This window comes from Candidatus Poribacteria bacterium (assembly GCA_021162805.1).
Lineage (GTDB): Bacteria > Poribacteria > WGA-4E > B28-G17 > B28-G17 > JAGGXZ01.
The window spans coordinates 1-40,530 of sequence record JAGGXZ010000055.1 but is presented as its reverse complement, the minus strand read 5'-3'; the positions used below and the strand labels follow the sequence as shown (position 1 = coordinate 40,530).

Genomic DNA, 40,530 nt, shown 5'->3' with positions numbered 1-40,530 from the left:
TCAACATCATCGGGGATCACCTCTTTGGGAATATGAACCCTCTTTTTCAGATCCGCTATCTTATAGCTTCCACCATTCCTGATAACGACTTCAACCTCCCCTCTACCACTGGGTGATGCAGCCGGAGGGGAGGATTTCAACTCCGCAAGGGGATCAACATCATCGGGGATCATCTGAAACTCCGTCTTCACATCGACGTTTACCCCCTTGGAGAAGCCAACCTTCAAAGGCTGATTACGAACTCCCTTCTTTGTATCAGACCCAGCATAGAGATCGATATCCTTGGAAATAATCTCTCTCGTGTGAAGAAGCATGGGAGTGTGGGACTTTTCTTTATTTTCCCCTACACCCACACTCCCATATGTGGGGTGGTGGGCAGATGATCCTAAGGTGGTAGGCCCAAGTGAATTTTCTGAGGTGACGTTAAATTCATACTTGCCGGATGAAGGATTATACGCCTTTCGAATGTAAAGGATCGAATCCGGTATTGATTCACCAAAGGTTTTCCCCCCATTTGATAGTTCACTGAGCCTGGATTCGCGTATGGTTGCGTCTTTCAGGATATGGTTTTCCAAGCTTTTAGTAGTTACAGAGTAAGATCTTTTCTCCGCCTGATACCTGGGGAGGGAAGCCGGTCTCTGAGGCTGGGATGAGGTGGAGATATGAACCGTCGTCTCCATATGCCCTTGGGAAGTTAAATTAGGAGGCCGGCGAGCGTAAATTATCCCGTCCGGCCTCCCTCTTCGGGGTCGGGCAAGGTGATGGGCAGATAACCCCGAAGAATCGATCTTCACCCCAGAGGGAGCTATGGAGGTGAAGCTTGTCGATGATGAAGACGGTGGAATGTTGAATCCCGTCAGTATGATCTCCCGAAGCTCAGCTCCTTCCGATTCAACCCTATCTTTGATCTTCTCCACCAGATCATATAGATCTCTAAATGTGAGGCGTGGAGTGATGACGATATCTCTCAGCTTGAAGGCTAGCCGCCTGATGTTCCCGAAGGGCTTTGTCATGATCTGGATTCTACGCAACGAGATGGAGGGTGCAGATGCTCCCTCATCTGGCCGCCCTCCGATCAGACGGCTCCCTCCCTGGAGCCCATGGGAGATATCGTTTCGCCGTTCACAGACCCTCGTCTGATGAGGAGGGATATGGATTGATCCTCCGCCGTCCGCCGTCCACAGACCGTTGATCGGTATCACGTCCGACGCTTCAACATTGATACGATCTATCCCTCGCAACTCCAGTATCCGATCGAGCAGATCCTGGAACCCCACAGGGACTGATACATCGGCACCTTTGATCTGATCATCCGGTGTTTTGACCGATATGAACATGAGATCGTTGAGCACGGATAAATTCATGGCGTTCATATATTCTGTGACCTCTCCTTACTGTCGTTTTCGGCCAATATCTTGGATATTTTGGCTGCAAGCTGGGGATCGTTCTTCACCAGCGAGCTCATGACCTTCCCGAGGTCTCTACTTCTCATATATGGGAAGGCATATTTAACTATCAGATCTATCGTCTCGTCGTTGGCCTGCATGATCAGTGATGCCACATCCTCGGCCTGCATAGAGCTGTAAAGCCGTGCCAGGGATCTACCTCGCTCGACGGATTCCCTTTCCATCTCCAGAGCCGCTATCTGCTCCTTGAGCTGACTCAACGTCTTTGTGGCCTCGCCGATCTGTTCTTGAAGCTTCGAGAGCCTGTTCTGTTTCGCCTCTATCTCAGCATTCAACTGGTTGATCTTCTCCTGAAGCGATTTCATCTGGGCGGACGTTTCCTCGGACTTCCTCTCCCCCTGAGCGGTTTGAGCCGGAACGGTGTAAGTATATCTTCCGGTGAACAAAATCAGACCGAAGAGCAGAGCAAAGAAGTAGAAAGCCAAAGATGTGATCGTCATCAGCTTTGTCATGGCAATCGCCTCTCATCAGCTATCGATCTAGCGATCTTATTAGCCGCCACCTCATCTATCAATTTCCGCTCGGCCCTCTTAAGCTCTTCGAGATAAAGCTCATATGCTTTCTCCTTAAGCGTCTCTACGGTCTTCCTTTCCCGTCTGGACTCTATAAATTTCCTTCTGGCCTCCTCCAACCTTTCATTCGCCTCTTCGAGCTCCTTTTGCCTTTCCCTCTCAATTTCCCTCAGGAAAGAGAGGTATCTCAGGTGAATTCTAGCCTCAGCACCCGTTAATCCTTTAGCGCTTTTACGAGCAAGCTTCTCCTCAACATCCGCTATCTTTTCCTGAACCTCAACCAGAGACTTGAGTGCTCTTTCATAGAGGCTCGTCTCGCGCGCCAGATCCATTTTACGTTGCTCCTCTATCATGTTTCTATATCTCAATATCCCTTCGAGTCTGAAGTTGAAACGTCTCATGACTCAAACAGCCCCTTTAACCGATTCAGCGTGGTGTGAAAATCGGAGCTTTCGTCCACATCCTGTCTGAGGAACTCATTCATCGCGTCGATGTGTGCTATAGCATAATCTATCTTCGGATTGCTGCCATGCTGATATGCGCCGATGTTTATGAGGTCTCTGAACTCCCAGTATGTCGCCAGCACTTGTCTGAAGATCGCCGCTGCTTCCTTATGATCGGGGGATGCGATATCGCTCATAACCCTGCTGACGCTTTTAAGCACATCTATTGCGGGGTAATGGTTCTGATCGGCGAGTGATCTGGAAAGGACGATATGTCCGTCAAGGATTGATCTGGCAGCATCCGCCACCGGATCGCTCAGGTCATCCCCCTCGACCAGCACAGTGTATATCCCTGTTATGCTCCCCTTCCCGGGGGAAGTGCCGGCCCGTTCGAGCAATGCCGGCATCTTGGTAAAGACCGACGGCGTATATCCTTTACTCGTCGGAGGTTCCCCTGCCGCCAGCCCTATCTCTCTCTGTGCCATGGCAAACCTCGTCAACGAATCCATCATCAGCATCACGCTCAGCCCCCTATCGCGGAAGAACTCGGCTATACTTGTAGCTGTCAATGCCCCTAAAACCCTCAGAAGCGGAGGCTGATCGGAGGTGGCCACTACGACGACCGATCTCGCTAATCCCTTTTCTCCAAGCTCCTTCTCGATGAACTCTCTCACCTCACGGCCTCTTTCACCTATGAGGGCGATGACGTTGACATCGGCCTCGGTGTATCGGGCGATCATCCCGAGCAGGGTGCTTTTGCCTACACCGCTCCCGGCGAATATCCCGATCCGTTGTCCCCTACCGATCGTTAAGAGCCCATCGATGGCTCTGATTCCCGTGGAGACCGGCTCTGTAATTCTTCTCCTTAAAACCGGATTCGGAGGGGTATTGTGAATCAGGCGTTCCTCCTCCCAGACGAGATCCCCTTTGTCGTCTATGGGTAAGCCGAGCGCATCCAGAACTCTACCCAGCAAGGATCGGCCGACCTTAACGGTCAAGGTCGATTTGGAAAGCTCAACTTTATCCCCAGCCCTTACACCTCTCAGCTCCCCGTATGGCATAAGCAAGATCCCATCATCCCTGAATCCCACCACCTCGGCGTTCACCGGGGGCCCGCCGGAAGGGATAAGGAGACAGAGTTCGCCGACGGAAGCGCTCAACCCGGAGGCTTGAACCACCAGTCCTACAACCTGTTTTACCCTCCCGTAAATCTTGAGCGGTTCGATCCCATTGATCCTCGTCATATATTTGGATAGGTTGAGTTTAAGGTTTATGGGCTTCATAAGCCTCCTCGATAACCTTTTGGATTCGCTCTACCCTCCGTGAAAGAGCGGCGTCAACGATCATATCATCGGTTTCAACCATCAGGTCGAACCGGCTGAGGGTCTCATCCGGTTCGATTCTGATCGACTCCACCTCATCCAGGTCTTCCATCAATTTCGACCTATGCTCTCTGAACAACGAGAGAAGATCGGGTGGAAGTCTTAAAATCGCCTGAGGCGATCGGCAAACCCTGATCGCCTCCTTAGCCACCTTAAGCAGCGATTCAGGAGATATGGAAAGTTCCTTTAAAGCGATCTTCTCGGCCGTTATTCTGATAAGTTGAACGATTTCCCTTTCGTTCTCTCTGATCAGATCATCTGTGATTTTGCGGAACTCATCCACTGCCCGTCTAAGGGCTTCCTCCATCATTTTCAGCCTTTGTTCTGCCTGTTGCATGCCATCGTTGAATCCCTTATCGAAACCAGCTTTGAATCCCTCTTTCTCAGCCAGTTTTATCAGATCCTGCGCCTGTTGCCGGGCTTGACGGATGATCTCCTCCGATTCAGCCTTGGCCTTCATCAGAATCTCCCGCGCCTCCTGCTCCGCCTGGGCTATCTTTTCCCTTTTGATCTCCTCTGCTTGAGAGAGGATCTCATTCAAGATCTTATCCTTCTCGGCATTGCGGCTACTTTTCCCTTTAGGAGGTTCGAGACCGAGCGATTCCAGATCGAACCTTCTGATGGTGCTGATGTTGTGATCTTCGGCTCTTATAACGGTTGCCATCAGATGAACACCTCCTCCTCGGCACCGTGTCTCTGCAGAACTATCTCGCCAGCCTCATCTAACTCCTTAGCAACCTGTATGATTCTCTGCTGGGCGGCCTCCACCTCACGCAACGGCACCCTCCCCATAACCTCCATATCCTCTTTGATCATCAACGCCATACGCTGGGACATGTTCTTGAAGAACTTCTCCTTGAGCTCCTCCGTGGCCCCTTTCAGAGCGAGGACTAGGTCGCGGTTATCCTTGACAGCCCTTATAACCTTCTGCAGATCCCTGTCGTCGAGAAGCATGAAATCATCGAAGACGAACATCAGGTTCTTCACCTGTTCGGCCAGTTCCGGATCCTCCTCCTCCAGTTTTTCAAGCACGCTCTTCTCCACGTTTGAATCGACCCTATTGAGTATTTCGGCCACCAATTCAGGTCCGCCGACCTTCGCCGTTCCACCCATCATAGTGGATATCCTCGTCTGGAGAGAGGTTCTAAGGAGTTCCAATACATCAGGGGTTATGCTCTCCATGTTGGCGATCCTCTTGATCACTTCGTATCTCACCTGATCGGGCAATCCTCCTAAGACGGCGCTTGCCTGGTCGGGTGAGAGGTTAGCCAATATGAGCGAAACCACCTGTGGATGTTCGTTTTCCAACAGCATGATCAACTGCTCCGGATCGGCCTTATCTAGGAACTCGAACGGGTTACCCTCAAGTGATCTGCGGATTCTTTCCAGGATTCTCTTAGCTCTTTCCTCGCCTAGAGCGGCTTCTAGAACAACCTTGGCAAATTCGATCCCCCCTTGCTCGACGTATTCTTTCGCCAGGATATGGTCGTATACTTCTTGAAGCACATCGAGCTTCACTCCAGGCGGAACGGCCTTAAGCTGACTCACCTGCAACGAGACTTTCTCAATTTCGTCCTCATTGAGATGCCTATAGATCTGAGCGGCTCTCTCGGCTCCCAATATCACCATCAATATTGCGGCTCTCTCAACACCTTTTAATCTTTTCTCATCCATTTCATTCCCCTTTTTCATCCTCCAGCAGCCATGTTCTTATCAATTTAGCCATAGCTTCGGGATCATGTTCGGCAAAGCTGAAGACCTTACGCTGAATCTCCTCCGCTTTAGTCCTGCTCTCGCCGGTAAGCTCTGGAAAGATCTCCTCAAGAGAGAGTTCCTCTTCTTTCTGAGCCTCCACCGCTTTGACCTCTCGCTTGGTTTCCAACTCTCTTCTCCCTTCTCCCGTCTCTATCGCCTCAGGGCCGACCTCGGGGCCCAGAGCTGCTGGTATCACCTTCCCTTGTGGCGATGCAAGAGTCTTTATGATGAACCTCACCAGTATGAAGAGCATGAATCCAAGTGCTACGATAGATAGGTATCTGGCGAAGGTCATATAGAGCTCATGTCGTTTGGCCGATTTCAGCTCGGCCTGATACTGCAAGGCGTAGAGGGTGTCGAACTGAATGGCGTTTACCTTTACCATGTCCCCGCGTCTCTGATCATACCCGATGGCGCTTTTGATGTTATCCTCTATCATTTGAAGCTCCTGCGTTGTCCATGGCACTTTGGTTACTTTGCCGTTAGGGCCGACCGAGCGCTTGTAATCCAGCAGAACCGAAACCGAAACCTTCTTGATATCCCCCGGCAGGCTCTTGACCTTCTGAATCGTCTCGCTCGGCACATACTCCTTTGTGGTGGTGTTCCTGCTTAAGGAAATCGGCTGATTGGAGGAAGGGAGCTGAACCTGAGCCGAGGAGACCACATTTGAAGCCGTCCCTGGCGGAAGTCCGGTCGAAACCACGCCCTGGGAGTTCTCCGTGGTGGTGGTCTCCTTGGAGATCACCTCATCGTCGTTGTTATATTTCTTGGTGGTCGTCTCCGTTAGGTCGAAGTTAGTCTCGACCGTCACCTCCGCCGAGAATCCGTTGGGGCCCACGAGCGGCACGAGCAGATCTCTGATCTTCCTGGCGAAGAGCTTTTCGAGCTCACTTTGATGTTTCAGCCGCATCTGCGCCGATTCCACCTCGTCTAGGTCGGCGTTCAACTGATTCCCTCTTTCATCGAGGATGACCACGTTTTCCGGATCAAGGCCTTTTACCGCTCCAGCCACCAAGTGCACGATCCCTTCAACCTGTTTGCGCGAGAGATGAGTGCCTGGCTCAAGCTGAAGCATGACGGAAGCTTTGGCCGGTCGTTCCCCTTCGAGGAAAACCGATTCCTCCATGGGGGTGATGTTAACCGTGGCGAATTTAACCGGACGCAGACTTTCTATCGCCTGTTTCAGCTTCCTCTCCGTGGCCTCCTGGTACTTCCGCTCGTAGTCGAAGAAAGTCTCGCCGAGATTCCTCTCTTTGAAAATGCTGTATCCGTTGTCCCCTCTGGGCAAGCCCGACTCTGAAAGCATCAATCTCAGCCGTGCCTCCTCTTTTGATGGGACATAGATCGAGTTGTCCTGACCGAGTTTGTATTTGACGTTCATCCTGCTGAGTTCTATCTGTATATCGCGCAGATCCTCGACGTTCAGATTGCTATATAGCAGCGTGTAGGAGGAATTCGTGCGTAAACTCAGGGCGATTAGGCCGATCAGCAATCCAATCGATACCAGAGGTATGACGATCTTTGCCTGCCTCGGCAGATTTCCCCATACCGTTTTGAGCTGTTCCAGTAACCCTTTTATACCCTCCGGCATCTCCTTACACCTGCATCCTCATTATCTCCTGATATGCCTCGACGATCTTATTTCTTATCTGCGTCATCATTTGAAAGGCGATGTTCGCCTTCTCGACGGCGATCATCGTCCTGGCAATATCCCTATTCTTGCCTGTAGCCAGTTCCGCTATAGCTTTATCCGCCTCGACCTGAAGCTCATTCACCTTCTGAATGGAGTCCTTGAGGATATCCATGAACGAGGAGGTGGTTTTACCCTTTCCCCCGGAGGTGATCTCCTTCATCTGTCCTTCAAATTTGAGTCGATCGTAACTCGATTCTACCTTCATCCTTTCACGCTCCTATCTCCAAGGTTTTCATCGCCATCTCTTTGGCGGCTGAAAGGGCAGTGATGTTCAACTCATAGGCCCTCGTAGCTGAAATCATATTCACCATCTCCACGACCACATTGACGTTTGGCATCAGAACAATCCCTTTGCTGTTAGCGTCCGGATGGCCTGGATCATATACCTCCCTAAATGGGGATTTATCTTCCACTATCCCGGTTACAGCAACCCCACTTCCCAGATCGAACGGGAGATTCATAAATCCCGCCCTCAATATCGTTCCTCCAGGCCTTGTCGCAAATAAAACCTCCTTACGCCGATATGGCGTTCCCTGAGGAGTTCTGGTGGTGTTGGCATTGGCGAGGTTCTCGGATATGACGTTCATCCTGATTCTCTGAGCGGTAAGCCCGCTGGCACTTATCTCCATCGACGTGAACAGATCCATTTCTCATACCTCCTCACGCCCTTCCATTTATGGCGGTTTTAAGGATTCTATACTTGGCGTTTAGAAGTCTCACGAAGGCGTTATGCATGATGAGATTCTCGGCAAGTTTCGTCATCTCACGATCTATATCCACGGTGTTGGCATCCAATTTGACCTCCTCTCCCGGCTCAAGGATCAACTCGACCCCGTTATCCTTCTCATCGTCCAACCCAGCAAGTCTCGGAGGGGAGTAATCAAGCTTAGGCGTCATATCAACCCTCTCCGGATCGACTTCCCCTGAAAGAACTCTTCTCAGCAGCCCCTCAAAGGAGATATCCATCGCCTGATATCCCGGCGTATCCGCATTGGAGATGTTATTGGCGATGATATTGTGCCTGAGGACGGTTCCGCGAATGGCAACCTCAAGCATTTTGGAAACCGAATCGAAAAGCCCCGGCATCTTCACAAACCCTCCCGTTTTTCGATTAGGGAGAAACGCCCTCTATATTTGAGCAATTAGCATGCCATCACTCAGAGGACGTGTTTATAGGGGATTCAGCGGGTAAGGGAGGAGAGGAAAGAGGAAAAATTTTCTTACTCGAGGGGGATAAAGTTTCAGCTATTCTTCCTCCTCATCTTCAAACCGCCTTCCTTCTTCCTTGGCGTACGCCTTCAGCTTGTTTCTGATGGTTCTCGGAGTGATTTTAAGGAGTTCCGCCGCTTTGGTTTTGACGTTTCCACACGCCTCCAGGGTCTTCAGAATTATCATCTTCTCGGCTTCATGGAGCGGCGTTCCGATAGGTATGACTATCTGGTTGGATGATCGTCTTCTTCTTTCAGGATTGATATACATCTCGGTGATGATCTCATCGGGACACAGGATGACCGCCTGCTCGATGATGTTTCGAAGCTGTCTGACGTTTCCCGGCCAGTGGTAATCCATCAACTTCTGTATCGCCCCTTCGGACAGATCCACTATCTCCTTACAGTGCTGCCGGGAATAGATCTTAAGGAAATGTCTGGCCAGGAGCGGTATATCGTCTTTCCGCTCCCTTAGAGGGGGCAGCTCTATCGTCACGACCGTCACGCGGTAGTATAGATCGTCGCGAAATCTCCCCTCGGCAACGCATGCCTCGATATCCTCGTTCGTCGTAGCGATAACCCTGACATCTACGGGGATCGGCTCTCTCCCTCCTAGCCGGTCCACCTCTTTCTGTTCCAGCACCCTGAGCAGCTTAGCCTGCAGTTTAGGAGTGAGTTCCGTGATCTCGTCCAGGAAGAGGGTTCCTCCGTGAGCCAGCTCGAATTTCCCCAACTTCCTCGATACAGCCCCTGTGAACGCCCCTCTTTCATATCCGAAGAGTTCGCTCTCCAGCAGCATGTCCGGGAGTGCGGCGCAGTTGACGGCGACAAAGGGGCCGTCGGCTCTCGGGCTATAGTTATGCAACGCCCTTGCCACCAGTTCCTTCCCCGTGCCCGTTTCTCCCCTGATGAGGACGGTTGATTGGGTGGCGGCGACATTTCTCACGGTCTCCAGTATCTTCAGCATCTGCTTGTTCCGGGTGACGATTCCGCCGAAATATCGTTCTTCTTCACCCGGAGGGCCGGCGAGGTTTCGAAGCTTCTGCATGAGCTGATCGTATGAGAAAGGCTTCGAGATATAGTCGGCGGCGCCGAGCTTCATCGCCTCCACTGCCGTCTCGACGCTCGGATATGCCGTCATGATCAACACGGCTGCCTCAGGCGCTATCTCCTTGATTCTGCCTAGTATCTCTATCCCGTCTCTGTGTGACTCGTCCATCCTGATATCCACAAGAGCGACGCTGAACCTGACATGCGGGATCATCTCCAGCGCCTCCTCTTTTCTGCTAGCGGCTACCACCTCATATCCTTCCCTCCTTATGACTTCTTTCAAGGCCTTCCTCAGATGCTCGTCATCATCTATTATCAATATTTTATCGCTGCTCACCCTTTATCACCTCCGGGATCTCTATGAGGAAACAGGTTCCCACGCCCACTTGGCTTTTAACCCTTATCGATGCGCCGTGCGCTCTGAGGATCTTATCCACCGTGTATAATCCCAGACCTGTTCCGGTGCTTTTCGTCGAGAAGAAGGGATTGAAGATCTTATCCAGATGTTCCTGAGGTATCCCAACTCCTGTGTCCTCGAACTCAAGTTTTATCCTGCCGTTGCCCTTCGAAGCGGATATCCTCAACACGCCTCCTTCAGGCATAGCCTGGATGGCGTTGAGTATAAGGTTAAGAGCGACCTGTTTGATCTGTTCCGGATCGACGTGGCAGATCAGGCCACACTCAGGATAATCTCTTATCAGCTTGATCCCATTCTCCTCTATGGCGTATATGGCGAAGGTTATCACCTCTTCCAGCAGGGCGAGTATATCCACCTCTCGGAAGGACGGTTTGATCGGTCGGGCGAGGGCAAGCAGGTTGGAGGTTATGATCTCTATCGACCTGAGGCCGGAGGCTATATCGTCGGCAAGCTTTTTCTGATCCCCGCTCAGCTCCCTCTGTAGTATACCCACATAAAGCTGAATCGCTCCCAGTGGATTTCGTATTTCGTGGACGACCTGGGCGGCCATCTCACCAAGCGCGGATAGCGTTTCGGACCTCCTGATCTGTTCCTCCAACATCTTCCGCTCGGATATATCCTTTATCACCTCCACGGCCCCTATCACCTTACCGTGTTCATCCCACATCGGCGAGGTGGTTATCTCGACCTTTATCGGTTCGCCGTTCTCCTCAGGGTTTATCAATTCGTCGTCGAAGGTCCTGCGTCGTGTATTCCTCAGCGTTTCCTCAAGCGGTGAATCGAGCCCAAGCACGGAAGAACAACTACGACCGACCGCCTTCTGGGGGTCCAGCCCTAGTATCTCCCCCGCCGCCCTGTTAAAAAAGATCACTCTGCCCTCGACGTTAACAGCTATCACCCCCAGGTCGATGCTGTTGAGTATGCTCTCAAGATATCCGCGCAGCTTCTCCTTCTCAGCGTTCTCCCTGGCGAGTTCCTCCTTGAGCTGAGCGACTTTTTTCTCCAGTTCCGAGTAGGAGGAGCTTAATCTGTCAACTGCTCTGTTGAAAGAATCGAAGGCTTCCCTGAGCAGGGATATATCCTCTTTTACCATGCTTCACCTCATAACCGGATTTATTTTATCATAATCGGAAGCGAAATTCCACGGAATCAGCGAGAGCCCGAGCCCAAATTCAGCTCATCCATTATCCTTTTCAGCTCCTCCTTCTCCTCATGCGCTAGCGGTTTAACAGGCGGACGTGGAGGACCGGCCGGAAGGCCTAGCATATTCATAGCCTCCTTAACCATGGCGGGGAAAGTGCCGAGGCGGTTGAAGGCCACCCTGAACTTCAAAAGCTCATACTGTAACCGCCGTCCTTCCTCAAGGTCACCCCTCCTAACCGACTCATATATCCCAACCACCAGATCAGGATAGACGTTAGCGGTGGCGGATACGCCTCCTTTGGCCCCACACAGCATCCCCGCATAGATCAGGGCATCATTCCCCGACAACACGTCGAATTCCATCCTCTCCGTCGCCTGAATGTATCTCATCATCCTCATCATATCACCGCTGCTCTCCTTCATCCCAACGACGTTCTTCAGCTCTGCCAATCTCACGACCGTTTCGACTTCAATCTGTAGCCCTGTGCGAAGTGGATTGTTATAGAGAAGCACCGACATTTCCCCCGCTTCTTCGGCAATCGCCCGATAATGCTCATATAGCTCCTCCTGAGAAGGACGAATGAAGTATGGAGTCATGACGGAGACGCCGTCGGCGCCGAGTTCCCTCGCCAACCGCGTCATGCGAATCGAGTCACGGGTGGTTATCATGCCGGTTCCAACCAACACGGGAACCCTTCCTGAAACGATTTCAAGGGTCTTAAGTATGATCTCCCGTTTCTCATCGAAGGAGAGGGCGAACGACTCACTCTGACTGCCCAGGATGAATATCCCGTGTACCCCACCCCTGATGACGTATTCAATTATAGGGGGTAATCCGTCCAGATTCAGCTCTCCTCCATCCTTCATCGGAGTGACAAGCGGCGGTATTATACCTTCGAATCTCATCCTTCCCACCTCCAGACTTCATAGCGCGGCATGGAGGATCTCGATTAGATCCTCTCTCGTTGCCGGTCTTGGATTGTTGTTCAAACTTGACCCTCTGGCATCCCTTGCCACCTTTTCCAACTCCCCTTTCTCAATCCCGAAATGGGAGAGCCTCTGGGGAAGCTCCAGCTTTAACGACAGTTCCTTCACCCTTTCGATCGCCATCTCGGGGACGGGTTCAGCTCCCATAGCGACAGCTATTTCGGCATACTTCTCCTTTCTGACATCGAGATTAAACCTCATAACGTGAGGCAACAGTATGGCGCACGCGATGCCATGGGGGATCCCGAAGTGTGCTCCGATCGGATGGGCGAGGCCGTGAACTGCTCCGAGGGAGGCATTGGCGAAAGAGAGTCCTGTCATGAAGCTCCCCAGCATCACCTTTTCTCTCGCCTCGATATCATCGCCCGATTCAAATGCCCTGGGGAGAAAATTATAGATATACTTGATCGCCCTTATGGCCAGCGCATCAGAGACGGGATTCGATGCGAGGGAGACATAGGATTCTATCGCCTGTGTTAGGGCATCCATGCCGGAACCTGCTGTGACCCTCGGCGGCGCGCTCACGGTCAACAGAGGATCGATAAGGGCGATTTTTGCCAACATCAGCGGACTTCTTATGCTGGCTTTCACGCCGCGGGATCTATCTATCAAAACGGCGTTTTTAGTTACCTCCGCGCCCGTGCCGGCAGTAGTTGGAACGGCTATGAAGGGTAACCCTTCCCTTTCGATCTTTCTCATCCCCTGTTGATATTCGGATGCGGAACCCTCATTTCGGACGAGGCATGCTATTGCTTTGGCTACGTCCATCGCGCTACCACCGCCGATTCCTACGACCAGATCACATCTCTCCGCCCTGACAACCCTTACCCCTTCATCCACGGTGTCGGTCGAGGGTTCGGGTTCAACTCTATCGAAGACCACCACCTCTATATTGAACTCCCGCAGCAGTTTCAAGGCTTTATCCAGCGTTCCCGATTCCCTCATGGCTCTCCTTCCGGTTACGAGGAGGGCTCTCCGTCCGAATTCGGCGGCCATCTCGCCAAGTCGATTGAAGCATCCGTTGCCGAAGATCAATCTGCTTGGATACCTAAGCTCAAACATGTCTGAAACACCCTCCTTAAATTTTCTGATTCTATGATGCAATGTTACACCGTCGTTGTCAAGGGAGGTTGATTGACATTCACGCCGAGATTATGGTAAATTTATCTTGCCTTCAAGCTCGATCGAAGGAGAGCGATATGAAATTTGGCGTCAGAAACGGCGTTTTGAGGAAACCGTGGAATGAGGTCTTCTACGAGGCAGCCAGATTGGGGTTTGACGGCGTGGAGCTCGACATAGGGGCCGATTACGCCAATACCCTCTTCTGGTCCGCCGAGGGAAGAGAGGAGATAAGGAGGATGTCACAGGAGTCGGGGGCCGAGCTCGCCTCCGTCTGCCTGGGCGTCATGTGGAGTTTAAGCCTCTCAAGCGAGAGGGATGACGTTAGAAAAACGGCAGTCGAGATCATTAAGCGGTCCACAGCCTACTGTAGCGAGCTCGGCGCCGGATTCATACTGGTGCCGATAACCCCTGCCAGAGGCGAGGGGGTTGATCCCGATAGATCCCTTGAGAACTGGATAAAAGGGCTTGAGCTCTGTGCTCCAGATGCTGAGAGGAACAACGTGATCCTCGCCATCGAAAACGTCGGAGGAGGCGTCTGCCCTTCAGCCAGAAGACAGATGAGGATTATCGAGGCGATAGATTCGCCATACGTGAGGGCATACTATGACTTCGGCAACGGACTCAGCCTCGGCAACGATCCTGTGGAGGAGATACACCTCCTAGGCGATAAGATCGCCGCCATACATGCTAAGGCTCCCGGTGGAACCTACCTGGGAGAGGGAGACCTGAATTTCGAGGCGGTGGCCGAGGCGATCAGGGATATCGGCTATGACGGTTATATCATCCTCGAAACCAAAGCTACTGATGATCCGTCATATGCGGCCTCCAAAAACCTCATCTTCCTCAAAAAACTCTTCAAGGAGGAATGAGATGCGAAACCACGGTTGCCCAAACAGGGATAGAAACTTAAAAGACTGTCCCTGCACGTATGAAAAATGCTCCAGACGGGGTATATGCTGTGAGTGTATGAGACATCATCTCTCAAGAGGACAGAAGCCAGCCTGCATGAGGTAAAGCTATGAGCGGAGAGGAGAAAACGGCAATTATCGTCGTGGATATGCTTCGGGGGTTTTGTGAGGAGGGAAATACCCTCTACTGCGGCGATGATTGCCGTAAGATCATACCGAATATCAAAAAGCTCCTCGACGTCAAGACCGCTCAGGGGGCCAAGGTGTTCTTCCTGATAGACACCCATCAGCCGGACGATAAGGAGTTCCAGATGTTTCCGCCGCACTGCGTGATAGGTTCGCCAGAGAGGGAGATCATACCGGAGCTTGCCGGTTATGAAGGGGAGAGGATATCCAAGAACAGATACAGCGGCTTTTACAACACGGAACTGGACAAAAGGCTCAGAGAACTCGACATCGAGAGGCTTGTGGTGGTCGGCGTCTGCACCGATATATGCGTTATGCATACCGTAGCGGACGCCCGAAACAGGGATTACCCGGTGGAGGTCTACACCGACTGCGTCGCCTCCTTTGACCCCGAGGCCCACGAGTGGGCGTTGAAACATATGGAGAGGATACTCGGCGCCAAACTCAAAAGCACAGGTGAGCTCTGAACGATGAGGATAAAGGTTAAACCGTTTGCGATGGCACGGTCGATTGTGGGACAGTCGGAGCTGGAGATCGATCTGCACGAAGGTGCAACCATAAAAGACGCCTTTAATCTCCTCTTAACCAGATTTCCTGAACTGAAAGAGATCAAGAGCATGCAGTTCTCCGTCAACCTGGAGTATTCGGACCCGGCCACGATGCTGCATGATGGCGATGAGCTGGCCCTTATACCTCCGGTAAGCGGTGGATAGAACATGGTGAGGGTTACGGACAAGCCAATAACGCCGCAGATCATGTGGGATATGGTATCCGCCATACAGACCGATCGGGATGGCGCTGTGATGACCTTTTTAGGTGTGGTGCGGGGTATCTCGAACGGAAGAAAGGTAATACGGTTGGAATATGAGGCGTACGCCGAGATGGCGGAGAGGGAATTGGAGAAAATCGTCGAGGAGATAAGGGAGAGATGGGGGGCGAAAACGGCGATCCTCCATCGAGTGGGAAACTTAAAGGTAGGCGAGGCGAGCCTCTTCATCGCCGTCTCCTCCCCCCATCGATCCGAGGCGTTTCAGGGTTGCAGATACGCCATCGAGAGGATAAAGGAGAGCGTCCCCATATGGAAGAAGGAGATATATGAGGACGGCGAGAAATGGGTGTAATTCAGCTCTCGGCCTTTTCGATCGCCTCCTTCAGATCGAGGGCGCCGGTGTAAAGGGCTTTCCCGATGATGACCCCGACGATGCCCAGGTGTTCGATCCCCTTGAGTTTCTCTATGTCATCGATCGAGGAAACCCCGCCGGAGGCTATAAGTGGGATGTCGATCGATCGAGCCATCTCCTCCACAGCTCTGAGGTTCACACCGCTCAACGTCCCATCACGGGCGATGTCGGTGTAGATTATGAGCGACACACCGAGCTTCTCCATCTCGATAGCGAACTGGATGGCCGGTTTCTCGGACACGTTAAGCCATCCGTCCGTGGTGACCATTCCATCGCGTGCATCTATTCCGACGGCGGTTTTGTCGCCGAATCTCTCACATGCAAGCTTGGCAAATTCAGGTTTTTTCAGCGCTGCCGTTCCGATGATCGCCCTCTTGACGCCGAGATCGAGCACCATCTGGAGCCTTTTCATATCCCTTATGCCCCCACCGAGCTGGACGGGGATCTTTATCGAGCGAACGATCCGTCTGACGACCTCGAAATTCCGCATCGTCCCTTCACGCGCGCCATCAAGATCGACGATGTGTATCCATCTAGCTCCCATCTCTTGCCATCTCAGAGCGACCTCAACCGGATCGTCCGAGAAAACTGTCTTGCAGTCAAACCTACCCTGTCTCAGCCGGACGCATTTGCCGTCCATGAGATCTATCGCCGGTATGACGATCATATCGTTAAGACCTCCTAGCGGTCGGCGGACGGCCGACGTCAGACATTCTGAGGTAGTTTACCATGGAATTCGACATGACGACAAGGTCGAAAGGACCGGTCATAGGTATAACTTCCGGGACATCGGTTAAGATAGCCGATGACGAAGGCAGCGGGGTGTTCAGATATTCCTATTGTGGCTATGAGTACATCAACGCCGTAGAACATGCCGGCGGCCTGCCGCTCGTTATACCGGTCTTCGAGGATATGTCCCTGGCCGAAACCTACATCGACGTGATAGACGGTCTTCTGCTCTCCGGCGGCGGTGACATCTCACCCCATTTCTTCGGCGAGGAGCCACATCGGAAACTAGGGGCCGTTGATCTGGAGAGGGACATGGTCGAAATGGAGCTCACAAAATTGGCGCTTGAGAGGGATCTACCCCTTTTCGCCATATGCAGGGGGATACAGGTTCTGAACGTGGCCGCCGGAGGAACGCTCTATCAGGATCTCAGCCAGCACTCCGGCGAAGTGCTTAAACATCGGCAGAGAGCCGCCGGATGGTACGGCTCTCACACCATAAAGGTGGTCGAAGGAAGCCTATTGCACAAGATAATCGGCAAATCTGTGATCCATGTCAATTCCTATCACCACCAGGCCGTCAGGATGCCCGCGGAGGGATTTGTGGTTTCGGCCACATCGCTCGACGGTATCATCGAAGCGATAGAGAGCCCCCGACATAAATTCGTGCTCGGCGTCCAGTTTCACCCGGAGATGATGTGGCGTAGACATCCTGAGGCGGCAGCTCTCTTTAGATCGTTCGTGGAGGCCTGTCGAGATGGATGATTTCAACCGAAAGGAACCCAACCTTATCTCGGATATGACCCATGAGATGCGAACCCCGCTAACCTCTATCATCGCCCTCTCAGACGCCATCCTGCAGGGGCTGATGGGCGAGGTGAACGGCGAGGTTCAGGCGGCCGTCGAAATGATCCATAAAAATGCCCAGCATCTCCTCAAACTGGTCAACGATGTGCTGGATATCTCCAGGATAGATTCCGGAAAGGTGAAGGTGGAGATCGGGAGGTGTTATCTGCCCGAATTCATAGCGAATACCGTCAGAACCGTTGAGCCGATGGCCAGGAAAAAAGGGATAGATCTTAGATTCCACCTCGATCCCTCCCTCAAAAGCATACTGACCGATACGGTCAAGCTCAGGCAGATTCTGCTTAACCTGCTCTCAAACGCCGTTAAATTCACCGAGCGAGGTTACGTGGAACTCACATGCGAACCCTCGGATGATGACGGATGGATCGAGTTCTCCGTGATCGACACCGGTCCCGGAATTGAACGAGAAGATATCGAAAAGCTTTTCAAGGAGTTCGTCCAGTTGATCCCAGGGACGGACGGATATGGGCTGGGGTTAAGCATATCGAGAAGGCTAGCGAGATTGATGGGAGGAGATATCGAGGTGGAGAGCAAGCCCGGGAAAGGGTCCAAGTTCACGTTAAAACTGCCGCTGGAGGTGCCCGATGAACAGGTGGGTTAAAGCGCTGCGAGCTCCCTTCTTCACCGCCTCCACCGTTCCCGTCCTTCTGGGTACCGCCGTGGCCTATAACCATACGGGCAGGATATCGGTTCCGGATCTGATCCTCACGTTGATAGGCGTGATCGCCCTACATGCCGGAACGAACCTCGCGAACGATTACTTCGATCATCTCTCCGGAAACGACGATCTGAATCCCCATCCCACCCCTTTCAGCGGCGGGAGCAGGGTGATTCAGGATGGGCTGATTTCGCCAAGAGGGATTTTAATCTACTCGCTATCGTGGTTCACCCTAGGGTGTCTCATAGGGCTCTATCTCAACTGGAGACGCCCGGGAAATGTTATCCTCTATTTGGGTCTCATCGGTGTGTTCTCAGGATTCTTCTATACCGCCGTGCCCATAAGGTTTGGTTATCACGGTCTCGGCGAGATGATGGTCGGGCTGAATTTCGGAATCCTCGTCGTCCTCGGCTCATATTACGTTCAAACGGGATTTCTCTCCCTGCGGCCGGTCATCGCCTCTGTGCCGATATCGCTCCTGATAGCCGCCGTGCTATGGATAAACGAGTTCCCTGACTACGACGCGGACGCCGCCGTCGGCAAAAGAACGCTTGTGGTCAAGCTGGGATTGAGAAGATCGGCCTACATCTATGTCGGGATGCTGGCCTTTTCCTATATCTGGCTTATCCTCCTCGGCATCCCCTGGGTGGCGATAGCTCTGATCACCCTTCCCATAGCTTTCAAAAGCGCCAAGATAGCCTTATCGAGATACGACGATCCGATGAATTTAATCCCGGCGAACGCAGCGACGGTCATGCTTCATCTTTCCTTCGGCCTGGCGCTTTGTCTCGCCTATCTGCTGGATAGGCTGGTGTGAACGAGATGATCCTGAATCAGGTATTGCTTGGGAAATACAGAATAGAGCGGTTTTTGGGCAACGGAACCTTCGGTTCGGTCTTCAAGGCTCAGGACGTGTTTTGCGATAGACCCGTCGCCATAAAGGCGCTTCAGAGGGATCGATATGATGAGCGATCGATCAGGTATGTCTTGGACGAGATGAGGTTTATGGGGAAGCTATGGGGGCATCCCAACATCGTCGCCGTCCACACGGTCGAACCGGGGGATGAGGAGTGCGTAGCCTACATAGTCATGGAATACGTCGATGGGGGAAACCTCAAGAGGTTGATCTCATCCCGTTCCCTCTCCTTGGAGGAGACGATCAGGATAGGGATGGACATCTGCAATGCCCTACAGCATGCCCATAGCCTTGGGATTATCCACAGGGATATCAAACCTCAGAACATCCTCATAGACTCCTCCTTCAGGGCAAAGCTGACCGATTTCAGCGTGGCCAGAGCCGCCGAGCAGTCCGAATATCTGCATACGATCGTCGGAACCAGAAGGTATATGGCGCCCGAGCAGTTGAGGGGCAACTACGACCACAGGGCCGATATCTACTCCGTCGGCATCATCCTCCATGAGATGGCTACCGGCAGCCTCCCCTTCCCCTCGGATGAGACCGATCTCATCGAGAAGGCTAAAAAGCTCGATGAGGTGCGGATCTCCGACGATCTGCCGGATGAGCTGGCCGATATCATACGTAAAGCTCTTGATCCGAACCCTAAGGATAGATACCAATCGGTCGCCGATCTGATCGAAGATCTGGAGAGAGTGAGGGAAAAGCTGTTTAGAGATAGGGTTTACGCTCTTCGGAGTTCCGGAGAGGACCCCCGTAAGCTTTCACCTGAGATCGCATCACGGTTGGGCTTTGATCCCAAACACGCTGCCTTTATGCTTGATAGGCTCATCGATGAGATCGAGAGGGCCGATCTTGAGAGTCGGATCATCGATGAGTATCGCCGGGCGAAGGAGGAGTTGACGGGTGGGGATCGATCCTCAGCCGGCCGGAGGTTGAGAGGGATCCTCAGATCCATTGCACCCGACGACTCGACCGCCGATCTGATCGAGGATCTCATGGTGAACATATCGAGGGCGGGAGATATGAAGCGAGGGGCAGATCTGAGGACTGCGATCCAGATCATCAGATCCCTTTCCCAAACGGAGTTCAATCTCCTGAAGGAGAAGATGTCACAGGTCACCTGTCTCAGCGAGCTTGAATCCGCTGAGGAGATGAGGGAGCTCAGGCCCGGGGATTACCGACGTATGATCAGGGAATACAGGAAAAGGGGGGATCGCAGGAGGGTTGCCGAGCTATACATGGACGAGGGCAGATCCCTTTGGGATGAATCCCGATTCTTCAGAGCCAGGAGATGCTATAGGAAAGCGGCTAAGCTGTTCAGGAGATGCGCTGAGGATCTGCTGAAGGATGGACCTTCCGCCGATGCGGCTAAGCTGTTGATGAGCTCGGCCATGGCCTACAAATCGGGAGGTCGAAGGAGAAAGGGACGCAAGATGCTGGAGAGATCGGCGTCGGTCTATCGATCTCTGGCCGAGAGGGCAGCGATCGAAGGTGAATGGGCCTCAGCAGCGCAGTTCTATCTCAAAGCCGCCGATGCCTATCAGACGGCTCTAAGGGAAATCGAGAGGAGGGGAATGACCAAAAAGGCGATCACGGCCTATTATACGGCCGCCCAGCTCGCCCTTGAGGAGGATCAGCTCGAGGAGGCCTATACTGCCTGTCGTCAGGCGGTCAATCTCTCATCGGGGATGGGCAGATGGTCGCCTGCTGATCAGGCGCGAAGGTTGTTGGCCACAATAGAATCGAAGAAAAGGAGGACGGTTGAAAGTTGAAGATAGATGATGTCATTAAAAGCGAAAAGATCAGAAACTGGATCCTCGCCCAAACCGGAATGGGTGAGGAGGGGGAGGAATTCGGGCCTAGGGAACAGATGCCCGTCATCACCATCTCCCGTCTCCTGGCAAGCGGCGGGAGGGATATAGCGGTCAGGCTGAACAAGATTCTAGGGTGGGAGCTATGGGATAGGGAGATCGTAGATGAGATCGCCACCAACGCAAACGTCCATAGAAAAATGGTCGAGCTTCTGGACGAGAGACATCAGACGGAGATAGAGGCGATCTTGAGGGCTTTCTCCAAGGAGAAAACGATCGACCGTTACGTCTATCGGAGACATCTCGTTGAGACGATCTTCACCATCGCCCAGCGGGGAAAGGCGATCATACTGGGTCGCGGGGCGAATTTCATCCTTAATTGCACCCGCTGCACGTTAGCCGTTAGGATCGTCGCTTCCATGGAGTCGAGGATTAATAGGCTGATGCAGAGGGAGAATATATCCGAGGATGAGGCCAAAAGGAAGATCCTTCGCTCGGATAGGCAGAGACGGGACTTCGTCAAGAAGATGTTCAGGTTGGACATAAACGATCCGATCCACTACGACCTGACCATAAACACGGATTATATCGGCATTGAGGAGGCCACCGATGTGATCATAACCGCCCTGCGCGCCAAGTTCCCACAGGTGCTTTAAACCTTATCGCTCATATTATCGCTGAGTGTAGCGGAGATTTTTAAAGCTACCGTCCGCCGCTTATAGGTCATTTATCGTCATTTGTCGTCATTGATAGTCATTTGTAGTCATTAATGACGGCGAAGCCAAATGACTTAATGACTACAAATGACGGTTGAGCTGTGGACGGCGGACAATTGGCCATAGATACTACACTCAAGGGAAATAAGAGCGATTAATTTAGGACTTAGGACGTTGGACCTTGGACTTCAAAAGGATACTCCTCATCAGGAGGGACGGCATAGGCGATATGCTCAACACCACGCCGGCCATCGCATCGCTTAGGTTGAGCTATCCGGATGCAAGGATCGTAGTTGCCTGTTCTCCTCCCCAGGCCGATCTGCTCAAACACAATCCCGATGTGGACGAGACGATAACGCTGAGGGGCTTGAAACTCGTGAGTGAGGTAAGGCGGCTGAAACCCGATCTCGCCGTGGCCGTCCAAAACGCATACCTTTGCAACCTGACCGCTGCCTTCTCCGGAGCGAGGATCAAGCTCGGATGGAAGGGGAAGCGGTTCTCATCCCTCCTCTCCATTCGCGTTCCATATCGATATGTCAAGGGCGAGGTCCATGAGGCTCGAAGGAACCTCGATCTCATCGCAAAAGTATGTGACAGGTTGGCGCCTCTGAGGCTCAAGCTCGCCCTGAGGGAGGAGGAGAGGGAAACCGGGATGCGGGAGATCATTCGGGCGGGTATAGACCCGCGACGGCCATGGTGCGCGATACATCCCGGCGGTAGCTCCTGGGATAAGCTGTGGCCACCCGATGGGTTCGCCCGAATTGGGGAGAGGCTCTCGGAGAGATACGACATGCAGGTGGCGATCATCTTCGGCCCAGGCGAGGAGGGGATCGCGGGTGAGATCGCCTCCCAGATGCGGATCAAACCGGCTCTGATACAGCCCGAAAACGTGAGAAGCTTAGTGGCCGTGATAGCTCACGTTTCACTCTTCATCTGTAACGACTCCGGACCGATGCACATCGCCGCCGCTTTGGAGGTGCCAACGCTGGCGATATTCGGCCCCACCGATCACGTCAGATGGCGTCCCTTAAGCGAAAAGGCCAAGGTGATCAGGCGCGATCTCGGCTGTTTCCCCTGTAGCGCCCATAAATGCCGTCGCGGCTATGAGTGTATCAAGAGGTTGCCCGTCGATCTGGTCTGGAAGGGGCTCGAGGAGATGTTGGAGGATGAGGATATTGGTGTTGAGCTTCTCACACATAGGTGATGCCGTCCTTTCGACCTGCGTCATCCCGCCTTTGAAGGACGAATTCCCCGGCTGTCATCTCTCATACCTGCTTAATCCTAAACCGGCGCCGGTTCTTAAGGGCGATCCGAGGATCGATGAGGTGTTGATCTACGATAAGCGCCATCTTCACAGGGGATTGAGGGGAAAGGTGAGGCTGATAAAGGACCTGAAGGATAGGAGGTTCGATCTCGTCGTGGATCTGCGCGATGCGCCGTGGTCAAGCCTTATCGGACGGGAGAGATGGAGGATAAGGAGGGAGATCAGGCGGAGCAGAAGACATGCCGTTCAGAGATATCTAGACGTGCTCAGAACACACGGAATAGATGTCAGGGGGGCGAAACCTGAGATCGAACTCAGAAGTGAGGAGATCGAATCGGCCGATCGGTTTCTCGCCGAAAGGGGGGCGGATGAGGGGGAAAGGTTCATCGGAATACATCCCGGCGGCGGGTGGCCCTACAAGCTCTGGGGGACGGACAGATTCTCGGAGCTGGCCGAACGGCTCTCGGAAAGGTTGGGGCTTAATCTCCTGCTTTTCGCGGGCCCCGAAGAGGAGGATTTGGCCGAATCGGTTGAGCGAAGGATCAAGGGGAAGGCGATAAAATGCGTCGGACTGCCCCTGAGAACGGCGGCCGCGCTGATGAGACGATGTTCGATCTACGTGGGAAATGACACCGGCACCACACACCTCGCCGCGGCGGTGGGGGTGCCGACCGTCGCTCTCTTCGGGCCGACGGACCATCTGCGCAGTTCTCCCTACGGGGAACGCGTCATCACGATCGTCGGCAAGCTCAGGATGGATTGTGCTCCCTGTCACCCGGGAAGGCGTCCCGGAGGCTGTGGGATCAAACCATGTCCCGTTATCCGATCGATAGGCGTCGACGACGCCCTCAAAGCCTGTCTTGAAGCCATAGCACGTTGGGATGAGGTGCGTAAGTATGAGGGATGAAATCGGCAGCTATGTCTCAAGAGAGGTGAAAGGGAACGGTATACACATCAAAGCCTCTAACGGGAAGATGAGGATCACCATCTGCAGTCGTGAGATCGCCAGAGTTCAGGTGTGGCGGGGGGAAGGGCCGAAACCCAATCCCGCCCTGCCCGAAAGGTCGTGGGGGCTTCCCTCGTTCGAATTGAAGGACGAGGAGGATCATCTGGAGATAACCACCTCATCGATAAAGCTGAAACTCCACAAATCCCCTCTCAGATTTGACCTCTTCTCCCGCGACGGCCATCCCATAAACCTCGACGCCGATGGGATTCGCTTTGAAGGAGGGGTAACGAAGATCTCACGAAGGGCCGAGGAGGATGAGGATTTCTTCGGATTCGGGCTTCAGTTTCATAGCTTTAACCATCGGGGCAAGCTTCGATTTCTGAAGGTGACCGCCGATCCGAAGGAGGATAACGGCCAGTCCCACGTCGTCGTGCCCTTCTTCCTCAGCTCCCGAGGATATGGGATCCTTGTGAACACGCATCTCTACTCGACCTTCCAGATGGCTGAGGGGGAGAATCCCGATACGGTTGTGATCTCCACCCCGGGCGATTCGATGGATCTCTTTATGATCTATGGCCCTTTGCCCAGGCAGATCGTCGCCCGATACGTCGAGATAACCGGCCCTCCGGCCATACCTCCCAAATGGGGGCTTGGGTTCTGGTACAGGATGAAATCCGGATGGAAGGAGGATAAGATCAGGCATGTGGCCGAGGAGTTCAGGCGTAGGGGGATACCATGTGATGTTATCGGTCTTGAGCCGAGCTGGCAAACGCATGCCTATTCCTGCTCATATGTGTGGAATAAGTCCGATTTCCCCGATCCGGATGGGCTCATCGAATGGCTGCATGAAAGGGGGTTCAGGTTGAATCTGTGGGAGCACGCATACGTCCACCCCTCATCGCCGATCTATGAGGAGATCAAGCCGCACTCAGCGGATAGGGAGGTATGGGGTGGTTTGGTGCCCGACTTCACCGTTGATGAGGCCCGTAGGGTCTTTACGGAATATCACGAGAGGGAGTTCGTGAGAAAAGGCGTGGACGGGTTTAAACTGGATGAATGCGATGGATCGGATTTCACCGGAGGTTGGTTCTTTCCCGATGAGACGAAGTTTCCGGGTGGGCTTAAGGGGTCGGAGATGCACAATATCTTCGGATTTCTCTATCAGGATGCCATACATTCCGTCTACCGCAGGGCGAACAGACGAACCTATCTGCTGTGCAGGGGCAATTTCACCGGCTCACACCGGTATGCCACATGCGCCTACAGCGATCTCTATGGCTTTCGGGAATATCTCCGGGCCTTAGTTAACAGCGGATTCACGATGACGCTTTGGTGTCCGGAGGTCAGGAAAACGAGCTCCGCCGAGGAGTTCATAAGGAGGGCCCAACTTATGTTCCTCTCACCCCTCGCCATGATAAACGCCTGGGCGGACGGCATCACACCCTGGAGGATGGGCAAAAGATGTGAGGGCATCTTCAGAAGATACGCCGAGATGAGAATGCGACTTCTGCCCTATATCTATTCCGCCTTCTGGAGGGCAAGGGAGGAGGGCGTACCGGTCATAAGGCCGCTCTACTTGGATTTTCCCGATGACCCCGCCACAAGGTCGCTGGATGATCAATACATGTTCGGCGATTCCATGATGATCGCCCCTGTGATCCAGAAAGGGCCTAGGAATATTCACCTGCCGCCCGGAAAGTGGATCGACTTCTGGTCGGGCGATATCTATGAGGGGCCGGATGACATCGAGTATGAGGTTCCGATCGATCTGATACCGATCTTCGTCAGAGCCGGCGCCGTTGTGCCCATGGGGCCGACGATGAACCACATCGGAGAGAGACATGAGGATGAGCTGACGCTTCTCCTTTATCCTGGAGGAGAGAGCAGATTCACGCTGTATGAGGATGACGGAGTCAGTTTCGCCTATGAGAGGGGCGAGGTGGCTCGCACATATATCCACCACGAGGAGAGAGAGTGGGGATGGAGGCTGAGTATCTCAGCCGCCGACGGCATATATGCCGGCCAGCCGGCCTCCAGAGTCATACGGGTCGAGAGGCAGGGGAGGAAGCCCGTACGGGTGGAGCTCGACGGTGCCGCTGTTCCAAAACGCGGGGAGCTGAAGGATGAACTGGGATGGAGCTACGATCTCACAACGGGAACCCTGAAGATCTGCTGCGGACGGGTTCCGGTCACCAGGAGCTGTGAGATAAGGGCGTCGTTTGATGAAGAGGGGAACATGAGCTGATTTTCGCGTTTGTAGGTGTGCCATATGCTCGTGGCAGACACTTTTCGATCATGTAGGGAGGTGAATCGAGGATGATACCGACGGTAGCCTGGATGATGCTGTTAATCGCCTTAAGTCCAAACGGGCATTACGTCCGATATGAGGGCCAAACGCTTCTTCTAGTCGGCGACAGCGGAACCCAATGCATCCTTCAAAACCCGAACATAGATTACCGGCTGCCTGGCAAACCCGGGGAAGGAGTATGCCGTGTATTCGATCTCCGGGAGTTCCTTCACACTTGATCTATCTCACATCAACGGCAGAACGTTTGTGGGGCGTTTTTACGATCCCAGGACGGGACGGTATCTCAAGGAGTTCACCTGCTCCGGCGGCAAAAGTGTGAGTTTCGAGAAACCCGACGCCAGAGACTGGGCGTTACTCCTCCGGCCGCGGAGGTGAGCTGTCGCTTGACATCCGATCAGGGGGACTCTATAATCCTGGCAGGAAAGGCAAGAAGGTAAAATCATGAAGGTGAGAGAGCTTCAGGAGATAGTTGAAAAAGGTGAAGATGCCTTCACCGAGTTCAAGGACGAAAGGGCACGTCCCGAGGATATAGCCGCCTCGCTCGTCGCCTTCGCCAACGCTCAAGGGGGAAAGCTCATAATCGGCGTCTCCGACGAGGGGGAGATAATAGGAGTCGGAGATCCGGATAGGCTGATGCAGAGGGTTGACCAGATAAGCTTCAACAACTGTGAACCCCCCATCACCTGTTTTCAGGAGAAGGTGAAGGTTGATGCTAGGATCGTCATCGTCGTCCATATCCCTCAGGGCGGACAGAGACCTTACCGGACAAACCGAGGGATATTTTACATAAGGACGTCCTCAGGCAGAAGACAGGCGACAAGAGAGGAGCTGCTCAGGATATTCCAGGAGGCGAGGGCTCTAAATCCCGACGAGATACCTATCCCCGAAACCTCCATCGGGGACCTGGACATCCGCTCGTTCGAGGGCTTCTTCAGGGAAACGTTCGGGCGAACTCTCGACGAGGAGGGGGTCGAGGTGGAGCGCGTCCTCGTGAACATGAAGCTGATGAACGATGAGGGATTACTCACCACCGCAGGTGTGATCCTCTTCGCCAGGGAACCTCAGAGGTATCTCCCATGGGCGAAGATCCATATCGTGAGATTTGAGGGAAAGGAGATCGGCGAGAGATTGCTGGATCAGAAGGAGATAACCGGAACGCTCTTCGAGCAGCTCGAGGAGGCGGAGAGGGTGCTCAAGAGCCACATCAAAGTGGCGGGGAGGATAGAGGGGTTCAAGAGAAAAGATATACACGAGATCCCGCTTGAAGCTCTGAGGGAAGCGGTGGTGAACGCCGTGGCACATAGGGATTACTCCATCCGGTCACATATAAGGATCTTCATCTTCGACGATAGAATCGAGGTGAGAAGCCCTGGAAGGCTTCCGAACACCGTGACGGTGGAGAACATAAGATACGGCATACATGTTGAGAGGAATCCCACCGTAGTCTCGTTTCTCACGAAGAGAGGATTTATGGGGCAGATCGGAACTGGGATAGTGAGAATGATAAGGTTGATGAGGGAATATGTCGGGAAGGAGCCTGAGTTTTACGAACGTGATTTTGAGTTTCACGTGATCTTAACCAAAAAGCAGATCGATGTAGAAGGTTGAAGATGGGGACCGGTATGTTGAAGAACTTCAGGGTTAGGAATTTCAAATCCATACGGGATTTAAGCCTATATCCTAAGAGGATAAACGTTTTCATCGGCGAACCGAATGTCGGGAAATCAAATATATTGGAGGCGTTGGGGTTCCTGTCATTCGGCGCATATGGAAGCTTTGCAAATTTAAGGGAGTTTATACGATGTGAGAACCTCTCCGAATGAGGGAAGCTTCAGGGTCATATTGGAAAAGGACGAGCTGATTCTGCTACATTATTCACTGCTGTCGAGCACGATCCAGAGAACTATCTTTTACCTGACAGCGATCGAATCGAACGAAGACTCGGTCTTGGTGTTTGAGGAACCCGAATCTCATGCCTTCCCCTCCTATACAAAGTTGCTATCTGAGAGGATAGCGCTCGACAAGGGCAATAATCAGTTCTTCATTTCGACCCATAACTCTTACTTCCTCATACCCCTCATCGAGAAGGCCCCTGAGGGCGATTTGGTAGTCTTCTTAACATACTACCGAGATTATCAAACGAGAGTGAGGGCTCTGGAAAATAAGGAGCTTATGATGCTGCTGGAAACCGATCCGTTTGAGCTCTTAAAGGAGAAGGATGATCTGTGTTGAGTGCAATCCGGATAAAGCGCTGATTGAGATGCTTCTTCCAGGATCAAGTCCTAGACATTCAAGCCGTGCCTACGGTAACTCAAGAGTTGTTCTGGAGATTGAGCGGAGGGGTTACGGGATCGGCCTGATAGACGAAGATCCCCAATCGAGCTTCATCAGGAATTTCGTACTGCCAAAAGGGTATCGATTGACGAGGAACTTCATAGCAGAGGGGATTAAAGTCCTGAAGAAGGGGAAAGGGAACATAGACCGAGCTTACAGGGAATCACCTGAATTTCACCGCTGAGGCGACCAGTGCTGCTGCTATGGGCAGTCCGGCGCTCCAAGCAAGCGCGATCACCTCTCCATAAAGATCCGCCGTCTTCCCCACCACGGGGGCGATCAATCCGGCTATACCCCATGCACCGCCCATGCCCAAAGCTGCCACCAGGCTGGCTCCTTCCGGAACGATCGCCTGAGTTCGGGCGATGTTGACGTAATCGGCACAGCGTAACATGAATCCCGCCATGAAAAGGCATGCGAAAAGCGCTATCCCCCTCGTGAGAACAGATGCCAACAGTAGAGGGCTGGACAACAATAACGTGATTACGGTCAGAAACCTCTCGCTCATCCTCATCGCCAGTTTCCCTCCGACGATGGAGCCGACCGCCGTGCCCGCCACGAACAGAAAGACGGCGCCACCACCGGCGCTCAAGGAGGCCCCTCTGGCTCTCAAAAGTATCGGCATGAAATTCACGAAGGCGGTTATAGCGGCCGAACGGAGCGATATCACGGCGAATATCGGGCCTATCTGGGATATCCGAGGCAGTAGATGTCGGCGCAGAGCAAAGTTAATCTCGACCTTCTCCTCAGCGCCTTCGGGATTGACGATGAGCACAGCGACGGCCACTCCCAATCCGAATATCAGCGATGGAAGTAGCCCTTTAAGTGTGCCGAAATGCTGATAGAGCGATACCCCTATCAGCGAACCTACGGCATAACCCAACGTGCCGCCTCCTCCGAATACGGAGAGCCCAAAAGCCGCTTGTCCTCGGGCCAGCCCGGTGGCTAAAGCCGCGGCGCGGGGATGGAATAAAGCTATCCCCACCCCTGCCATCAGCAGGAAAAAGGCAAGGCCAACTGAGGTCGGGGCAAAACCTAAGGTGCTGATGAAGACCGATGTCATCAACACGCCGGCCAGGATCAGACCGTACGGACGTAACCTATCGGTGAGATATCCGAATATGAGCTGACCGAAATTGGCCGTGATGGAGAGAAGGGCAGTGAGAAAACCAACTCCGGTGTTGCTCAGCCCATATACCGTCTTTATGACCGGCCAGAGGGGCGGGATGAAGTTAAGATATCCGTCACAGTTGAAATGAGCGAGGCTCAACGTCACTATGCTGGCGATCCTGTTCCTCTTCATCTCGTCTTATCCCCGCTACCGTCCTACCCTCTCCAGTAGTTCGTCTATTATCCGATCCGCGTCTATCCCCTCGACCTCCGCCTCATAGCTTTTGATTATCCTGTGTCTCAGGGCGGGCATCGCCACGGCATGGACGTCATCGAGCGACACGTTATATCTGCCCCTGCATAACGCCCTCGCCTTGGCCGTGAGCACTATCGCCTGTGCGCCTCGGACGCTGGATCCGTATTCCACGTAACGTCTAACGATATCCGGGGCATCCTGCGAAGGGTGTGTCATCCTGACCAGATTTATGATGTAATCCTCCACATGGGTGGCCACGGGCACATCCCTGACCAGCTTTCGCATCTCCATTATCTCCTCCGCCCCGATCACCCTTTCGGGCATCGGCTCCTCGCCGTAGGTGGTTCTCCGCAGGATCTCGCGCATCTCCTCATGAGAGGAGTAACTGACCTTCAGCTTGAAGGTGAACCTATCCAATTGAGCTTCAGGAAGCGTATAAGTGCCCTCCATCTCGATAGGGTTTTGGGTTGCCAGCACGATGAACGGTTCATCCAGTTTATAGCTTTTCCCGGAGACCGTCACCTGTCTCTCCTGCATAGCCTCGAGCAGGGCGGACTGTGTCCTGGGGGTGGCTCGGTTTATCTCATCGGCCAATATGACGTTGGCGAAGATCGGGCCGGGCTGAAATCTGAAACTTCTTCCGCCATCGGGATTTTCGATCAATATCTCCGTCCCTGTTATATCGGCAGGCATCAGATCGGGCGTGAACTGTATCCTGGAGAATTTAAGGTCTAAGACGGCGCTCAGCGTCCTGACGATCTTGGTTTTGCCGACCCCTGGGACACCCTCCAGAAGCACATGGCCGCCTGCAAGCAGGCACAGCAGTATGCCCTCCACCACATCCTCCTGCCCGACTATAACCTTACCTATCTCAGCTTTGACCCTCTCAGCGTTTTGGCGGAACCAGTGGAGTCTCTCCTCGTTCATCTGCTTCCCTCCGCCAGTAGATCGAAGTATCTTTTGACTACCTCCCTGTAAAGTGGGGGAATCCTTCCGGAGGAGATGAAGCTTTCGGCCGCTTTATATGCCTCGGCGATCGTCCTGCTATCGGGCAGCACGGATTTAACCCTGTATTTTCCTCCGGCCTCCCTACCGGATCTTCGTCCGCCCCCTTCCGCCGTTGAGGGGAGCTCGAATTTACCTTTCCCGATCGGGGGTGAAGCTCTTTTCTCCTCTCCCGATGTGAATTTCTCCCCGCTCACCTCCTTTGCCTTGCCCGAAGGGGTAAACTCTCCTCCGCCTGAGACCTTCCCCCCGATGGCTTCGCCTCTCCCACCTTCCCCGTCTGGGAGGCCCTCTTTTGACGCGAACCTACCCTCAGGTTTCTCCCCTTCCAAGCCGAGCATGCCTATCCGTAGTTCACCCTCCCTTATCCTGGTCAACATCATCTTCAAGATCTGAAGATCATCGACCTTAGACTCGAATTCGGTCAGCGCCCGGGCGAGATCACGCAGCGATTCGGGGGAAAGCGGGTTTTGGGATGCCTTATCTAGATTTTTCGCCAGATCACCGTCCAGTATCTTAAGCCTTTCAAAAAGCGTCCTTAAAGCCCTTTCGAGTTGAGGGAGCATCTCGGGGGGTATCCTATCATTTTCGAGATCTGACGCCACCTTTTCGATGATTCTAGAGGATCTGTCGATAGATTTTGGGGTGAAAGGCAGGGAGGTTTTGAGGATCTGTGAGATCTCCTTCATAGCCTCATCGGCTTGAGATGCCTTCCTGTATTGTCGCTCCACATCCGATTCGAGCTCAGCAAGCTTTTTCAGCGCTTTGGTCTTATCGAGGTGGCCGTCGCGCATGATTTTCACCGTTCGCCGGAGGTTTTTCGTCAGCTCTTCGGAACTAAGCCTCTCAGCGGGCAATAGCGAGAGGGATTTCGCAACTTCAGCGATCGCCTCACTCTCTCTCGGGTTTATCCTCGGGGTCATATGGTGCGGGATGAGACGAACGGCCAAGAACATCATCGGGATAAACAACAGGGAGATGATAGCCCTTTTGGGAAGCCGAAGCGGAAGCTTCGTTTTCAGATCGATTCGTTCAAGGTGCTTCAGGGCATCGGCTATAACCAGATCGCCGAGATGGGTTTGGATCCTTCCGGATGCGATCTCGTAAGCGGTGGAAACCCTCTCTTCCAGCTCAAATATCCTGTCCATTTCCACAGCGATTGGACCCAACCTTCTGGTTCGGAATAGCGTTATCAGAAACCAGATGGGGAGAAATGAGATCATCAGTGGCAGAAACGATCCGGGAAGATTTAGGAAAAGAGAAGCTGAGACCCAAATAATGATCAAACCTACGGCTATCGGTATGGATAGATCGAGCGATCGGATCACGCGCATCAGAACGATTCGCCTCCGCGCTTTTTTGAGAAAACCCAAAAGCCTTTGGCTCCCTCTCAATTGGACCATCCCCTTATTCAACGTTGGCACGTTAAACGTTAGAACGTTTAACGAGATATGACCGCCTCTAGGATCAGAAGCGTCAGGTCATCAAACTGAGGCGCGTTCCCCATGAACTTTCGCACTTCATGATGGTGTCGAGCAGTTTATCCAGGTCCAGCTGCGAGGTTAACTCCTTGGCGACGCTGAGGAGGGTTTCCAGCTTCTGAACCTTTGCTTCAAGCTCATTCATTTTAATCCGAGGCTCCTAGCTTTTTTCGGGCGTTCCAGACGGCCTGAACGTATTCGTCAGGAAGATCCTGAGATCTCCCCGAGGCCGTCCACCATCTAGGTTTTTCGGTATAGATCCACACATATCTATCGGATCGCTTCAAGGCGGCATATAGCGATCTTTCGAACTCCTCTGGCGTATAGAAGTTACGGCTGAAATCGTCCGTATGCCATCCCATCTTACGCCAATCACAATCCATCCATACCCCGAATCCGAAGCTGAAGACCTTTCTGTATTTTTCGGGATTCGCCACGATCTTCAGCACATCCCTCTCCATCATCTTATAGGTTTGCTCAAACCTATTGACATCCTTGTAAGGGTAGGCGAGCTCACATCCATCTACGATGAGCGACCTGCCGTTTGCCGCCTCTACCATTCCGTCGAGCAGCGGTGCAAGCAGCCCGTAGCTCACATCGGCGAGGTTTTTCCTTCCTCCATCGCTTTGAACCCACGGCAGGCAGTATCCGAAGGTGAGGAAGATAGTGATATCGGGATATTCGGATTGAAAGGCCCTCATCAGCTCCCCGCCCCTCTTTTTAACCTGCAGGGCATATTGGTTCCAGGATTTCTCCTCCCGATACCTCTGCTTTTGATAGTTGAAAAGGGGAAATTTGTACTGCTCTATGTCGAACAACACCCCACTGCATCCCCCTTCGCGGGCGATTTTAGCCGCCAGTTTGGCGTTGGAGATTATGGCCGAGAAATCGTCGAACCAATCCACATCGCCTGGGGTGACGTTAAAGCGTAGGAAGTTGTATTTAAACCGCTGGAAGGGCGTGTTTTTCAGGTTTTCAATGGCATGTTGCACCTCTTCTTCGCTGAACCTCTCTCCACCCCAGCATTCCCAGGTGAAGCTGCCTGTGCTACCGTCCGGTTTACGGCAATTGACGTGGAAGACACATCCGTCAAAGGGGGTTTTCTCCATTTCGGATATATGTTCCCTGATGAAGCTTGTGTCGGGTTCATCCCATCCGAACTCTATCAATCTCTTATCGGCCGGCTGGGGTGAAGCGGTGTTCAACACGAGACACCCCAGGGTTATAAACTCCATCAGCATAACGCACCTCGTTGAGAAATAAAAAGCGGCCCATCGTACGGATGAGCCGCTGTTGGTATTTCGATCACCTCGATTATAGAGAGGGGAGAATCCAGATCTCAGTCCTTCTGTTTTTGGCAAGCCCCTCCTTGGTTGTCTCGGTCGATATCGGTTCGGTATGGGCTCTGCCGTAGACCTCCATTTCGTTGGTGATGCCTTTTCCTTTAAGATAATCTGCGACCGCTTTAGCCCTGGCCGCTGAGAGATCCCAGTTGCTCCTAAATTTGCCGCCCAGGACCGGTCTGCTGTCGGCGTGTCCGACGATTTTCAGCTTTGCGTCCGGATATTTTTTGATCAAGGCGATGGCCTTATCCAACTTTGCCTTTGCCTCGTCCGTGAGATCGGCCTTGCCGCTATCGAAATAAACGACGATCGGTTCTTTCGTCAGCCGCTCGATGATCTTCTTCTGTGTTTTCTTGACCTCCTCGATCTCCCTGACGGCTACCCTAGCAGCAGTGGCGGCGCGGTTGATATCCCTGCTCATCCGGTCGGCAGCCTTAGCCATGGCCTTTCTCACCTGGGCATCGGCGTATTTTTTAGCGTTCTCTTCGGCCTTGCGGGCTGCTTTCAGGGCTTCGTCCCTTACGGCTTTATCGCCCTCTTCGATCTTCTTGGAGGCCTTCTCCATCGTGTCAGCATCGCCCTGCTCGGCGGCCTTTATCGCCTCCTCACGAGCGCTTTCGATCTTCTGATTGAGGTTGGCAACGGCGTTATCCAGCTTTTGATCGACATTACCGATGTTGGTTTTGAGCTCAGCCAGGTCTTTGGCGTTCTGCTCCTTATACGCGCTGAACTCCCTGTTGAACTCCTCCTTCTTTAAATAGCCACAACCTCCCACGGCCAGAGCCAAAACCAGCAAGGCGATCATTAGGTATAATGCTCTCTTCATTTGGTTCCTCCTCAGCTCTAAAGATTACCTTAGCAGCTCTCACTTTCAAGCATATTTTAGCATACTTCAGAAACGAATACAAGTGAAAATGCAGGGACGAGAGATCTTTCTAGGGCGAAAGATTTTTTCGCCCCTACTTCAGGCGTATCAGGCGGACCTCCCCAGACCCGATCTGAAGGGATATCGTCCCGGTCGGAGATGAGATGAGGCGTTCACCGGTTATGAGCTCATCGGCTTCATTCACCCTCACAGGCAAACTCAGCTCGGTTCTCTGCACCTCATCGGTCGGGTTGAGCAGTGTCAGATAGAAGACCTTATCCTCAAAATCGCCGAACCTCTCGATATACACGTTCGGGTTATCCCCTCTCACACCCGTCACAGGTTCCCATCCCGCCTGTGCGATCAGCCTGATGAGGGGTATATACTTCTTAAAGAGGTTTCTATCCCGGTTATACCACTTCGGATTGCGCCAGTAGGGGTCTTCGGCGGCGTTATGACTGAACATGCTTGGAAAGATCCCATAGAACAGACATCTCTTCATATACACCTCGACCTTATCGCTCGTGAATCGATCGAAGAAGGTGTTCATAAGTAGAAGATAAGGCTTTTGATAGCATATCGCCCGCCGATAACTCATCCTTTCGTCCGACTCTGGTACCAACTTTTCCCCTCGCATCCAGTTGACCTCTGTGCCCATCACATCCAGCAGATGTCCTAGGAAGCCGAACCTCCAGGGCACGGCATTAGCCATCATCAGCTTGCCACGCCGATGTATGTCCTCGCTGATGTAGCGCGTGAACTCATATGTGGAGAAGATCTGAAGTATAATGGGTCTTCCGCTCTGCGGATCGAAGGTGAGCGGTATGCTTACATATTTGAAGTGTTCCCTCCGAAAATTCTTATCGCCTCCCCATCCCTCCAGCGAGTCGAGATATTCGCCGTCCAACTGGCCGTTTTCACCGCTATAGAGCTTGTCTCCCATCTGCGGAGTGTAGTTGAGGTGTGCCTTGTTGAGGGTGTGGTAATCGTCTTCGGGTATATCGGGGTTCGGGTTGAGCGTAAAGACGGCGCCATCGCACCATGGGGCGTTCCTGATCCTCAGTATATACCTGCCGTTTCGATCATATGCGCCACAGAGCTCCGTCGCCCGTGAGATATCCCTTAACCTCTTATCCAGGCTGTGCATATTCCTTTTGAGGAACTCCACTGCCCCCTCATATGTGCGGGGTATCCCTTTGGGCATCCTCTGCCAGTATGTCATCGGCTCGGTATACCTGAAACTGTAAACTCCGATTTGATCGTCGAATCTGATATTATTGGTCCCCTCGTGGAAAGCGGAGCCGAAATCCTCATAACCCTCAACCGTGGAGATATCGGTGAAGGGCATCCATATACCCTCTCTCTCAACCCGCTTGACGAAGAACTGAGGGAATATATCGTAATACCTTTTGAGGGCGCTCCTGAAACCCCATTCGGGATCGGCCCTGTAGATCACGAGTGAGAAATCGGCCGAGGAGGGATATCGGATGGACTCCGCAACTAAACCGAAGTCGAAGGCGGCATATATCTCTCCACTCCCACCGTTACAGGCAATCCTGTAAAGACGAGGCCTATCCATAGGGATCCCCATGACCAAATCCGACCGGCCATCTTCCACACACCCTATCGGGTAAAGCGATATATATCCCGTCGCCCCGGCCCCACAATAGGCGACGTTCGAATACTCCTCCTTCCCCTCTATCTTTCTCGACCTACGGACGTAATCCCACCATCTCCATCCTATTTTGAGTATCGGCAGTCCGACGTATAAACTTATCGCCCGATCCTTTCCCGTCAGATCCTTCACCCTGCCGTCTAAACGAAGGTGGGATTTTAAACCCGATATCTCAAGCTCGATCCGGAGGTTCAGCGACGGAAACTCCCCGGTGAAGATAAGTTTCCCCTCCTTATCCCTCTGGATCTTTCCCACAGCGGCTATGAAATCCGAGTTGGCGGCGAAATCGCGGGCGTAGATCCAAGGACGATTTCCCTCAAAGATCGTTCTCTCCCCACATCTCACACGGCTCAATCGACCGTCCTCTCCCAGGGTTAACTCCAGCTCGTCTTCGGTCGTTATCCTGAACTTTCGGGTGATCTCGCCCGATTTACCCCTTTCAAGTCTGACGAACTGACCGTCGAACCAGAACGTTCCCTCCGTGGATTTGAGCTCAACCAATCTGAGATCGTCGAACCAAACCCTCCCTCCATGTCCTCTGAAAAGGGCATAGAGATAAAGCTTTTTTATAGGCTTTTCGGGAAGTATAAAGCGTTCGCGATATTCCCAATCATGCGTTCCAGTGCTGAAACTGACCGTCTGTCCCCAGAGGGGCGCGCCATCGGAGTAGATGATATCGACATAGAGGGAGTAGTTGCTATCGGGCGATCCGGAGACGGAATCGGCCTTGCTCCAGCCGCTCACGAAGACCGGCCTTGGCGACTTCTGATTCAGCTCCACCACCTGCTGTGCTCCGCCTCTTCTTCCGCTGCATCTTATGCTCATCTTTCCCGATCGCCGGTTTCGATCGTCCAGTTCAAAACCGCTCTCCCCATATGAACTCCATCCCTTCACCTTCCCATCCGATATCTCCTCAAAACCGGGATTTGAAAGGAGATTACGGGATGAGAGATCGGGACGGACGAGGGATTTAACGACAGGCGTTTCATCCGTTCCCATCAATCCCGAGCAGATCAGCATGGTTATAAGGCAGATCATCTTCGACCTCCTCTTGAATCCAGATCCCTTTCAGGTTAAGATTATATCACACCACTGATGCCGTGTCTAAGGGATTCGGGTGAGTTGATCGACATGAAGGTGATCTGGATTGTTGAAGATGAGCCCGACATAGCTGAGCTCGTCGCACATAATCTGCGGAAGGAGAAGTTCAACACTAGGATATTTCAGGATGGGGAGGAATTTCTCAGCGCTCTGAAATGGGAAAGGCCCGATCTGGTGATACTGGATCTGATGCTCCCCGGCATAGACGGACTGGAGATCTGCAGGATGATGAGGGATGAAGGAAGAGCGAGATCCATCCCGATAATTATCCTCACGGCGAAGGGAAGCGAGGTAGATGTGGTTCTAGGGCTTGAGCTGGGTGCCGACGATTATGTCGTCAAACCCTTCAGCGTCAGGGAGCTTATCGCAAGGGTGAAAGCCGTGCTGAGGCGCTCAGAACCATCGTTTCGGGATACCCCCTTTAAGATCGGAGGCCTGCAGGTTGATCCTGAAGGATTTTCAGCCAGCGTGGACGGAACGCCGTTGGACCTCACCTTCGCCGAGTTCAGATTGCTTTCCCTGCTCGTCTCAAAGCCCGGAAGGGTTTTCACCCGAAGACAGATCATAGACTGGATATGGGAAGGGGAGAAGGTGGTCGTTCCCAAGGCCGTGGATGTCCATGTGTCAAACCTCCGTAAAAAATTGGGGAGATACGGCGATTTGATCAAATCCGTCAGGGGAGTGGGCTACAAATTTGAGGCCTAGATTCGGAATCACATGGAAATATTTCATAGCCTGTTCTGCCATAGCTACGATCGCTATATTCACCATCGCCCTGCTGATAAACGGCGTGGTGAGGGATCGATATCGAAGATGGACCGCCGATAAGCTTAAGGTTCACGCCCTCTTGGCGGCGGAGATCTTCAAAAATGCCCTCAATGAAGCTCCCGAAAAGGCCGATCTCCTCGCTAAGGAGATCGGCAGATCTACCGGACTCAGGATCACATTGATAGACCCTATGGGGACAGTTCTCGCCGATTCGGAAAGAGATCCGCTCACCATGGAGAACCACTCCGGCCGGCCTGAGATCAAGAAGGCGCTGAAAGGGGAGATCGGGATGAGCACCAGATACAGCACAACCCTGGGGGAGATGATGAGCTATGTGGCGGTGCCGGTAATCGAAGAGGGGAGGATCAGGGGTGTTGTAAGGGTGAGTCTCAAAACAAGGGAGGTGAACCTCCTTATAGGGGAAATCACCGATAGGGTGCTTCTCCTTTCGATCATCATGTGGGCTGTCGCCTTGGCGTTGACTTTCCTCTTCTCCTCACTTTTCTCCTCGTCCGTCAGGCGTATGGTTGCCCTGACCAGAAAGATAGCTGAAGGGGATTTCACCGCCCGCACCGCCGTGCGAAGAAGGGATGAGCTGGGATCACTCGCCGAAGCGTTGAATGAGATGGCTCGAAAGCTTCAGTCGTTGTTTGAGCAGCTTCAGACGAGATATGATGAGCTGAACGCCATCCTTAATTCGATGTCGGAAGGCGTGTTGGTGCTCGATAGAAACCTAAATGTTAAGTTGGCGAATAACCGCCTTGTCGAGATGTTTTCGGTCGAAGGGGATATAACTGGAAGGGGATATCTCGAGGTGATCAGATGCGCTGACCTTAAGGTGATCGTCGATGATCTCATCCGAGAGGGCAAGGTGATAGGGCGGAGGATGAAACTCAGCGGCAGGACCTTTACGGTCAACGGCTCCTCCTTCGAAGGGGAAGGCGGGGAGAGATGGCTTGTGCTCGTGTTTCACGATATCACATCAGATGCCCAGATTGAAAGGATCAAAGCCGATTTCGTCGCGAATGCCTCCCATGAGCTGAGAACTCCGCTGACGGCTATCAAAGGCTATCTTGAGACGCTTGAGGATGAGGAACCCGAAACGCGGAGAAAATTCATCGGTATAATACGGAGAAATGTCGAGAGGATGTCGAACCTCGTCTCCGACCTGCTGTTGCTGTCAAGGCTTGAATCATCGGAACCGCATCTCGCTATGGAGAGGATCGATCTCGGTGAAATATCCGTAGATGTGATGAAGCTGATCGAAAGGGAAGCTGAGAGGAAGGGGATTGAGCTTAACATGGATGTGAATCCCGAATCCATCATCGTCGGCGATCCGTTTTTGATCGAGCAGATGCTTTTAAATCTGCTCGATAACGCAGTCAAATATACCGAGCGGGGTGAGGTGACCCTCAGGATCGACAGGGAAAGGGGAAGAGTGAAAATTCAGGTGTCGGACACAGGTGTGGGGATACCGTCCGAACATCTACCCAGGATATTTGAGAGATTTTACAGGGTGGACAAAGCAAGATCGAGGGAGTTGGGGGGGACGGGTTTGGGACTCTCAATAGTCAAGCATATCGTCCGGCTTCACGGCGGTGAGATCAGGGTTACAAGCTGTCCTGGATCGGGGACGACCTTCACGGTTTATCTTCCTCCCTCAATCTACCAATGATGCTACGGCATCAATTACCCAGGCAAAAGAAGGGGGAACTTTAGCACCATTACTGGTGGTTGCTTTAACCTTAATAGGCTTCGCGCAGGTGGTAGATTAACACATAAGAATTTACTCGGTAATTATTACGGCATTGACTTTAATGCCGGCATGCTGTATAATTAGTTTTGTTGAAAACAACCCACATGGTAGGTGATAAAATGGCAGCTCTAAAATTTCAAAAGCTTGCGAAATCAGAGGAGGCTGTAAAACTTACAATCCGCATACCGAAGACGCTTAAAGAACAAGTTGAAGAAGCCGCTTACCAGTCTAGAAAATCCATTACTCTATTCATCCGCGAAGCCTTAGAGAAAGCGCTAAGAGAACAAGGAGCCACGACATGAAAACCGCATTGGCACTTACCCTGCTTTTGGCCCTTGCTCTGCCGTCCTTCGCCGAGCTCACAAGACAGGATGTAGAGCAGATAATACAGCAAGCCCTTGAACCAATTAAACAAGGGATAACCGCCATCAAACTGGACATCGCCGAGATGAAGGGTAAGATAGAAGCACTTGAAGGTAAGATGGTAACCAAGGACGATATCATCACCCTACAGAGAGAACTGACGAAGAAAATGGAAGAATCAAACGCTAGGGTTAATTCACGGATCGACTCGATGTATTACCAGATGTGGGCTATATGGACGGTGATATTTGTTACTATCCTGGCAGCGATATTCGGTGGCCCCATTTTCGCTCAGTGGTGGCAAAAACGGCAGGAGCAGAGGGAGACTATCAGACAAATAAGGGAGAAAGCACAAGACTTGATGAAAGATCATCCCGAACTAGCAGAGGTATTCAGAAACATCGGGCTGATCTAGTTGCCACGGGGGAAAACAAGCGATAGGGAGGTCAAGGTCAAAAGGGGGATGCCTTTCACCACCCTTTTGTGCTTGCCACTCCAGTGATAGGTCACAAGTTCCATCTTCTTCGCATAGGGCTTGTCCAAGGTGGTGTCATCCAGAACCAAAATTCCCTTCTTTTTCTCCACGAACTCCTTCGCTTCCTGCCACAACGCCTCCGTGTCGGGAGGCTGTCTTTGTAGCAGTCTTGTGAAGGCATCGTGGGCTGGGGCTTTCTCCCCTTGAGGTTGGCATCTTGCTGCCTCAGTGCAGGTGAATACCCTCTGGGTGGCGATGAGAAAATGGATGTAGTCAAGGTCATCGCACTTGGGTGGGTTCATTCGCTTTCCCTCCTATCGACAAAG

At 52.7% G+C, this 40,530-nt stretch carries 45 protein-coding genes and 1 pseudogene; 23 read left to right on the top strand and 23 right to left on the bottom strand.

What is annotated here, in order from left to right:
- The coding region (locus tag J7M22_04355; protein MCD6505840.1) for a hypothetical protein at positions 1 to 1,013 on the bottom strand (1,013 nt) is incomplete at its 3' end.
- Positions 1,014 to 1,048: 35 nt separating this feature from the next.
- On the opposite strand from J7M22_04355, the gene J7M22_04350 reads away from it, so the two are divergent.
- Positions 1,049 to 1,192 carry a hypothetical protein gene (locus J7M22_04350; protein MCD6505839.1) on the top strand — a complete coding sequence of 48 codons (144 nt, stop codon included), beginning with the start codon at positions 1,049 to 1,051 and terminating at the stop codon, positions 1,190 to 1,192.
- Between the two features lie 177 nt (positions 1,193 to 1,369).
- Here the strand turns inward: J7M22_04350 and J7M22_04345 are convergent, their stop codons facing one another.
- The 13 genes from J7M22_04345 to J7M22_04285 form a co-directional block, all read right to left on the bottom strand.
- Complete coding sequence (locus J7M22_04345) at positions 1,370 to 1,918, bottom strand: hypothetical protein (GenBank protein MCD6505838.1); 549 nt, start codon at positions 1,916 to 1,918, stop codon at positions 1,370 to 1,372.
- Positions 1,915 to 2,379 carry a flagellar export protein FliJ gene (gene fliJ, locus J7M22_04340; protein MCD6505837.1) on the bottom strand — a complete coding sequence of 155 codons (465 nt, stop codon included), beginning with the start codon at positions 2,377 to 2,379 and terminating at the stop codon, positions 1,915 to 1,917. The genes J7M22_04345 and fliJ overlap by 4 nt, the downstream gene beginning before the upstream one ends.
- On the bottom strand, positions 2,376 to 3,665 hold the full coding sequence (gene fliI / locus J7M22_04335) for a flagellar protein export ATPase FliI (protein ID MCD6505836.1): 1,290 nt from the start codon (positions 3,663 to 3,665) through the stop codon (positions 2,376 to 2,378). The genes fliJ and fliI overlap by 4 nt, the downstream gene beginning before the upstream one ends.
- A 19-nt stretch (positions 3,666 to 3,684) precedes the next feature.
- On the bottom strand, positions 3,685 to 4,467 hold the full coding sequence (locus J7M22_04330; protein ID MCD6505835.1) for a hypothetical protein: 783 nt from the start codon (positions 4,465 to 4,467) through the stop codon (positions 3,685 to 3,687).
- Positions 4,467 to 5,477, bottom strand: a complete 1,011-nt coding sequence (gene fliG / locus J7M22_04325; GenBank protein MCD6505834.1) for a flagellar motor switch protein FliG — start codon at positions 5,475 to 5,477, stop codon at positions 4,467 to 4,469. Before fliG ends, J7M22_04330 begins: the two co-directional genes overlap by 1 nt.
- A 1-nt stretch (position 5,478) precedes the next feature.
- Entirely contained in the window at positions 5,479 to 7,149 is a 1,671-nt protein-coding gene (fliF, locus tag J7M22_04320; GenBank protein ID MCD6505833.1) for a flagellar M-ring protein FliF, read from the bottom strand.
- 4 nt (positions 7,150 to 7,153) lie between these two features.
- Positions 7,154 to 7,456 (bottom strand): flagellar hook-basal body complex protein FliE, encoded by a 303-nt coding sequence (fliE, locus tag J7M22_04315; GenBank protein MCD6505832.1) that lies wholly within the window; start codon positions 7,454 to 7,456, stop codon positions 7,154 to 7,156.
- Between the two features lie 4 nt (positions 7,457 to 7,460).
- Positions 7,461 to 7,898 (bottom strand): flagellar basal body rod protein FlgC, encoded by a 438-nt coding sequence (flgC, locus tag J7M22_04310; protein MCD6505831.1) that lies wholly within the window; start codon positions 7,896 to 7,898, stop codon positions 7,461 to 7,463.
- Between the two features lie 13 nt (positions 7,899 to 7,911).
- On the bottom strand, positions 7,912 to 8,337 hold the full coding sequence (gene flgB / locus J7M22_04305) for a flagellar basal body rod protein FlgB (protein ID MCD6505830.1): 426 nt from the start codon (positions 8,335 to 8,337) through the stop codon (positions 7,912 to 7,914).
- A 159-nt stretch (positions 8,338 to 8,496) separates the two neighbouring features.
- Entirely contained in the window at positions 8,497 to 9,846 is a 1,350-nt protein-coding gene (locus J7M22_04300) for a sigma-54-dependent Fis family transcriptional regulator (GenBank protein MCD6505829.1), read from the bottom strand.
- Positions 9,833 to 11,020 (bottom strand): PAS domain-containing protein, encoded by a 1,188-nt coding sequence (locus tag J7M22_04295; GenBank protein ID MCD6505828.1) that lies wholly within the window; start codon positions 11,018 to 11,020, stop codon positions 9,833 to 9,835. The genes J7M22_04300 and J7M22_04295 overlap by 14 nt, the downstream gene beginning before the upstream one ends.
- Positions 11,021 to 11,076: 56 nt before the next feature.
- Entirely contained in the window at positions 11,077 to 11,976 is a 900-nt protein-coding gene (dapA, locus tag J7M22_04290; GenBank protein MCD6505827.1) for a 4-hydroxy-tetrahydrodipicolinate synthase, read from the bottom strand.
- 18 nt (positions 11,977 to 11,994) lie between these two features.
- A complete protein-coding gene (locus J7M22_04285; GenBank protein MCD6505826.1) occupies positions 11,995 to 13,119 on the bottom strand; it encodes an iron-containing alcohol dehydrogenase in 1,125 nt (374 codons plus the stop codon).
- 137 nt (positions 13,120 to 13,256) lie between these two features.
- Between J7M22_04285 and J7M22_04280 the strand changes: the two genes are divergently transcribed.
- From J7M22_04280 to J7M22_04265, 4 genes are all read left to right on the top strand, one after another.
- Positions 13,257 to 14,048, top strand: coding sequence for a sugar phosphate isomerase/epimerase (locus J7M22_04280; protein ID MCD6505825.1), 792 nt, complete (start codon positions 13,257 to 13,259; stop codon positions 14,046 to 14,048).
- A 149-nt stretch (positions 14,049 to 14,197) separates the two neighbouring features.
- A complete protein-coding gene (locus J7M22_04275) occupies positions 14,198 to 14,740 on the top strand; it encodes a cysteine hydrolase (GenBank protein MCD6505824.1) in 543 nt (180 codons plus the stop codon).
- Between the two features lie 3 nt (positions 14,741 to 14,743).
- Complete coding sequence (locus J7M22_04270; protein MCD6505823.1) at positions 14,744 to 14,986, top strand: MoaD/ThiS family protein; 243 nt, start codon at positions 14,744 to 14,746, stop codon at positions 14,984 to 14,986.
- A gap of 3 nt (positions 14,987 to 14,989) precedes the next feature.
- Positions 14,990 to 15,394 carry a molybdenum cofactor biosynthesis protein MoaE gene (locus J7M22_04265; GenBank protein MCD6505822.1) on the top strand — a complete coding sequence of 135 codons (405 nt, stop codon included), beginning with the start codon at positions 14,990 to 14,992 and terminating at the stop codon, positions 15,392 to 15,394.
- Between the two features lies 1 nt (position 15,395).
- Here the strand turns inward: J7M22_04265 and hisA are convergent, their stop codons facing one another.
- The gene (gene hisA, locus J7M22_04260; GenBank protein ID MCD6505821.1) at positions 15,396 to 16,121 is read right to left on the bottom strand and encodes a 1-(5-phosphoribosyl)-5-[(5-phosphoribosylamino)methylideneamino]imidazole-4-carboxamide isomerase; all 726 of its coding nucleotides are present in this window, start codon (positions 16,119 to 16,121) and stop codon (positions 15,396 to 15,398) included.
- A gap of 74 nt (positions 16,122 to 16,195) precedes the next feature.
- Here hisA and J7M22_04255 point away from each other — a divergent pair, with 74 nt between their 5' ends.
- The 14 genes from J7M22_04255 (at position 16,196) to J7M22_04190 (ending at position 28,190) form a co-directional block, all read left to right on the top strand.
- A complete protein-coding gene (locus tag J7M22_04255; GenBank protein MCD6505820.1) occupies positions 16,196 to 16,945 on the top strand; it encodes a gamma-glutamyl-gamma-aminobutyrate hydrolase family protein in 750 nt (249 codons plus the stop codon).
- Positions 16,938 to 17,648 (top strand): HAMP domain-containing histidine kinase, encoded by a 711-nt coding sequence (locus tag J7M22_04250; protein ID MCD6505819.1) that lies wholly within the window; start codon positions 16,938 to 16,940, stop codon positions 17,646 to 17,648. The genes J7M22_04255 and J7M22_04250 overlap by 8 nt, the downstream gene beginning before the upstream one ends.
- Positions 17,632 to 18,522, top strand: coding sequence for a 1,4-dihydroxy-2-naphthoate octaprenyltransferase (menA, locus tag J7M22_04245; GenBank protein ID MCD6505818.1), 891 nt, complete (start codon positions 17,632 to 17,634; stop codon positions 18,520 to 18,522). The genes J7M22_04250 and menA overlap by 17 nt, the downstream gene beginning before the upstream one ends.
- Positions 18,519 to 20,396, top strand: a complete 1,878-nt coding sequence (locus tag J7M22_04240) for a protein kinase (protein MCD6505817.1) — start codon at positions 18,519 to 18,521, stop codon at positions 20,394 to 20,396. Before menA ends, J7M22_04240 begins: the two co-directional genes overlap by 4 nt.
- Complete coding sequence (locus tag J7M22_04235; protein MCD6505816.1) at positions 20,393 to 21,091, top strand: cytidylate kinase-like family protein; 699 nt, start codon at positions 20,393 to 20,395, stop codon at positions 21,089 to 21,091. Before J7M22_04240 ends, J7M22_04235 begins: the two co-directional genes overlap by 4 nt.
- Positions 21,092 to 21,332: 241 nt before the next feature.
- Entirely contained in the window at positions 21,333 to 22,355 is a 1,023-nt protein-coding gene (locus tag J7M22_04230; GenBank protein ID MCD6505815.1) for a glycosyltransferase family 9 protein, read from the top strand.
- A complete protein-coding gene (locus J7M22_04225) occupies positions 22,318 to 23,322 on the top strand; it encodes a glycosyltransferase family 9 protein (GenBank protein ID MCD6505814.1) in 1,005 nt (334 codons plus the stop codon). Before J7M22_04230 ends, J7M22_04225 begins: the two co-directional genes overlap by 38 nt.
- Positions 23,312 to 25,609, top strand: coding sequence for a glycoside hydrolase family 31 protein (locus tag J7M22_04220; GenBank protein ID MCD6505813.1), 2,298 nt, complete (start codon positions 23,312 to 23,314; stop codon positions 25,607 to 25,609). The genes J7M22_04225 and J7M22_04220 overlap by 11 nt, the downstream gene beginning before the upstream one ends.
- A 71-nt stretch (positions 25,610 to 25,680) precedes the next feature.
- Positions 25,681 to 25,890 carry a hypothetical protein gene (locus J7M22_04215; protein MCD6505812.1) on the top strand — a complete coding sequence of 70 codons (210 nt, stop codon included), beginning with the start codon at positions 25,681 to 25,683 and terminating at the stop codon, positions 25,888 to 25,890.
- Positions 25,856 to 26,047 (top strand): hypothetical protein, encoded by a 192-nt coding sequence (locus J7M22_04210; GenBank protein MCD6505811.1) that lies wholly within the window; start codon positions 25,856 to 25,858, stop codon positions 26,045 to 26,047. The genes J7M22_04215 and J7M22_04210 overlap by 35 nt, the downstream gene beginning before the upstream one ends.
- A 66-nt stretch (positions 26,048 to 26,113) precedes the next feature.
- Complete coding sequence (locus J7M22_04205) at positions 26,114 to 27,280, top strand: putative DNA binding domain-containing protein (protein MCD6505810.1); 1,167 nt, start codon at positions 26,114 to 26,116, stop codon at positions 27,278 to 27,280.
- Positions 27,281 to 27,282: 2 nt separating this feature from the next.
- Complete coding sequence (locus J7M22_04200) at positions 27,283 to 27,495, top strand: AAA family ATPase (protein MCD6505809.1); 213 nt, start codon at positions 27,283 to 27,285, stop codon at positions 27,493 to 27,495.
- The gene (locus tag J7M22_04195) at positions 27,476 to 27,904 is read left to right on the top strand and encodes an AAA family ATPase (protein ID MCD6505808.1); all 429 of its coding nucleotides are present in this window, start codon (positions 27,476 to 27,478) and stop codon (positions 27,902 to 27,904) included. Before J7M22_04200 ends, J7M22_04195 begins: the two co-directional genes overlap by 20 nt.
- Positions 27,891 to 28,190, top strand: coding sequence for a hypothetical protein (locus J7M22_04190; protein ID MCD6505807.1), 300 nt, complete (start codon positions 27,891 to 27,893; stop codon positions 28,188 to 28,190). Before J7M22_04195 ends, J7M22_04190 begins: the two co-directional genes overlap by 14 nt.
- Here the strand turns inward: J7M22_04190 and J7M22_04185 are convergent.
- From J7M22_04185 to J7M22_04155, 7 genes are all read right to left on the bottom strand, one after another.
- Complete coding sequence (locus J7M22_04185) at positions 28,170 to 29,309, bottom strand: MFS transporter (GenBank protein MCD6505806.1); 1,140 nt, start codon at positions 29,307 to 29,309, stop codon at positions 28,170 to 28,172. The two genes, J7M22_04190 and J7M22_04185, sit on opposite strands and share 21 nt — an antisense overlap.
- Positions 29,310 to 29,324: 15 nt before the next feature.
- Entirely contained in the window at positions 29,325 to 30,299 is a 975-nt protein-coding gene (locus tag J7M22_04180) for a MoxR family ATPase (protein MCD6505805.1), read from the bottom strand.
- Positions 30,296 to 31,771, bottom strand: a complete 1,476-nt coding sequence (locus J7M22_04175) for a hypothetical protein (GenBank protein ID MCD6505804.1) — start codon at positions 31,769 to 31,771, stop codon at positions 30,296 to 30,298. Before J7M22_04175 ends, J7M22_04180 begins: the two co-directional genes overlap by 4 nt.
- 82 nt (positions 31,772 to 31,853) lie before the next feature.
- Complete coding sequence (locus J7M22_04170) at positions 31,854 to 32,003, bottom strand: hypothetical protein (GenBank protein MCD6505803.1); 150 nt, start codon at positions 32,001 to 32,003, stop codon at positions 31,854 to 31,856.
- 1 nt (position 32,004) lies between these two features.
- On the bottom strand, positions 32,005 to 33,099 hold the full coding sequence (locus J7M22_04165) for a hypothetical protein (protein MCD6505802.1): 1,095 nt from the start codon (positions 33,097 to 33,099) through the stop codon (positions 32,005 to 32,007).
- Between the two features lie 73 nt (positions 33,100 to 33,172).
- Positions 33,173 to 34,027 carry an OmpA family protein gene (locus J7M22_04160; GenBank protein MCD6505801.1) on the bottom strand — a complete coding sequence of 285 codons (855 nt, stop codon included), beginning with the start codon at positions 34,025 to 34,027 and terminating at the stop codon, positions 33,173 to 33,175.
- 133 nt (positions 34,028 to 34,160) lie between these two features.
- On the bottom strand, positions 34,161 to 36,779 hold the full coding sequence (locus tag J7M22_04155; protein ID MCD6505800.1) for a hypothetical protein: 2,619 nt from the start codon (positions 36,777 to 36,779) through the stop codon (positions 34,161 to 34,163).
- Positions 36,780 to 36,872: 93 nt separating this feature from the next.
- On the opposite strand from J7M22_04155, the gene J7M22_04150 reads away from it, so the two are divergent.
- The 4 genes from J7M22_04150 to J7M22_04135 all read left to right on the top strand — a co-directional run bounded on the left by J7M22_04150 (position 36,873) and on the right by J7M22_04135 (position 40,144).
- Complete coding sequence (locus tag J7M22_04150) at positions 36,873 to 37,547, top strand: response regulator transcription factor (GenBank protein MCD6505799.1); 675 nt, start codon at positions 36,873 to 36,875, stop codon at positions 37,545 to 37,547.
- Positions 37,537 to 39,285 (top strand): HAMP domain-containing protein, encoded by a 1,749-nt coding sequence (locus tag J7M22_04145; protein ID MCD6505798.1) that lies wholly within the window; start codon positions 37,537 to 37,539, stop codon positions 39,283 to 39,285. Before J7M22_04150 ends, J7M22_04145 begins: the two co-directional genes overlap by 11 nt.
- Before the next feature lie 200 nt (positions 39,286 to 39,485).
- A complete protein-coding gene (locus tag J7M22_04140) occupies positions 39,486 to 39,668 on the top strand; it encodes a ribbon-helix-helix protein, CopG family (GenBank protein MCD6505797.1) in 183 nt (60 codons plus the stop codon).
- Complete coding sequence (locus J7M22_04135) at positions 39,665 to 40,144, top strand: hypothetical protein (GenBank protein MCD6505796.1); 480 nt, start codon at positions 39,665 to 39,667, stop codon at positions 40,142 to 40,144. Before J7M22_04140 ends, J7M22_04135 begins: the two co-directional genes overlap by 4 nt.
- A 35-nt stretch (positions 40,145 to 40,179) precedes the next feature.
- Here the strand turns inward: J7M22_04135 and J7M22_04130 are convergent.
- Positions 40,180 to 40,506 (bottom strand): annotated as a pseudogene (locus J7M22_04130) (IS701 family transposase).
- Positions 40,507 to 40,530 lie beyond the last annotated feature (24 nt).

Coding starts and splice junctions, on each gene's coding strand:
- J7M22_04350 (MCD6505839.1), top strand. CDS start 1,049: ATGCTCCCTCATCTGGCCGCCCTCCGATCAGACGGCTCCCTCCCTGGA.
- J7M22_04345 (MCD6505838.1), bottom strand. CDS start 1,918: ATGACAAAGCTGATGACGATCACATCTTTGGCTTTCTACTTCTTTGCT.
- fliJ (MCD6505837.1), bottom strand. CDS start 2,379: ATGAGACGTTTCAACTTCAGACTCGAAGGGATATTGAGATATAGAAAC.
- fliI (MCD6505836.1), bottom strand. CDS start 3,665: ATGACGAGGATCAATGGGATCGAACCGCTCAAGATTTACGGGAGGGTA.
- J7M22_04330 (MCD6505835.1), bottom strand. CDS start 4,467: ATGGCAACCGTTATAAGAGCCGAAGATCACAACATCAGCACCATCAGA.
- fliG (MCD6505834.1), bottom strand. CDS start 5,477: ATGGATGAGAAAAGATTAAAAGGTGTTGAGAGAGCCGCAATATTGATG.
- fliF (MCD6505833.1), bottom strand. CDS start 7,149: ATGCCGGAGGGTATAAAAGGGTTACTGGAACAGCTCAAAACGGTATGG.
- fliE (MCD6505832.1), bottom strand. CDS start 7,456: ATGAAGGTAGAATCGAGTTACGATCGACTCAAATTTGAAGGACAGATG.
- flgC (MCD6505831.1), bottom strand. CDS start 7,898: ATGGATCTGTTCACGTCGATGGAGATAAGTGCCAGCGGGCTTACCGCT.
- flgB (MCD6505830.1), bottom strand. CDS start 8,337: ATGCCGGGGCTTTTCGATTCGGTTTCCAAAATGCTTGAGGTTGCCATT.
- J7M22_04295 (MCD6505828.1), bottom strand. CDS start 11,020: ATGGTAAAAGAGGATATATCCCTGCTCAGGGAAGCCTTCGATTCTTTC.
- dapA (MCD6505827.1), bottom strand. CDS start 11,976: ATGAGATTCGAAGGTATAATACCGCCGCTTGTCACTCCGATGAAGGAT.
- J7M22_04285 (MCD6505826.1), bottom strand. CDS start 13,119: ATGTTTGAGCTTAGGTATCCAAGCAGATTGATCTTCGGCAACGGATGC.
- J7M22_04280 (MCD6505825.1), top strand. CDS start 13,257: ATGAAATTTGGCGTCAGAAACGGCGTTTTGAGGAAACCGTGGAATGAG.
- J7M22_04275 (MCD6505824.1), top strand. CDS start 14,198: ATGAGCGGAGAGGAGAAAACGGCAATTATCGTCGTGGATATGCTTCGG.
- J7M22_04270 (MCD6505823.1), top strand. CDS start 14,744: ATGAGGATAAAGGTTAAACCGTTTGCGATGGCACGGTCGATTGTGGGA.
- J7M22_04265 (MCD6505822.1), top strand. CDS start 14,990: ATGGTGAGGGTTACGGACAAGCCAATAACGCCGCAGATCATGTGGGAT.
- hisA (MCD6505821.1), bottom strand. CDS start 16,121: ATGATCGTCATACCGGCGATAGATCTCATGGACGGCAAATGCGTCCGG.
- J7M22_04255 (MCD6505820.1), top strand. CDS start 16,196: ATGACGACAAGGTCGAAAGGACCGGTCATAGGTATAACTTCCGGGACA.
- J7M22_04250 (MCD6505819.1), top strand. CDS start 16,938: ATGGATGATTTCAACCGAAAGGAACCCAACCTTATCTCGGATATGACC.
- menA (MCD6505818.1), top strand. CDS start 17,632: ATGAACAGGTGGGTTAAAGCGCTGCGAGCTCCCTTCTTCACCGCCTCC.
- J7M22_04225 (MCD6505814.1), top strand. CDS start 22,318: ATGAGGATATTGGTGTTGAGCTTCTCACACATAGGTGATGCCGTCCTT.
- J7M22_04220 (MCD6505813.1), top strand. CDS start 23,312: ATGAGGGATGAAATCGGCAGCTATGTCTCAAGAGAGGTGAAAGGGAAC.
- J7M22_04215 (MCD6505812.1), top strand. CDS start 25,681: ATGATACCGACGGTAGCCTGGATGATGCTGTTAATCGCCTTAAGTCCA.
- J7M22_04205 (MCD6505810.1), top strand. CDS start 26,114: ATGAAGGTGAGAGAGCTTCAGGAGATAGTTGAAAAAGGTGAAGATGCC.
- J7M22_04200 (MCD6505809.1), top strand. CDS start 27,283: ATGGGGACCGGTATGTTGAAGAACTTCAGGGTTAGGAATTTCAAATCC.
- J7M22_04190 (MCD6505807.1), top strand. CDS start 27,891: ATGATCTGTGTTGAGTGCAATCCGGATAAAGCGCTGATTGAGATGCTT.
- J7M22_04185 (MCD6505806.1), bottom strand. CDS start 29,309: ATGAAGAGGAACAGGATCGCCAGCATAGTGACGTTGAGCCTCGCTCAT.
- J7M22_04180 (MCD6505805.1), bottom strand. CDS start 30,299: ATGAACGAGGAGAGACTCCACTGGTTCCGCCAAAACGCTGAGAGGGTC.
- J7M22_04170 (MCD6505803.1), bottom strand. CDS start 32,003: ATGAATGAGCTTGAAGCAAAGGTTCAGAAGCTGGAAACCCTCCTCAGC.
- J7M22_04165 (MCD6505802.1), bottom strand. CDS start 33,099: ATGCTGATGGAGTTTATAACCCTGGGGTGTCTCGTGTTGAACACCGCT.
- J7M22_04160 (MCD6505801.1), bottom strand. CDS start 34,027: ATGAAGAGAGCATTATACCTAATGATCGCCTTGCTGGTTTTGGCTCTG.
- J7M22_04155 (MCD6505800.1), bottom strand. CDS start 36,779: ATGATCTGCCTTATAACCATGCTGATCTGCTCGGGATTGATGGGAACG.
- J7M22_04150 (MCD6505799.1), top strand. CDS start 36,873: ATGAAGGTGATCTGGATTGTTGAAGATGAGCCCGACATAGCTGAGCTC.
- J7M22_04140 (MCD6505797.1), top strand. CDS start 39,486: ATGGCAGCTCTAAAATTTCAAAAGCTTGCGAAATCAGAGGAGGCTGTA.
- J7M22_04135 (MCD6505796.1), top strand. CDS start 39,665: ATGAAAACCGCATTGGCACTTACCCTGCTTTTGGCCCTTGCTCTGCCG.